Here is a 57,028-nt window from a genome sequence, read left to right as displayed (position 1 = left end):
ACTTTTTCTGCTACTTTAACTACTGATGAAGATATTAATACACTGATTGAGAAATTACGATACTAAAAAATTAGATGATAAAAGTATTATTTGATACTTCTGTGATTGTAGCAGGGTTATGGTTAGAACATCCAGATCATCAAAAATGTTTACCTTGGCTACAACAAGTACAAACACAAGCAATTCAAGGAATAATTTGTACTAGAACAAAGGAATAATTTGTACTAGAACATTAGCAGAACTTTATCGAGTTTTAACCAGTCTTCCTATTAAACCTCGTCTATAGCAATCCGGAATCATTCATGAGAAAATACGGAGAGAGCTTAAAAGTAACGTTTGAAACCAAGGTGCAGGTGTGGTGATGTGGATACAATTATTAGAAGATTTTATCAAAAATAATAAAGAGCCACGTGAAATCAAGCGAGCTACAGCAGTAAAAATGCTGTTATGTGGATACAAGCATGAAGAGATAATGCCAATATTAGGTGTCTCATCTGGCTTCATTAGTACCTATAAAAAAGCATTTTTTAAACTGGGGCTGGAAGGGTTAAAACTAGGGCATAAAGGAAGTAAAGGTTTTCTAGATGAGCTTCAACGTGCCGAGGTAATGGAATGGTTGCAAACCAAAGACAGATGGACTTTAAATGAATTAGAGTACTATATTGCCTCAGAATATGGAGTAACATTCTCCTCAAAACAAAGTTACTACGATTTATTTGATGCTGCCAGTATTAGTTGGAAGAAAACTCAAGCAAATAATCCAAAATATAACCAAGAATTAGTAGATTCAAAAAAAAAAGAGATTTGTGAGTTGTTGGAGACGCGACGGTCTCAAATAGAGACAGGAGACCTAGTTGTGTTCATGGTAGATGAATGTCATTTACTTTGGGGGGATATAATAGGGTATGTTTGGGGGAAAACTAGTGAACGAGTAACAATACCAGTAGTAAATGCTCGTGATAAACAAACATATTTCGGTGCATTGGATTATAAAACCAAAGAATTTCTCACGTATAAAGCTGAAAAAGGTGACTCTAAAAACACAATTAATTTTTTAGAATATCTTCAAAAACAGCGACCTGGAGCCAAACTTTTAATAATTTGGGATGGTGCAAGTTATCATCGTTCACAAGAAATTCAAGATTATCTAGATTCATTAAATCGTGAACTTGAAAAAGAACAATGGTGGATTACCTGCTTGAGATTTGCCCCGAATGCACCACAACAGAATCCTGTAGAAGATATTTGGCTACAAGCAAAACGATTAATTAGAGAGTTTTATTTTTTCTGTCATTCTTTTACTGTAGTCAAGGCGTTATTTGAGTTATCCATTCATTGTCAAATTTTTGACTTTCCAAAACTTTATGAGTATGGTGTTTTCTCATGAATGATTTAGGATTGCTATATCTCCTCGAATCACTAAACAACTGATTGATACTAGCTTACAGCATTTTGAAATTATTCCTCTAACTACAGAAGATTATCAACAAGTCGTTGAACAAATGGTGAAGTTAAACATTATGGGTGGTGTAATTTATGATGCTTTAATTGCTCAAATTGCCATTAAACATAATATTGATCAGATAGTTACTTTGAATGCTAAAGACTTTATACGATTGAGTAATCAAATTGCTGAATTAGTAAGAGTTCCTTAATCGTTGTATTGTTTTCATTTCTTGTATTACTAAATAGGTTTAAATTTGCTATCTTAATCAAATCAAAGGCAATAATGTAGGAATTTCCTTTGGACAATCAGCAATTAAATCAGCGTTGTGAGTTTCCAATTCCTCCCTACTTCCATAGCCATAAGTCACACCAATTGCAGCAATATTATTTTTCTTAGCTCCGATGATATCATGAGAGCGATCGCCTACCATAACGACAGCAGATGCTAAAAGGCTTTCCCTCTCTACAATGTAGGAAATTAAATCACTTTTCACACTTCTATTCCCATCCAACTCACTACCATAAACACCATCAAACAAAGGTGCTAAATCAAAATATTCAATAATGCGTGTAGCATAAATTTGAGGTTTAGAAGTCGCTACAAAAGTCTGATAACCAGCAGCACGAATAATTTGTAGGGTTTCAGGAATTTGCGGATAAAGGGAGTTTTCAAATAACCCAATCGTAGAAAAGCGACTACGATAGAGTAAAATTGCCTCCTCCAGCAATGTGTCATCAGAAGTTTGCAATAACTGGGAAAAACTGCTTTTCAGTGGTGGGCCAATACACCAAAGCAATTCATTAGCATCTGGTGGTTTATAACCAAGTTCCGATAAAGCATACTGAATACAGCCAGTAATTCCAGGTTTAGGATCAGTTAGAGTTCCATCCAGGTCAAAAAGGATTGTGTGAGAAAGCATTTTGGTAAGTTTAAATAGTTTTTAACCTTTGTAGGAACTCAATATTTAACCGTAGTTTTTCTCCTAGCCACAGAGAATTATCTGTATGATCTTTGATATCATCTCCCGTTTCTGGGTGAACTAAAACATCTAAACCTTCACGATTAACCATTAACCAAGGCACAACTTCACCAAACTGATGTGGTAAAAATGCTACTTGATACATTGATTTTGGGTGTGGCCCTATAGGCTGTTCATGCCAACGTCCCAATCTTACATCAAATTTAGCACTTAAACCTTCTCTTACACGAGCAGCAGCTTCACGACTGACGGTATCAAAATAAATATGTGCATGAAACCCAGTAATCTCGGTATTTTTATTCATAATTCTTGATTTCACTCTTGCTCTCAAGTATAACTTAACGATTACTTAGTTATGCTAATCATTAGTCAGTCGTAAGTTTAGGTAGGCACATATTTTCTTGTCAAACCACTTGAATTTTCTTTCTGGTCATGTAATACTACTAAAATAATCACCAGTAACTCGGTCAACAAACTGTGGTTTCTATTTTGTCTCAAGCCGTCCATAAATTATTCAAACCCGTCAAGGGTGATGTACAGATAACTGACAATAGTTATGTCTGCGCTGGTTTCGATATTGGAAGTAACTATGGAGTTAAGGGTAGGACTTATGCAAGTGTCACACCAAACATCTATTTTAGATTGTTTTATGGTGCGGTGCGTCAGATACAAATATCCGTTTATTTACAGGATTTATGAAGTCTGACTCACCCTACAAATGCCATCTGCGTAAGTCATGAAGGGGTGAAAGTTAGTGAGCGTAAATCAATTAGCTACTGACTATTTAATAGTTGGGTTTTTGATATAAACAAATTCCCCATACCCAAGCACAAATCCTAATTTACTAAGGAATTTAAATATGGCTGACATTAAGATTTATAGTGCGGTTGTTTGTCCTTATGCTCACCGTACTCGCTTGGTACTTCAAGAAAAGGGTATTGATTTTGATTTGATTGAAATTGATTTGCAGAATAAACCAGAAGGTTTTACAAAAGTTTCTCCCTATGGAAAAGTACCTGCAATTACTCATGGAGAAAATCGAGTTTGGGAATCAGCAGTTATTAATGAATATCTGGATGAAGTATTTCCTAACCCACCCCTTTTACCTAGCAACCCCATTGCAAAAGCTCAGGCTCGGATTTGGATAGATTTTGCTAATACGAGATTAGTTCCTGCTTTTTCTACTCTATTACGCAGTCCAGATTTCCAAAAACAAGAAGAAGCCAAACAAGAACTCTACAAACATCTAGAATTTATTGAAAATGAAGGTTTAGGAAAACTTTCGGGAGATGGTCCCTACTGGTTTAGTGAATCTATCAGTTTAGTTGATTTTACCTTTTTCCCTTGGTTTGAAAGATGGGGCGCTCTTAAAGATTATCGTGGCTTTGGTATCCCTGCTGAATTCTCTCGTTTGAAACAGTGGAAACACGCGCTCAAAGAACGTCCATCTGTTCAGGCGATCGCGCACTCGAAAGAGTTCTATATTGAGCGATATGCTAAATTTGCTGCTCCTGTTCCTGTCGCTGCTTAGTCAAACGCTGCATTTAACTATTACTAAATTGAGAACACAGATTTATGAGTTATCAAAACATAGAAGTCAAACCAATTGCTGGCCGCATCGGTGCAAAAATTAAAGGTGTTAATCTAGCTGAAAACCTCAGTGATGAAATCATCAGCGAAATTAGAAAAGCTCTAGTTGAATATAAAGTCATTTTCTTCCGTGGACAAGAACTAGATGCTGATGGACAAGTAAATTTTGCGCGTCGTTTTGGTGAAATCACTACTGCACATCCCACAGTTCCATCACTTCCTAGACATCCAGAAGTATTGGATTTAGATTACAGCCGCACTGTTGCCCGTGCGAATAACTGGCACACTGATGTTACATTTGTAGATCGTCCGCCCCTTGGCTCGGTCTTGAGAGCATTGGTAATTCCTCCAGCGGGAGGGGATACCATTTGGGCAAATTCGGTGACTGCATACCAGGATTTACCGGAGCATTTGCGTAATTTAGCGGATAAACTTTGGGCTGTACATAGTAATGCTTATGATTATGCGACAGCCTTTGATATACCCGAAGAAGTGAAAACTTACCGAGATGTGTTTACTTCAACGGTGTATGAAACTTTGCATCCAGTGGTGAGAATTCACCCTGAATCTGGGGAAAAAGGTTTGTTTATTGGTGGTTTTGTGCGTCAAATTCGGGGTTTATCTCCAACTGAATCAGGGGAGATTATTCGACTATTGCAATCTTATGTTACACGACCTGAGAATACAGTGCGTTGGCGTTGGCAGGTTGGGGATGTGGCGTTTTGGGATAACCGCGCTACTCAACATTATGCGATCGCAGATTATGGAGATCAAGCCCGTCGGGTACAGCGTGTAACCATTGCTGGTGATCTTCCTTTAGGTATTGACGGTAAGTATAGTCAAGCCATTAAAGGAGATTCTTCCGCATATATTCCCAATCTTGTAGCAGCTTAATCACAGGCTAATTGTAGGGTGTGTTACCGCAAAAGGTAATGCACCACTTTGATCATGAATTTGATAATTTAAGGAGTTGGATTTTATGGTTTTAACACCTTCGACAATGTTACCTTTGGGGACTTTAGCACCTAATTTTTCTCTCCCAGATGTGGTTTCAGGGAAAACGATTTCATTGACAAATTTTGCTGATAAAAAAGCTTTAGTAGTTATCTTTCTGAGTCGTCATTGTCCTTTTGTGCAACATATCAAATTTGAATTAGTAAAATTAGGACAAGATTACAAAAATAGAAATGTGGGTATTTTAGCAATTAGTTCTAATGATATTAATACTCATTCTGATGATGCACCAGAATTACTTAAAGATTTTGCTCAAGAAATAGATTTATCCTATCCTTTACTTTATGATGAAAGTCAAAAAGCGGCTAAAGATTTTTTTGCTGCTTGTACTCCAGACTTTTTTGTATTTGATAGAAACAGAAAGCTGGCTTATCGGGGACAATTAGATGATAGTCGTCCGAAAAATGGTTTACCTGTAACTGGACAAGATTTGCGGAAAGCGATTAATTATGTTTTAGCTGATGAGGTAATTACTTGGGAGCAAAAGCCGAGTATTGGGTGCAATATCAAATGGAAAGTAGGGAATGAGCCGGTTTATTATAAAGTTCCGGTGGCGGTTGGGTAGTTACTCCCTTCCCTCTATAAAGAATCTGGATTAAATGAACCGCAAAGACGCAAAGGACGCGAAGGAAGAAGGAAGAAGATATGTAATCTTACGCTGGGAAGGGATTAGGATTTTTTTGGAGAAGATTGTTAATGTAGAGATGTTTTAGGGAACGTCTCTACAGAATAATCCTATTCATGAAATATACTTGCTTCTACATGAAAAAAGTTTGCCAATTTCTGGGTTAATTCTGGATTTATTTTCTGATTGCCATTTAAAAGATCATCAACCAAAGTTGCTGAACCTAAAACAGTTTGTAAATCGGCTTTAGTTCTATCAGATTGTTCCAAAAGAAATAACAGCATAGATTGAGGATTATTTTGCTGATTAGGCTGATAATATTCTTGTTCAAATTTTTCAATTAAAGTAATTAATAATTGGTAGAGTTCATTTTCTTCTGGACTGCGTTTTCGGTGCATTAAATCTTCGACAATGGCTAAAGCTTGTTCGTTTTCTGCTTCAGTCCTGATAACTTTGGGAAGATAAGCTGTTAATAGTTCTTTGTATTTGTCAGGATTAAAAGTAAGGGTCATTTTTCCAATTGTCCTTATCGTATTCCGCGTGGGTGAGGATATATTTAATATAAATTAATTGACCTTCATAGTCTATACTAACAATTAAACGGTATTTATTACCTTTAATGTTGAAAACTGTAAAATTGCCTACAGCCTCAGCTTTAGGAAAAACCTGCTGTACTGCAACCAAATTTGACCATTTAGCTTTACTAGCGATTTTATACCAGTTGTTCAGTGCTTCCTCACAATCAGCGTGATTTTCTGCATATTCTCTTAATATTTTAAAACTAATAACGTGCATCTTCACTGATTAAAAAAGAGAGGGAATACCTATTATGCAAAATTCAAAAATTTTATAAAAAGCTTTTTGTATTGTTTTTAGATTTGTCCATCTGTACTAGAGCCAGCATAGTGCTTATGACTCTGCTGCGATAGTTCTTAAATCTATATCTAATTCATAATATGTGCCATGCCCAGCATACAGAAAATCTATTGTTTCAATATATAAAATTCTATAAACAAGTAGTTTGATTTGCATTGATAATACCGCGGGACCAAATGGAACTATGTAAACTTTTTTCCAAGGTTTTGATTTAAGTTTTTTTGCTAATCCAATTAATATGCTTTGAAACTCTTTTTCCACATTGTTCTTAGAACTAAAATCAATATTTCCTCTTGAAGCCACATATATTTGACCACGTTCATGAACAGGAGAATTGGGATGAATACCTTCATTAACTATGATAGTTAAAACATCTTCTTCCTCATTTATTAACAATATTCTTTCAATCTCTAGTTTGAATTTTTCATGTCCTAATTTTTTCAAACAAATATTGACTATATTTTCAATTTCGTGATCCATATTTAAGCTCCTCTATATTACTTCCGGTTAACTTTTTTCTCAACAATGATTTCACCAAAAGCATCTCGACTCTTTTCTGTATAATAAAAACCTTTTTGTTCCCTATCAAATTTATCATCATCGTAACTTTTGAGAGATAAACGCGTTACACCGTAGTGTCTGTAAATCTCTCCTTGAGGTGATCTGTATTCAGAGAGATACTCATAGCTTAGATTGAAACAAGAAGGATCAACCATATCGAAAGCTGCCATAAGTGACAAACTTCTAGCATATTGAGTTTCTAATCGGATGCGAATATTAGAATAAGTCTGGTATATTGTAATTGTAGCTGGAACTTGTTGTTGTGGCTGCTTAGAACTGATAATGTAACCGTTCCACTTTCCGCTTAGATTTGGGATTTTAATAAATCCAGTCTTGTAAAACAGATTCCACTTCCATAGGACATTATCAAATAGGAGAAAAAGCAGACCAAATATAGCTAAACCGGATGGTGCTAACAGGTTTAAATCAGTTATATTTGATACTTTCGTAATCAAATTACTTATATAAGGACTTAATAATCCACTTAAAAATGCTAAGGTGTAATACACTTTCTTTCTATCATGACCAATGACCGTATATTCATGCATATTTGCGCCGAAAAAATAAAACTAATATTGTGTGTTTTTTACTATTTTACCCTCTTATTACTTAATAAATACATTAACCTACACCATTATTGATAGCTCCAAAACACCCTAGCCAATAGCATATTCTGTAAACTTCCTCATAAAAGGAGACTGAAACCCCAATACAATATCCTCCTTTGGAACTCCCACAGCAACTAAATTCTCTGCAATATCATCTTCAGTCCCATTCCATTGCAGCCAAATTTTTCCACCTTTAATATCAATATGAATAATACAACTATGTATCCATTCTTGACCTTCCCAACCTACATGAACTATTTGGTAATGGTCACGTTGTGTATCAAAAATTGTCTCAACTTCTATATTCCCGTTAGCAGGTTTTTCTTTGCTATATTCTTGTAAAATTTGCTGTACAAGCTGGCGATATCTAGTTAGTTTATCCATTCTGCAATCACCTCTTGCTCCACATCATAAATAATCATTTTGACTTGATTTTCTTCAATCATATCTCTAGGAAAATCAAGATTAAAAAATGTCTTATAAGTTGTTAAAGGTACAGCTAAATACAAAACACGATCTGGCTGTCGTCTCTTTAATGCACCTCTATAATTAATAAACTGTCCTAATGCTGTATGAAATTCCGAAATTGCAGACGATCTCTCCAAAAAACTTTTGATTTCAACCGCAATTTTTTCTCCTTCTTTTTCTGCCGCAATCAATTTTTCAGCGGCTAAATCAATAGACAGATTTACCCCGCCTACGCTAATTGATAGGGGATCGTGAGTAATCTGCCAACCGTCCTTCTGTAGAGCTTTTTTGACAACTTCATGAAAGACATCTTTAGCCGACATACTGATCCCTAATTATATTTCCTACATAGATATTACGATATTAACGCATTTTTTCCTTTGCGCCTTTGCGTGAGACTATTTCTTTTATAAATCCTCATGCAACGCTCCCAACTTGCGAATCTCCGGCCAAATCGCCGCTGTTGCAACTACCACCAAAATCGTCCCTATTCCTCCACCAACGACAGACAACACTGGCCCAAATAAAGCCGCAGTCAAACCAGATTCAAAACCCCCCAATTCATTAGACGCACTGATAAATACACTATTGATAGCCGCAACTCGACCTCGTAAATGGTCAGGAGTGCGAATTTGCACCAAAGTATGACGAATCACCACGCTAATGCTGTCTAATGCCCCACTTAATGCCAACATCAACAACGACAACCATACCCAACGAGATAACCCAAAAATAATTGTCACAATCCCAAACCCGACAACCGACCAAAGTAATGCTGGCCCGGCTTTGCGGATAGGTGGCAAATATACTAACAATGCTGCCATAATCAATGCACCTATGGATGGGGCTGCTTGTAAATAACCCAATTCCACAGGCCCGACGTGCAGAATATCTTTAGCAAAGACGGGTAATAATGCCACTGCACCACCCAGCAAAACTGCAAATAAATCGAGGGTGATAGCTGCGAGAATGAGTTGATTATTCCAAACAAATTCAGCACCAGCAGCTAGGGTTTTGAGGGATATTGGTTCTTTTTTAAAGTTGGTTTTTTGGGGTTTGATAGCTGCGGTGAGGAAAAAACATGATAGTGCTGCTAAGGCTGCTAATATATATACTCCCGTAGCACTCTTAAAAAGAGCAATACTCAATCCCCCCAAAGCTGGCCCAATTACCGACGCTAATTGAAAGCTACTACTATTCCAAGTTGCTGCATTAGTAAACGCACTCATTGGTATTAACTGCCACATTAGCGCATCACCGGCAGGTTTGAGAAATGCCCTGGCTACACCTGTTAATAATAAGCAAGCATAAATTAGAAAAACTGCACCTTGATAATAGGAAATAGCCGCTAATGTGAGAGAACAAAACATTAATAGCAGCATTGCAAATAAAGTAATCTTTTTGCGATCGCTTTTATCAGCAATATGTCCTGTAATCAAAGTTAGGGCAATCATTGGTAAAACTTGCGCCAGCCCGATTCCACCTAAGGCCATCGGTGAGTTTGTCCGCTCATATAGCTCCCAGCCCAGCGCGACGGTCTGCATTTGTCCTCCTGTGAAGAGGACTACACGCCCAATGGTAAATAGCCGATAATCTCGAAATCTCATGGCTGCCAAAGGATCGTGTTGTGCAGCCTTATCGTTATGGTGAGTTGGTTTCTGTTTGCTCGAAGACATTTTTTAGTAGAGTCAGGCCCGATTCAATATGTGATACTTGCTCTGGTGTCAAACTCTCTAGAATCTCCGCAATTTCCCCGCGAGTTTTTTCCTGGGATTGCTCTAAAAGCAGCTTTCCCTCTCTCGTCAAATTCAGGACTACTCGTCGTCGTTCTTGAGGATTATCTGTCCGTTGCACCAGATTGCGTTGGACTAATTTTTCTATAGTTGTTGATGCTGTAGCACAGGTGACACCTAAATGATCTGCGACCTCAGACAAGGAAGCACCGGGATTGCGATTCAGAAAAGCGAGCGATCGCAATTGTGGTATGGATAAAGAGTCAGAACTGTGCGATCGCATTTCGGCTCGGATAAACCGCATCAATAGGGGAACTGTTTCCATCACCCTAGCAGCACATTCTTCAGAGGGTTTATCCAAACTCATAAGACCGTTTTTCTCCAGATTACATTGCCACCTGTGGATAAAGTCGGCCACAGATGTAGGTTAAACCTATTAATGTTAGCAAGAGAATTGTACAATCTAACCCAAACCCATAAATACTTGAGCCATTTGCCAGCATTGCACCGCGTAAAGCATCCACCTCATAAGTTAAAGGATTCAAGTGAGAAATGACCTTTAACCAACTCGGCATCAATGAAATAGGATAGATGGCATTACTGGCAAAAAACAACGGCATGGTGATTAATTGCCCAATTCCCGTAAACCTTTCCCGCGATTTCACCAAACAACCAATGATGAGTGAAAAAGTGCAAAAACAAGCTGCTCCCAAAAATATGACTAGGACAACTTGTAAGAAAGCCAAAGGATTGAGATTGAGATGTACACCCAACAAAAACGCTAAAAGGTAAATAAACACCACTTGGGAAAAACAACGAATCCCAGCCGCAAAAGCTTTACCTAAAACAATCGCTGCACGAGGTATGGGTGCAACTAAGAATTTCTGCAAAATCCCTAAATCCCGTTCCCAAATTAATGTCATTCCCCCAGCAAAAATAGCAACAAACAGCGCACTCTGAGCCAGAATACCGGGAGTCATAAAATCCAAGTAAGGTAAATTACCTGTGGGAATAGCGCGAGTCCGAGTAAATACTTGCCCAAATATCAGCAGCCATAAAGCCGGTTGCACAGCCCGAATCACTAAATCACTAGGATCATGGCGGAGTTTCCGCACTTCCAACTCAGTAATTACCAGGGTTTTGGTAAATAGTTCTTTGATGCCAGAAAAAATCCCTTTGGAGCGATTATATCTAGGTTCAACCCAACCGTTGAGAGGTACGTCTGGTTCTTGCAGTTTCACTGTAACTGACTCCTGATACTAATTGATTTCCTGCGTAGTGGATGAAGACATCATCTAAAGTTGCGTCTGGGTTGCCGATAGCGGCTTTTAAGTCTGCGGGTGAACCAGTGATAATTTCTTTACCCTGGTTCATAATCACGACTCGATTGCAAAGATTATCCGCTTCTTCTAAAAAGTGGGTAGTTAAAAAGATGGTTGTACCGTACTCTCTACGGAGTTGCTGTACAAGTTGCCATACTTGGGTTCTAGCGACTGGATCTAATCCGACTGTTGGCTCATCTAGAAATAAAATTTGGGGTTGATGTAAGATAGCTTGAGCAATTTCTAGTTTGCGAATCATTCCCCCAGAAAAGGTTCTCACTAAGCGATGTGCTACATCCTCTAAACCCATGAATTCCAGCACTTGGGCGATTTGCTGTTTTCTGCGTCGAGGGGGAATATCATACAATTTAGAGAATATTAACAGATTTTCATAACCTGTCAAACTCCCATCGGCTGATAAAGCCTGGGGTACATAACCTATTACTCTTCTGACTGCATCAGGTTGACGAGTCACATCATAACCGGCTAAGTATGCTTTGCCGCTACTGACTGGTAGCAAGGTTGTTAACATCTTAATTACTGTACTTTTTCCCGCACCGTTGGGACCGAGTAAACCAAAAACTTCTCCAGATGCAACGGAGATATTCAAAGCATCAACGGCTGTAGATTTTTCAAAGCGGCGCGTCAGTTCCAAGGTTTGCAATATTACCGACTTTGGAACTTGTGCAGGTATTTCCGCAGATTCTATTCTTCCCGTAAGTTTCGTCACGAGTAGGACTTACTTCCTTATTCAAATAATTAGAGTATCTAAATATTAGTTTGACATATTTCTGCTAAAAGTCAAGACCAAGGATTAACGATGACAACTCCAGTACCAGCAAAATCTTTTTCGTTACGAGTAAAGAAGGGTCATGGAGTGAATGTATCGCGCGGTAGACTGTTGTGATCTCGGTTCAAGTCGAGTTCTTGACTGAGTTCAGCCAAGGGGGATTGACGGAAAAATTCTGAGATTTTAGTAGGTTGTGCTGAGTTGTTATTGCCTGTAGTTAGGCTTTGGGCAAGGAGTTGAATAATATACAGTTTATCGTCATGCGAAAGCTGAAGGAGTTGTTGTTCGAGTTCGGGGATAACCATGATGGGGTTTCAATGAAGGATAATTTTATTGTACTTTCAACGTATATTCGTTTAAATGGAGCGATCGCTATACTATATATTGTGGATAGATTTTAGCCCTTTAAATTACAGATAAAGGAGTTTGATAATGGATATAGAATCAGAAATAAAGCAGTTAGTAGCTACAAAGCGAGAAGGTCAGTATTGGGATTTCAAAGAAAAATATCATGACAATAAAGCTTCACTACTGCACGATATTCTTTGTCTCGCTAATTCTTTGTATAAGGGAAATAAGTACCTAATCTTTGGAGTGAGCGATCCTCACACTAACTGTGAAATAAAAGGAGTTGATCAAGGAAATAGGAAATCACAGACTGACTTGATCGATTTTCTCCGATCAAAGCCATTTGCTGGTGACATAAGACCAGAAATAGAATTAAGAATCATTAAATTAGAAAAGTATGAAATAGATGTCTTAATAATTTTTGATAGACCGTTAAAACCTTATTATTTAAGGGAAGATTACAGAGATCGCGACAAGCTAATAAAAGCAAATAACATTTATACAAGAAATATTGATACAAATACACCTATAGATAAAGGTGCTGACATCAGAATGATTGAACTGATGTGGAGAGAACGCTTTGGGTTAGATGTTCAACCCAGCGATAGAATTGTTGACCTATTGAGAAAGCCAAAAGAATGGGACAAGGATATAGGAAACAAGGACTATGCTTATCATAAATACAACCCTGAATATCAAATAGATTTTGAAAAAGTAGAAGAATTTAGAGACATATTTAGTTATTTCTACATTAATGAAAGTTCATTTATAGGAAAAGCAAAATTTAAGTACCTAACAACAACATTGTTTACTTTGCATTATATGTACTGCGATGAAATGAGGATTGAATTAGCAGTTCCTAGTAAGGGCTATATTGAAGTATCAGGACGCGAGGTTTATTATATATATTATGTAATTCAAAGTAGGGAAGGAGCATTTTTAAATTTCATGACAGATGGTAATTTTAACTTCCAGAGCCGATACAGTGAAGCTGTATTTATATTATACAAAAATGATACAGAGCAAGAGGAATTTGAAAATTATCTTAAAAATAATTTAGATAAACTAGACAAAATAGATGATTTGGGAATTGGAAGTTTTATTCAAGATAAGATTGATAGAGCTAATGATAGCTTTGTATTTAACCCTGTAGAAATGGTAAAAGTTAAAAACCTATTTGAGTTGTGGAGAATAAATAAAGATATACAGCACTTTTCTTTTTAAAGTACCACACCTCAATATCCAAAAGGTTTATGGGACAAGGGTTATAGGATTTCATTTTGTACCAGATAGTTGAGCAAAGTGCTGTATTATAAAAATTAAGGCTTAATAAACAATAATAGAGGTAATTTTTGATACAATCAAGAGAATATTTAATACAGATTTAAAAAGTTATTTTCATAACTCTTAATCAGGTAAAAAAAGTATGGATATAGACAAAACAACTCTTCTATATGGAGAAAAATTATTGCTTAGTATTGTCAGAAGATAAAGCAGGTTTTAGAATTTGTGAATAATCAATTGCTAAATGCTATATAATAGAAGTTTAAATTATTTCCCAGATTTTACTCAAAATTAAAATTTAATGACTAGGTTTATACATGATAAATTCGCCAAAGACTATCTAGAAGAATTATTAAAAGATTACGGAGAAGTCAAAGCATCAGAAAAAGTCTCAGGAGAAATTAAAGAAATTGATGTTTTATTCACACCTGCTAAACAACAAACTTCTAAATTACAAATACTGGGGTTACTAGGAAGACTTGCCGAAAATCCTGCAATAATAGAACCATACCGCAATCCAGCTTCTAGTGATGAAATCTGCGACTGTATTCTCAAGTTATTAGAAATCAAGGCTTTATTGCGACGAGAAGCCAAAGCCAATAAAATCAAACTTCAGGAGTCAGAAATTCCTAAATTGTGGATTTTAACCCCCACCATATCTGAAACTCGTTTATCTAGCTTTGGAACTATCCAAAAAGAAGATTGGTTATCGGGAGTACATTTTTTAGCAGATGCCTTGCGAACCGCAATTGTGGCGATACACCAACTACCACAAACACCGGATACTTTATGGTTGAGGCTTTTGGGTAGGGGAAGCGTACAATCACAAGCAATTATCGAGTTGCAAGCGTTACCATTAGATCACCCTTACCAAAAAGCCACCCTGGAATTAGTTTACAACCTGCGCGAAAATTTGAGAGTAAATCAAGAACTAGAAACAGATGATAGGGAGTTAATTATGCGACTAGAACCACTTTATCAAAGAAATAGAGAACAAGCTAAAGAAGAAGGAAGACAAGAAGGAGAAAAAGGCTTAATATTGCGTCTACTACATCGCCGGATTGGTGAAATTGATGCGTTATTAATCGAGCGAATTACAGGATTATCAATTGAACAGTTAGAAAACTTAGGAGAGGCGTTATTAGACTTTTCTAGTGTTGCTGATTTAGAAGCTTGGTTAACCCAACACTCAATCTAATTCATTTGGATTATTAGGGAGTTAATTATGCAATTAGAACCATTTTTTAAACAACCTATACTTGTCATAATCTAAAAACATTAAATCAGGTAGGTCGGGGAGCCATCGCCTTGGACGGGTTTCCCGGCTTGTGGCGAATGGCGTTTGACGTTAGGAAACCCAACATTTACGGACGTTTGTTGGGTTGCGCTGTCGCTTAACCCAACCTACAAAAACTCTTAACCAAACAGTATTGTAATCATTAATAAGTTCCACTTGCTAAACTGAAAGGGTGTAATGCAATAAAAAACCTATTTAAAATATCAAATCCTAAAAACATGAACAACTTTAAAACTCTTTGTAAAACTCTAGCTATTAGTACAGGAATCTTTTTATTATCTGTACCTACTACCTACGGGATACCACCAAAACCATTGTTAACTGCCAAAACAACCTATAATCAAACAGGTTCTTGGGACGCAACTTATTATTTCACAATCAAATTACCAGAATCTCTAGCTAATTGGCAACTGCAACAGGTTGTTTTAACACAAATAGAAGGTGTAGAAAATATTAAATTCAATCAGAAAGACAGTTTTGCTTTCATAGAAGCAAGTGGAGAAAAAGAAAAGCTAGGTATTACCCTAACAAAGAGTTCAACTCAACCACAAACTATCATTGCTACTTTTGATAAACCAGTTTCTGCAAATCAAACAATTACTATCGGTTTAAAACCTTTTTATAATCCCAGCAGCGAAGGTATTTATCTATTTCGAGTTCATGTTATTTCCTCTGGTGAGAAAACGAATAATTTAGTTGTGGGAACTGCTCGTTTGCAATTTTACAATGATTTTGATAATTACCTATTTTATCAAAGGTAAAGTGTGTAAGAATTGCTGATTTTTCATGCAAATGCAATATTCATCAATTAGTTAAGAATGCTAGACGACAATTATTCAGCAGCACATTTAATTCCTGTGCAACTTGTAACGGATTTTTACTTAACATTACAGCTTCATGAGGATTTCTCCCTGTTCTTATAACAGCAGAAATTGCATCTTTGTTAGAAAATCCCCGCACACTAACTAACCAAGCCGCTAATATATGTCCAGTCCGGCCAATTCCACCAGCACAATGCACAACTACTTTTTCTTTTTGTTGATTTGCTGTGATTAAAAAAGGCAATATTTTTTGTGTGAGTGTTTCTAAATCAGATAAATGAAAATCCTCAATTGGTGTCCAACAAACTTGTTGATTACCAAATTCTTGCTGATATGTATCTAAAAGATGGGCATAATTAGCTAGTTGTTTTTCACTAAGTAAACAACAAACTCGCTGAATGTTTTGGGATTTCATAAACTCAATCCAATCATACACCTGATGATCAGCATATCCAGGACGAGAAGCACCAAATACTATTGTTTCTTGTTCCCAAGCAGCAGCAAATTTGTACATCTACGGTAAACTTCAAGAATATTTACTCTTATTCACATCATCTAGTTCTTTCCTAAAAGAGACTAGGATTTCATTTAATGCTTCCATATCAATTAAAAAAGCATCATGTCCGTGAGTTGATTTAAGCAACCCCAGTTGAGCATTAGGAATTAAATCTACTAATTCTTGTTGTTCTACTGGAGGATAAAGAACATCAGAATCAATGGAGATAATTAAAGTTGGTTGTTTAATACTTTGCAAAACTGATTGATAATCTTTTCTGTTCCAACTAACATCATGACTATCCATTGCATGAGTTAATGTAATATAAGTATTAGCATCAAAACGTTCTATTAGTTTTTGACCTTGATATTGTAAATAACTGGCTATAGCAAACTGATTAGATTCATCCTGCTGTCTGCCAAAACGATTTGTAAAACTCTCCCAATAACGATAGGTAATCATTGCTATCATTCTTGCTACCGCTAGTCCTTGGACTGGTGGTGCATCACTTGTATAGTTCCCACCTTGCCAATTTGGATCTATATAAATTGTCTGTCTTTGGGCTTCACTCAAGCCAATAGACCATGCTGAATGTCTTCCAGGTGCAGCCATTGGTGCGATCGCTCTCACCTTTTCTGGATATAATAAAGCCCATTCTAAAACCTGCATTCCACCCAGCGAACCACCAATTGCTAACCGTAGAGATTTAACTTCCAGATATTCTAATAGTGCAGCTTGAAGATGAACCATATCCCGAATTGTAATTCTAGGAAAATATGTACCATAAACCTTTCCTGTTTTTGGGTTAATAGAAGTTGCTCCAGTTGTACCGTAACAACTTCCTAAAATGTTGCTGCACACAATAAAATCCTGGTCAGAATCAAAAACTTTCCCTGAACCAAACAAATCTTCCCACCAATCATCAGCGTCAGCAGAACCAGTGAGAGCATGACAAATTAAGACTCCATTATCGCCGTTTGCGTTTAATTTTCCCCAAGTGCGATAAGCAACCTGAACATCAATTAATACTTCACCAGATTCTAATGAAAATGGTACTGATAATTGGTAAAACTGGGTTTTTGATGAAAAGAAGTCTAAATATTTCATAAGAGATGATTTATAAAGTATTCGGCGATTAGAAATCGCGTCTACACAAGCAAAGTCCACCTTCGTGGACTCATGAAAATTAAGGTTTTTAACCCACGAAGGTGGGTTTCGTCTGTGTAGCTGCGATTTCTAATCGCTTTACTTTAGTTTCCAAATGCTTGTTCAAAGTCCTCCTTAATATCGTCAATATGTTCAATTCCCACAGATACCCGCACTAAATCTGGTGTTACACCAGCCGAAATTTGTTCACTATCACTTAGCTGTTGATGAGTTGTGGAAGCAGGATGAATAACAAGGGTTTTTGCATCACCAACATTTGCTAAATGACTAGCTAATTTCACATTACTAATGAAAGCTTTACCTGCTTCTAATCCACCTTTGATGCCAAAATTAAGAACTCCTCCAAAACCATGTCGGAGATATTTTTTAGCTCGTTTATGATATGGATGATTGGGAAGTCCTGGATAATTAACCCATGCTACCTGCTCTTGTTGTTCTAACCATTTAGCCAATTCTAAAGCATTGCTGACATGGCGATCTACACGCAGGGAGAGGGTTTCTAATCCTTGCAATAACAGAAAAGCGTTAAATGGACTTAATGATGCGCCCAAATCTCGTAATCCTTCGACTCTGGCGCGAATAATAAAGGCAATGTTACCAAATTGACTGCCTTTCCCAAATACTTCTTGAAAATTCAATCCATGATAACCGGGGGAAGGCTCAGTAAACAGGGGAAATTTGCCGTTACCCCAGTCAAATTTACCAGAATCAACTATTACGCCGCCAATTGATGTACCATGACCACCAATCCACTTGGTTGCAGATTCAACGACAATATCTGCACCATGTTCAATTGGTCGTGCTAAATATCCACCTGCACCAAAGGTATTATCTACAATTAAAGGTATGCCATTTTCGTGGGCAATGTGGGCTAAAGCAGCAAAATCTGGGATGTTAAATTGGGGATTACCAATAGTTTCAACGTACAGGGCTTTGGTGTTTTCATCAATTGCCTGACGGAAATTTTCTGGATCATCTCCCTCCACAAATTTGACATTTATCCCCAATCGTGGTAGGGAAACTTTGAATTGGTTATAAGTTCCCCCATAGAGGAAACTGGTAGAAACAATATTATCTCCTGCTTGTGCGATCGTACTTATTGCTAAAAATTGCGCTGCTTGACCGCTGGAAGTAGCTAAAGCTGCCACACCCCCTTCTAAAGCCGCAATTCTTTTTTCAAATACATCCGTTGTCGGATTCATGATGCGGGTATAAATGTTACCGAACTCTTGGAGAGCAAACAACCGCGCTCCATGTTCAGCATCATCAAAAACGTAGGAAGTGGTTTGATAAATTGGTACAGCGCGGGCATTAGTTCCCGGAGCAGGTTCCTGTCCAGCATGGACTTGTAGGGTTTCAAAACGATAGTTTTCTGACATGGGTAGTATTTAAATAGGTTGACTATCAAAACATGAAATATTGAAACTCACGTAAAAAACCTGGTAGTTTGGAAGCCCCGCGTCTTTAGACCGGGGAGGAAAAACGCCTCAAGCGACTTTAGTCGCAGTGGATATTTATCAAAATGAGTAACTGTAACCATCTTTTTTGTGAATAGATTTACAATATTTATGTGAGATTCCTTGAATTTTTTCTTTATTGGTCGTAATATTAAAACTCCCAGTCGCTCTAGTTGCTATTCGACCAATGTAAGTACCAACTTTCTTCCCAGTTTTAACAACTGCTTTCACAATGTCGCCAGTTTGAAAACCAAAATGTATTTGTTTATTTGTTCTATGTCTTGTTGGAAAACCAAATTTATCTGTTCCACACATCTGACGAGTACCATGTCCTGTTGCCTTGATTAATAGTGGTTTAGTTATCAACACTTTCAAACTATCAATATCCCCCACACAAGCCGCGTCAATCCAATGAGTTTTAGGAAGTTGAAGCTGAGTTCTATTGAATTTAGTTTTGCCCCCTGAAGCAGTAACAACGGGTAATCCGGTTTCTTTCAGTCGGTGGAACAATGCCCAACGAGTAGAATTAACTGCGGAGGCATCTTTAAGTGAACATTTAGATTGAGATTTAATCTTCTTTAAAACATCTGGTTTTTTAGCTAAAAACTTCTCTATATCTAGTGTTCCTTTCTTTTTATTGCAAGAGTCACAAGCCAAGCATAAATTAGAGATTTTGTTACTTCCGCCCTTCGCTTTAGGATGGATGTGTTCTACTTGTAAAGGAACATCTTTAACGCCACAATATGAGCATTTTCTCTCCCACTTTTCCAGTAAATATTCCCGAACTTCGTAACCTTGCAACTCCCCTTGTTGATATTCAATACCCGATATTTCGGGATTATCTATTTGCTGCAAATCGAACCTGACTAATTCTTGCGATATCCCTGTAATGGGAGCGAATCTAATTAGTTTTTTGACCCAAGTCGATGTTGTCTCAACTCGGTGTTGTAGGCTCGGAGCTAACCAGCCTTCAGCCCTTTTTCTATTGAGGAAACGAGCTTGACGATATCGGGTATGTCGCTTTCGCCTACCCCTACGAATACCTTTTCTTGATTCTAAGGATGCCTTTATGCTTTGTCCTCTATGGGAGATTTCCGCACCAAAAACAACTTTAGCCCCTTGAACTAACGCGATTCCAGTAGTTTTAGCACCAGGGTCAATTTTTAATTGGATTGGTCTAGTTAGTTCCTGGGATTCTGCCTTTAGAATCAGGGTGAATGGATATTTTCTCCACACAGCAGCTTGACCTAGTTTTAGCAATTGTCGCGCTGTTCCAGGATGAACAGGATTGCATGGTTTCTTGTTTGTATCGACGATTAAAACGTAATTGGACATGGTTGAAAAACTCCGTAAAACGGGTGATGTTAGCTTCGATTCTGTTATCTGAGCTTGTTAGGCTTGCAACACTGTTTCAGTGACCTTAAAACTGTTTAATTACCAGCGACAGAGCAGGGAACTAGCTACGCATTCCAGGGTGTCATGACTCAAATAACGGCTACCTATTGCTAGGTAATCTGGTCAGTACGGCTTGCTTGATTTCTCTTACAAGCCCCGTCTCTTCAGAGCGGGGTTACTGACACTCCATACTGTTTAAACCATTTCTGGAGACGTTGCCATCCATCTTTGGCTTCTCTTTCGCGGTAAGAAGGGCGATAATCGGCAAAAAAGGCGTGAGGTGCATCAGGATAAACAATAATCTCCGATTTACTGCTACTGGATTTGAGCTTTTCTTGTATTTGTTCTACTGTGTCCACAGGAATACCTGTATCTTGACCTCCATAGAGTCCCAGCACGGGGACTTTGAGTTCAGAAGCAATATCAATGGGATGTTTAGGCTGTAGTTCGGTAGCATTGCCTACCACTCTCCCGTACCAAGCCACACCTGCTTTGACGTTGGGATTATATGCTGCATAGAGCCAGGTAATTCGACCACCCCAGCAAAAACCTGTAATTGCTAATTTATTAGTGTTACCCTTCGCTGATTTCCCAGCCCAAGTAACAATATCATCTAAATCTGATAACACTTGAGCATCAGGAACTTTGGACACAATGGCGCGAATTTCGTTAATATTACTTAATTTTGAAACATCACCTTGACGGATGAACAGTTCGGGAGCGATCGCTAGATACCCTAACTTAGCAAAGCGTCTAACAACATCCTGTATATGTTCATGTACACCAAAAATTTCCTGAATTACCAATACAATTGGGAAATTTTCCCCCTGATCAGGTTGCGCTGTGTAAGCTGGAATTTCCCCATCCTTGACGGGAATTTTTACTGCTCCAGCAATTAATCCTTTAGTATCTGTAGTAATCACTTTAGCTGAAACAGGTTGTACTGCTAGAGCAAAACCAGTTGTTAAAGCAGCAGTGGCGATAAATTCACGGCGTGTTATTTCTTTGATCATCTTTAATTACTTTGATTTATTTAGTAGCATTGAAATTAACAGAAATCTACAATCAAATTTTCACAAATCAATCCAATAACGATGAATAACTTTGTTATTACTTTCTAGTAATCCCTCACTTGCAAATTTACCATTATTTTTTTGAATCACACGAGCAGAACTATGATTATCTTGATTACAGGTTAAGAGAACGCGATTTAATTCCATCTTTCTAGCTTGTTTAAGAGTCATATTGAGCATTTTTGTACCGTATCCTTTACGCCTTTGGAGAGGACGAATCATATAGCCAATATGTCCTCCCCAATGTTCTAAACTTGGTACTAACCAGTGACGTAATCGGCTTTCCCCCATAATGATTTTACGATTTAGAACCAACCAAAAAGTTGTTGCAGGTACAAAACCAGGTTTTAATCCAATACCTTGTGAGCTATTTTCTAAATATTCAATGTAACCTAGAAAATCACTCTGAATTAATTGCAAAAAATCCTGATCATAAATACGTGCTTCACTAGCCTCGTGATATTCTCTTATCATATCAAGAAATTCTGAATGCAAATCAGCAGTTGGTTTAACTAATTCAACTTCCTGGGAATCTTGAAGCATTTTATGTATACGTTATTTTCATTTCACTGCAACATCATAAACTTCTTGCTGTAAATCAACTGCCACAACATAAGGTTCAATCTGACGTTTAAATAATATCATTTCTCCTAATTCAGTCTTTTTCAAATTCACATGACAAAACCACTCTTCATTATTCTTATTTGGATAATCTAACCGATAATGATATAAACCCCAACGACTTTCCCGACGATATAAAGATGCTCGTGCTGCCATTTCTGCACAATCACGGATAAAATATACTTCCATACATCGCATCAGTTCATGAGGATCACGCGCTCCCATTTGGGCTAATATTTCATGATAACGCACAAAATTATTTAACCCAATTTCCATTTTATTGCCGGATTTTGGAGGCTGTAAATAATCATTTACTATCCGGCGTAATTTATATTCAACTTGAGTATGAGGAATACCATTTGGTTGATTTAATGGTGCATAAATTCTCGCTTTTTCTGTTTCCATAAAATCAGCATCTGGTTCTATATGTTCTAAATTTTCAATATAATCAATGGCATTTTCTCCTGCTAACCGACCAAAGACAAATGCACCAATCATATAATTATGAGGAACGCTGGCCATATCTCCGGCTGCATAAAGTCCGGGTACTGTAGTTTCTGCTTTTTCATTCACCCACACACCAGAAGCACTATGTCCACTACATAAGCCAATTTCTGAGATATTCATTTCTACGCCATGAGTGCGGTAATCTTCCTCTCTGCCCTCATGAAAACGTTCTCTACTCGGTCTTTCATTTGCCCATAAAACGGACTCAATTTCGGAAATTGTATCCTCATCCAAATGAGTCATTTTCATTTGAATTGGTCCTTTACCAGAGTTTAATTCTTTCCAAATCTCTAGCATCATTTGTCCACTCCAATAATCACAATTAATGAAGCGGTTTCCTTCAGCGTTGGCGGTATATGCTCCATAAGGCCCAGCAACATAGGCACAGGCTGGACCATTATAATCTTTAATTAATGGGTTGATTTGGAAACATTCAATATTACTCAATTCTGCTCCTGCATGATAAGCCATTGAATAACCATCTCCGGCATTTGTAGGATTTTCATAAGTTCCATAAAGATAGCCAGATGCAGGTAGTCCTAATCTTCCACAAGCGCCTGTAGAAAGTATGACGGCTTTGGCTTGAATAACTACGAAATCACCACCGCGCACGTCAAACCCAACTGTACCAATGGCTCTACCATTTTTTACTAATACTCTTGTTGCCATAACGCGGTTTGTGACTTTCACTTTATGGCGTTTAACTTGGCGGGTAAGAATAGTTTTTAAGTCTTTACCTTCTGGCATTGGTAATACATATTTTCCTACTCGATGCACTTGTTTAACATCATAATTTCCTTGGGGATCTTTTTGGAATTTAACTCCCCAATTCTCTAATTCTTGAATGGTTTCGTAACCTAATTTACCGGTTGCGTAAACTGCTTTTTGGTGAAGAATGCCATCGTTAGCAATGGTGACTTCGCGGACGTATTGTTCTGGGGTAGAATTGCCAGGAATAACGGCTGTATTAACTCCATCCATTCCCATTGCGATCGCACCACTACGACGAATATTTGCTTTCTCTAAAATTAATACCTCAGCATCAGGATTTGCTTGTTTGGCTTTAATTCCTGCCATTGTCCCCGCAGTCCCACCACCAATTACTAAAACATCGGTTTTTAGCCACTGTGTATTGATGTTTGTTACCATATACCACTCTTTTAAGAATTCAAAATTTTTTTCTCACGCAGAGGCGCAGAGGGCGCAGAGAAAGTCAAGGAAGATTTTTAGAAATAATTGATAATTAGTAATTTTTCTATTACCAATTACCAACTATAAATTATTTATTTTCTTGCCAAACTACTTCTTTAACATTGATTTCTTTAGGAATCAATTTGATTTTATAAAAAGTATCAGCAATTTCTTGTTGTTTGCTAATTACTTCCTCTGTCAGAGGTAGTACACCATAATCGCGCCGCTTTTCTGCTGTTTCTAAAACAGCCGCATCTATACCCAATACAGGTGAGAGTAATTGAGCTACTTCAGTTGGATTATTTTTTGCCCAATCGCTAACTTTATTCACTCCATCCAAAACAGTTTTTAAACTTTCTGGATTTTTCTCTACAAAAGATTTAGCAGCCAGATAATAACCTAAATTGGGAGCTAATCCAGTAGCATCTGTGAGAGTGCGTGCGCCAGTTGCTTTTTCGGCTGCGGCTAAAAATGGGTCCCAAATTGCCCAAGCATCAACATTTTTACCTTCAAATGCTACACGAGCATCTGCTGGAGGTAGAAAAGTTGGTTTGATATCGGTGTATTTTAATCCTGCTTTTTATAATGCTTTTACTACCAGATAATTAGTATTTGAACCTTTGGAAAAAGCTACTTTTTTACCTTTAAGATCAGCCACACTTTTAATAGGTGAATCCTTATGGACAATAATCGCTTCTGCTTTCGGAGTCCAAGGATCATAGGCAACATAAACAAAAGGAGTACCTGCGGCTTGAGCAAAAATTGGCGGCGCTTCCCCGGTGTAACCAAAGTCAATACTGCCAGCATTTAAAGCTTCTAACATCGGCGGACCTGCGGGAAATTCAACCCAAGCAACAGAAGCACCAGAAGTTTGTAAGGCTTTTTCTAATTCTCCTTTTGCTTTCAGTGCATAGAGAATAGTTGCTGCTTTCTGGTAGCCAATACGAATTACTGTATTGTTATTTGTTGCAATGGAATTGGTATTTGGATTAGCTGTCTGAGTTGTTCCTGAGTTTTCGCTGGTGTTGGGAGAACAAGCAGAAATAGCTAAAGTCAAGCTTAATCCAACTGCAAATAGTAAGGAAAAATTGCGAATGTTCGATTTTTTAAGAAAAGTGATTCCAACTTCAAATAATCGGAATAGAGAGAATTTACTCAACATTACCCTGCTTGTAAAGGTCAATAAAATATTTAAACTTTAAGTCAATTCATGATAAAACTACAGTATACCAATCGAGTTACCGTATTTACTCTTAAAATATCACATAGAGGAAATTGAAATGCAAGCTTTTCTTTAAAAAAAGTAATTATCCTGTTAGTTAACCACTTGTTTTGTGATTTTATATACCTAATCATCCTAAAATGCTGAAAAAATTAGATTTGAATAATAGTTCTGTGCAAGCGGAAGTACAAACAGATCCTTTTAATCTCCGACAAAAAGAAGTTATCCAACTCCTGAAACAAGTAATTGAACCCACCCTCAAAAACGATATCGTTAGTTTAGGAATGGTACGAAATCTGCGGATAGTTGATAACTATGTTTATCTGCGTTTGTATATAGGTTCTCATCAGCAGCACTTAGAAGCAGAGATTAAATCAGTATTATCATCATTGGTTTGGTGTAAAAAAACTTATATACAAATTTGTACCATTCCAGGGGTAAAAACGACATTAGCCATATCTAGCGGTAAAGGAGGTGTGGGTAAATCCACAACCGCAGTTAATCTAGCAGCAGCCTTGAGGTTAACAGGAGCAAAAGTTGGGTTATTAGATGCTGATGTCTATGGACCAAATGTTCCCCAGATGTTGGGACTAGGAAAATCGGAAGTTGCAGTGATTGATACTGCTAATGGTCAGAAATTTTTACCCTTAGAAGCTTATGGTATCAAAGTCATATCTGTAGGATTGTTGGCAGAACCGGATCATCCTCTAGCATGGCGTGGTCCTGTATTACACAAAATCATTACTCAATTTATCCATGCAGTTGAGTGGGGAGAACTGGACTATCTGTTAATAGATTTGCCTCCTGGTACTGGTGATGCTCAAATCACGATTGTGCAAGAAAGCCCGATTTGCGGGGTGATATTGGTAACAACACCTCAACAAGTGGCTGTTGCTGATGTGCGTCGCAGTATTTATATGTTTCGCCAAGTGGGTGTTCCTGTTCTCGGTATTATCGAGAATATGAGCTATTTTATCGGCGTAAATGGGGAAGAAATTCCGATTTTTGGCAGTGGTGGCGGTGAAACGTTGTCAAATGAACTCCAAACACCGCTTTTAGGCAAAATTCCCCTCAATCCTCGGATTTGTAATGGTGGTGATACTGGGCAACCGCTTACCCTTGTTGATTCTAGTTTAGCTACAAGTCAGGTATTTATACACATTGCTACGGCATTGGAGGCTACTTTTCTTGCTTTTTCTAGTGATTTGTGAGATGCTTGATCTTAAATTTACGGTAATTTGATAAAGTTATCGTACTTTAAATATATTAATCAATGGGTTCACTATGGTAGGTAAATTAGAAGGGAAAGTGGCTATTATTACCGGGGCTTCTTCGGGAATTGGTAAAGCTACAGCTATTTCATTAGCAGCAGAGGGAGCAAAAGTGGTAATTGCAGCTAGGAGAGTAGAGCGTTTAGAGGCCGTAGCAAAACATATTACTGATAATGACGGACAGGCATTAGCCGTTATTGCAGATATAACTGATGCAAATCAAGCGAACAACTTGGTACAAAAAGCCAATGCAGAATTTGGACGAGTAGATATTTTAGTTAACAACGCAGGTATAGCACTAATAGGCAAAATCGAAGGTGCAAATATCTCGGACTGGCAAAGGATGATTGACATCAATATTTTAGGACTGCTTTATACTACTCACGCTGTCTTACCCATCCTCAAAGCTCAACAATCAGGGCATATCGTCAATATTTCCTCCGTAGCTGGTCGGACAGCACGGGCAGGTATGGGTATATATAATGTCACAAAATGGGGTGTAAATGCCTTCTCAGAATCATTACGCCAAGAAGTATCTAAAGAAAATATCCGCGTCACCATCATTGAACCTGGTATAGTCAACACAGAAATTAACGATTATATTACTGATTCGGCCGCGAAAAAGAACTTTGAAGAACGGCGCAAGGCAATTACACCATTGGAAAGTGAAGACATAGCAGCAGCAATAGTTTATGCCGTTACTCAGCCCCAGCGTGTGAATGTCAATGAAATCTTAATTCGTCCAACCTTGCAAGAACAGTAATAAACTCTATGCGTAAATCTGCTTTCATTCTAGCCATTGCTCCCGTTATATTAACCCTCACTGCTTGTAGTAGTGACTCAGAAAAAACCGCAACCACAGCCAGCAATCCCGAAGCACAAGTTAGCGATCGCTCGAATGTCATTAAAAGCCGTGGCAAACTTATCTGTGGTGTGAGTGGAGAATTGCCAGGATTTAGCTTTGTGGGGACTGATGGTAAATATAGCGGTATTGATGTAGATATTTGTCGAGCGATCGCATTAGCTGTATTTGATAATCCTGAAGCTGTAGGATATCGCAATCTGGGAGCTAAGACAAAGTTTAATTTAGCTCGTGGTCAAAATCAACTTTGGTCAAAAGGTGGTTTGCTTTATTCTCCCCCTTTCAGATAAAGAATAGTAGGGGAAGCAGGAAAAAACAAATGACCAATGTTTTCTCCAATTCTACTCACATTTATAGATAAATATCAACATTAATGTTAAAAAAGAATAGAAGCCCATTAAAAGAAATCACGGAGAAATCATCTTTTTTTGAAATTCCATCAGCACTTAAATCACTCAATTTATCTTGTTTTCTGATTGGGGAAAGCTTATCCTTTTTTGGCTCTTGGATGACACAAATTGCCTTGGTATGGATGGTTTATCAATTAACGAATTCACCCATGTTAGTTGGTATAGCTGGGTTTACAAATCAAGCTATGGGTTTGATTATCACACCAGTAGTAGGAGTATTACTAGATAGATGGAATTTAAGATATATTTTATTAACTACTCAGATAATTTCTATTTTTCTATCTTTGGCACTGACTTTTATAACTGTTAGTAATCAAATTAACTTTACATCTATTATTATCATCGGTATTCTTCAGGGCATAGTAAAAGCTTTTGATTTACCAGCACGTCAAGTAACTATCCCTAAATTAGTAGAAAATAGAAGTGATACTTATAGCGCAATGGCTGTGCATTCATTTTTAATTAATACAGCTAAATTTGTCAGCCCAATGATTGGGGGATTGATAATTGCTAGAAATGGAGCAGCTTTATGTTTTCTAATAGATGCTATTAGCTATTTACCTTTTATATTCGCTATTTTGACTATGCAGATAAAATCAAATCTCCATAATTTATCTATCTCCAAATCTACAAAAATGTGGTATAACCTCAAAGAAGGATTTAATTTTGCATACAACTTTCTACCTATCAAATCTATTTTAATATTGCAAATTACAGTTTGCTTTATGGCAATGACCTATGTCAACCTCCTACCGATATTTGCCAAAGAAGTCCTCAAAGGCAATGCCGAAACTATGGGGTTTCTCATGACTTCTACAGCTTTTGGTTCTTTATTTTCTGGTATTTATCTAATCCAGAGGAAGAAAGTAATAGGACTAGAAAAAATTATGGCAAGTTCTACTCTAGTGCTGGGAATATCATTAATATTATTTTCCCGCTCAACACAGCTAGAAATTTCTTTGGTATTAATATTTATTGTGGGATTAACTAACACCCTGACTCTAGCTTCAATTAGCAATTTTCTACAATTAATTCTGGTGGAAGAAGATAAAAGAGGAAGAGTAACTAGTATATTTATGACTACTTTTTTGGGAATATTACCTTTTGGAAATTTATTTTTTGGAGGATTAGCTAGTCAAATTGGTGTTGCTAATGCCTTATTATTCGGTGGTATTTTTTGTATGATTGGAACCTATTTTTTTGCTATAAAACTACCCAATATTAGAGAAGTCATAAACCCCATATATACTGAAATGGGTTTAATTCCTCAATCAGATCAAGATTAATCAAGGCTGTAATCTGCTATATCTATCCAATGGTAAATTTGAGGTAACAATATGGGCAAAACTGGGTTCAAACTTGTAATCTTTGATTGCGATGGAGTGTTAGTTGATAGCGAACCAATTATAAATCGCATTTTCGCGGAAATGCTTACTGAAGTTGGTTTTCCTATCACCCATGCAGAAGTAACTCAAAAATTTATAGGAAAGTCTTTCAAAACCTGTTTAGAGATTATTGAGCAATCCTACGAGAAACCATTGCCCCAAAATTTTATTGAACTTTGTAAGAAACGAGAATTCGCTGCATTGCAGCAGGAATTACAGGCAGTTTCAGGCATTACCGAACTATTGGAGCAAATTACATTACCAAAATGTGTGGCATCAAATAACAGCCACCGCCATATTCAACTGGCCTTGAAATTAACGGGACTTCTACATCAATTTGAAGGAAAAATATATAGTTGTTATGATGTTCCGCGTCCTAAACCTTTTCCTGATGTGTATCTCTATGCAGCGGAGCAAATGAACACAAATCCAGAACATTGTGTTGTTATTGAAGATTCTGTACCAGGTGTGCAAGCAGGATGTGCGGCAGGCATGACTGTTTTTGGTTATGCCCAACATAGCTATCGCACTGCTCTTACTGCTGCTGGAGCGAAGATAGTTTTTAATGATATGCGGCAACTTTCGCAACTGCTGTAGCTATTGGGCATACCTCAGTTATTTTACTTATTTTTAATTTTCTGTTAAAGTAGCAACAAACTACGTTAAACCTATCAACTTGCCGGAGTTAGATTGACACTGATAACGAGTGGGTAATCTTTCACTTTGCGGGTAAGAGGTGCAAAACTCCGTTCCATCTTACAGAGGAATCAATCCATGAGTGCAATGTTTTTGGCTGCCGATGATTGGGTACATATTTGTCAAAAATCACTATGATTGGCTGGGATTGTGAAAACGAATATTTATTGTGAAAAATCAAATATTTACTAAAATCTCCTTTGAGCATAACTTATAACCCTAGTAATTCTATTTATCAGCGTGGCAGTAAAAATTACGCCCGGAGGCTCAATTCTATCTTTATACAACTAAGTAATACCAAGCCATGAAACTCCTGATTAAAATTGGTGTTTTAGCACATCGAGATATCCAGAACACGCTACAAACTTGGCAAAAAACAGCAGATTATCTTACTTCAGAACTTCCTGAATATCACTTTATTATTGTTCCTCTAAATTTCACTCAAATTGAGGCTGCTATTGAACATAATACAGTGGAGTTTGTGATTACCAGTCCGGGAATATATGTGGAATTTGAAGCCCTTTATGGAGTAAATCGGCTGGCAACTTTAAAGCAACTGCGGATGGGAAAAGCTTACACCATGTTTGGTGGGGTAATTTTTTGTAAGGCTGATTGTGACAATATTCAGAGTCTGACGGATTTGCGGGGTAAAAACTTTGTTGCTGTTGCGGAAAACTCTTTTGGAGGTTGGCGGTCAGCATGGCGAGAAATTGTAGAAGCGGGGATCAATCCTTACCGGGATTTTCAAAGTCTGCATTTCACCAATAGTCATGATGCAGTAATATATGCGATTGGGCAAGGTAAGGCAGATGCAGGAACTATTTCTACAAACGTATTAGAACAGATGGCTTTAGAAGGAAAAGTTGACTTGAAAAATTTCAAAATCATTAATCAGCAGTCACAGTATGGAGAAAAATTTCCCTTTGCTTTGAGTACCCGGTTATATCCCGAATGGCCTTTTGCTGTCACCCAACAAACTTCGAGTAAATTAGCAGAAAGAGTTGCGATCGCATTACTAAAATTACCAAAAGACCATCCCGCAGCGATCGTAGCAAAATCGGAAGGTTGGACAATTCCCCTCAATTATCAATCAATCCATGACTGCTTTCAGGTTTTGCAGGTTCATCCTTATAAAGATTTCGGTAAAATTAGTTCCAGCTTTGAACTTGCAGTCAAGGGATCAAATGATGGTTTGTGGGACTGGAATCTAGAAACAAATGAGGTCTTCTTCTCTACCCGCTGGAAAGAAATGTTAGGATATGCGGAAATGGAGATCCCCAATCACTTTGAGGAATGGAAACAGCGTTTACACCCTGATGATAGCGATCGCGTTTTGACAACTTTTCGGCAATACTTTGAAGGACAAATTCCCACTTACGAACAGGAATATCGCTTGCAACATCGCAACGGTAAATATCTCTGGGTACTTTGCCGAGGAATACTGGTGCGAGATATTGAAAATAAACCATACCGCATAGCAGGTTCTCACACTGATATCACCCGACGCAAACAAGCCGAGGAAGAATTACGACAGTCTGAATTACAGCTAAAAACTCAAACTCAGTATTTGCGACAAGCACTGAAAGAATTGCAACAAACACAAATGCAATTGATTCACAGTGAAAAAATGTCAAGTTTAGGGCAATTGGTAGCAGGAATTGCTCATGAAATTAATAATCCAGTAAATTTTATTTATGGTAATCTCAACTGTTTAGAGGAGTACGTTCAAGGCTTATTGAATACAGTTTATATATACCAGCAATCCTATCCCCAGCCGATAGATTCAGTTCAGATGGCAATGGAAAAATTTGAACTTGATTTTGTTAGTAATGACCTGCCACAATTACTCAATTCTATGCGGTTTGGCAGCGAACGAATTAGAGATATTGTGCATTCTTTAAGAAATTTCTCACGTTTAGATGAAGCAGAAATTAAATCAGTCGATATCCATGAAGGTATTGAAAATACATTATTAATTTTGCAGCATCGGCTGAAGTTAAAGTCCCACAAATCGACGATTACTCTTCATAAAGAATATGGTAATTTACCAGTAGTAGATTGTTCGCCAGGACAACTAAACCAGGTATTTATAAATATTTTGAGTAATGCTATAGATGCTTTAGAAGAGACTATCACTCATCAGCCAAGTAATTTTATTCCTACCATTACTATTCGGACTAATGTGATAGATAATCATTGGGTTTTAATCTACATTGCAGATAATGGATTAGGCATGGGAGAAGAAACGAAGCTACGAGTATTTGATCCCTTCTTTACAACCAAGCCAGTTGGGCAAGGAACAGGATTAGGATTATCAATTAGCTATCAAATAATAGTAGAACGCCATAGTGGCAAACTTGATTTATTCTCAGAACCTGGGAAGGGAACAGAATTTCAGATTCAGCTTCCCCTTTGTCGAGACTTGGTCACTTAACGTGAGTTCGACATAAGATAATTTGTGGAAAACTCGCCACAAGTAGGAGTCTCAAACCCTTATTCTCTCGCCCTTAAAAATCATAACTCCGTTCGCGTAGCGTCTCCATTCGGCGAAGCCGTGCCGTAGGCATAGGAGAAACTCCTAACACCGAACTCACGTTAACTTAAAAATGAACAGCTTTATAACTCTGTGTAAAACCCTATTTATGGGTACAGGAATCTGTTTGCTATCTCGTTAAAACAACCTATAATCGAACTAGTGCTTGGGGAGCAACCTATTATTTCACAATCCAATTACCCGCTTGGACTGCTAATGTACCACTGATACAAGTAGCACTCACACAAATAGAAGGATTGGAAACTATTGACTTCGATGAAAAAAATAGTGTTGCTTTTGTAGAAACAAATGGACAAAAATAAAAGCTAGGTGTCACCCTAGCCAAAAGTGAAAATCAACCGCAAACTCTTATTGTCACCTTTGATAAACCAGTTGTAGCTGGTAAAACAATCACTGTCGGTTTAACACCTTTTCATAATCGCACTTATGAAGGCATTTATCAATTCCGAGTGCAGATTGTCCCCTCTGGTAAAATGACAAATAATTTAGTAAGTTAAAACTTGGTTAATATTTTCCTTCAAACTAATATTTTTTTCTTGGTCGTTTTTAGCTGTTTCCAGAGGACTTGAATTTGTTTATACGCCTCTTCTGAAGAAAGTTTACCACCAGTTTGTAGATTGCAAATATAGTTCACTCGTTGAGAAAAATCTTGGAGTTGAGCATTAAATGCTAGGTATTCCGAGTTAATTTGCCCATAATATGGACTACGAGGATAAAGAAAATCAGATAGTTCCGATAACAAATCAGAGTATTGATTCATAGATACCTTTAATTACTATAAGTTAGTTGTTTGACATCTAACTGGGCATTATTTACAGTCTGTACAAATTCTTTTAAAACTTCTTGTAGGCGTTCTTCCAGTTCTTGATCTAATTGAAGATTGCCATCAGCTTGAATTTGAATTTGCTTATCCACTGCATAAACTGTACTTAAAATATGCCTTGCCCCTAATTCACCTAAAACAGGTTTCAAGGCATATTCTATTGATAATAAATGAGCAATAGTACCTCCAGTAGCTAAGGGAAGTAAAACTTTACCATTCAAAGCTTTCTGGGGTAATAAATCTAAAAAAGATTTGAGTAAGCCAGTGTATGCAGCTTTGTAAATTGGCGTAGCGATAATTACCCCACTTGCTTTTTCTAGGAGTGCTTTTGGTTTTTCTAAAGCTGGACTATTGTAACGTCCATAAACTAAATCTTCAGCAGGTAAATCCCGCACAGAAATGATATCTGTTTCTAACCCTTGCTGGGAAATAAATTGAGTTGCATATTCTAAAAGTCCGTAGGTTCTGGAAGGATGAGAAGGACTACCAGCAATCGCTAAAATATAAGTCATGTTACAAAACCTCTAATTTGAATTATTTTTTCTATCTGTGTCTCTGGGCGATTTTGACCAAAGACTTAATTCTATAGTAGCAACTGCTTTTTCCCTGGGTTGCTGTTTAGGAAATTCCCGATTAGCAACAATTTCCCCAAAAGGACTTAATAATTGCGGTTCTACTGTTGGTAAATTATCTAAAGGTAAACGAGGGAAAAGCAATTCTGCGACCCGATAAGCTTCCTCTAAATGGGGATAACCAGAGAAGATAAAAGTATCAATTCCTAAATCTGCGTACTCTTGCATTCTTCTAGAAATGGTATCTGGATCACCTACCAACGCAGTTCCAGCACCACCGCGAACTAAACCAATTCCTGCCCATAAATTTGGGCTGATTTCCAAAGCTTCACGATTACCGTTATGTAATTCCTTCATCCGCCGTTGTCCGACTGAATCCATCCGGGCATAAGCTTGTTGGGATTTAGCGATCGCATCTTCATCTACATAACGAATCAAATCATTGGCTGCATCCCAAGCTTGACTCTCAGTTTCTCTAACAATCACGTGAAGACGAATCCCAAAACGTAATGTTCTCCCTTCTGCTGCGGCTAATCGTCTTAAATAAGTAATCTTTTCCGCTACCTGTGCAGGTGGTTCACCCCAAGTCAGGTATACATCAACGTGTTTAGCAGCAATTTCTTGGGCAATAGGAGACGAACCACCAAACCACAAAGGTGGATAAGGTTTCTGCACGGGGGGAAAAAGTATTTTACCTTCTTTGATGTTGAGATAATCACCTTCAAAGTTAGCAACCTCACCCGCAGCTATTTCCCGCCAAACTGATAAAAACTCATCTGTCAGTTTATAGCGATCGTCATGACTAAGGTGCAAACCATCTCCCGCCAATTCTACGGGATCACCACCAGTTACCACATTAATTAATAACCGCCCGCCAGAAATCCGATCAAAAGTCGCCGCCATTCTTGCCGCTATCCCCGGTGACATCAACCCTGGACGTATCGCCACCAAAAACCGCATTTTTTTAGTATGAGTTACCAAAGTTGATGCTAACACCCAGGCATCTTCACAAGAACGACCTGTAGGTAATAAAGCACCCGTAAATCCTAATTGATCAACGGCTTGGGCAATCTGTCGCCAATAATCAAAGTTGACCGACCTGCCACCTATAGCAGTTCCTAGATAGCGTCCATCGCCATGAGTGGGAATAAACCAAAGTACTTCCATGATTCTTATTTATACTGGTTGTAAAACTTTTAAATCTCAAACTACGATAAATCTATCGGCAAACCGTATTACATGGATGATGCCTCATATCATTACATATATGGGTTAAGAAAAGCAATACCTTTACCAAATAAATACTGGAAACCTATCGGATATGTGTAGATTTAGTATTAACCCTTCAAATAACTGGGGTTCCACTGCAACCAGTAATTCTCTAGACTTTTAGCCACAACATCAGCCAGCTTACCGAACAGGGCATATAACACAATACTTAGGACTACTACATCAGTTTGCATGAATTCTCTTGCATTCATTGCCATATAGCCAATACCTGAATCAGCAGCAATGGTTTCTGCAACGATGAGTGTCAACCACATAATCCCTAAAGAAAAACGTACACCCACCAAAATCGAAGACATAGCCCCTGGAAGAATAATTCGCCAGAACAACCCCCAAGTACTTAAGCCGTAAATTTTACCCATTTCTATCAAACCATGATCGACACTACGAATACCGTGAAAAGTATTTAAATAAATGGGAAACATTACACCTAAAGATACAAGAAATAATCGCGCCTCATCCCCAATACCAAACCACAAAATCACCAGCGGAATTAATGCTAAGTTAGGAATGTTACGAAGCATTTGCATGGATGTATCTAATAACTTTTCAGCAATGGGAGAAATACCATTAAGTAAACCTAAACTAAAGCCTATACTCCCTCCAAGTAAAAAACCAGATATTGCCCGTAAAGAACTAATACCAATATTCCTAAAAAGTTCACCTGTTTGAGCCAATTTAATAGCAGCAGTGACAACTGCTAAAGGCGCTGGTAATATTCTTGTGGGAATAACACCAATGGCCGACAAAAGTTGCCAGACTATAATGATTGTTATTGGTACAATCCAGGGTATGAATGATTGAAAATAGCGATTTTGGAAAAACTTAAAATGGAACTTACTTTTTTTCATTGAATATTTAGACGAAAAATCAGTAGAATAAATTTTCATGACCATTTTTCATTGATTAAGATTACAGTTATGGGCGGTATTTAGCCGCCGTCAAAATGTGAAAAAATCAACACAAATTATTTCTGACTAATTCTTTGGGGTGTAATAGCTGCATATTGTTGAGAACTGAGAACAGATTCTCTGATGGCAATCTGTTTAGGAATAACTTTTTCTTTATAAAACAAATCAGCAATACGTTGTTGTTCAGCAATCAGAGATGAATTAATAGGTCGTAATCGGAATGTACGTCTACGAACTACCACTCCTAATAGTGACGGATCAAGTTTTAATTCAGGAGCAAGAATTTTTACAACTTCATTAGGATTAGATTCTGCCCATTCTCCTAACTTATCAACTTCTTCTAAAACTATTCGCACAACTTCCGGGTTTTCAACAGCAAAATTACGTCTAGCCATATAAAAACCACCCTGAGTAGCAATTCCTGAAGCATTTCTCAAAACACGAGCATTAGCATTTTTCTGGACGAAGGCAATAGAAGGGTCCCAAGCTACCCAAGCATCAATTTTTTTTTGAATAAAGGCATCACGGGCTTCAGCAGGAGTTAAACTCACGGCTTGAATATCACTAAATTTTAAACCTACTTCACCTAATGCTCGGAGTAGTAAATAATGTGAAGCAGATCCTTTTTGAAAAACAACTTTTTTACCTTTAAGATCCTTAACTGTTTTAATAGGAGAATTTGCCTGGACAACAATAGCACTACCTTCACCTTTACTGGGTTTACGGCCAGCAATATAAACTAATTTTGCACCAGCAGCTTGTGCAAAAATTGGTGGTGTTTCTCCTACAGAACCAATATCAATTCTATTTGCATTCATCGCTTCCATGAGTTGTGGCCCAGCAGGAAATGGAGACCATTCTACCTTGACACCTAAAGGTTTAAGACGCTTATCTACTACTCCTTTGATCTTCACAATATCGCCAGAAGTTTGATAAGCAAGTCGTACTACTTTGGTTTTAATACCTGTTTTATTAGTTGTATTTTGGGCTTCGACAATATTATTAGAAATCGGTACACCCAGAGAAACTAAAGCTAATGCTGATACTGAGTATTGAACGATTTTTTGTAAAACTGTGCGTCGTGGTAAATTGAAGTTCATGATTATGCTTCCTCACTAAATTTGAAATTGTTTGATTTTTGAATGATTAATCTCATTTCCAAGCAGCAATAACTGTAATCGGCAGTTCTTCTATAAACTGTCCTGATGGTTCAACTGCAAGCAGAGATTCTTTTAAATCAGCTTCAAAGTTAGCGCGATTTTCACCTATAAATGAAGGGAGGCAAAAAGCTCTGCCAATGGTGACAAAACGGAATTTACCTACAGCAGGAGAGAGATTTTCGGCTCTATCATGTACCCAACTGATATTTTCTGTACCAACTTCTGCTGCTTGTTCTTGAGCAACTTGGAGCATTTCTGCATCTGGATCAAGACCAATAACTTCCTCAAAACTATGGCGTAAGGGAATGGTAATTAAACCAGTACCACACCCCAGGTCTAGTAGTCTTCCTTTACCATTAAGATGAAATTTATCTATCAATAAATCAAATAACGCAAGTGGATACTTAGGTCTATATTGACCATAATACAACGCAGCACCTTCAAATAAGGTTGGATCGTATGCAGGAATTGTTGTCATTTTAGCAAGTCAATTTATTTTGGATTTACGTTAGCGAAGCGTACACAGCGCAGCGAGTATTTTGGATTAATTCCGCCCTGAAGAGGTGGGGCTTGTACCGAAAATTCCTAATCTAAAATCTAAAATTCAAAATCTGAAATTTTCGGTCACACAATTTTGGATTTTGAATTGGTTATTGAGTAAGTCCTATAGCTAAAACACAGAACCTAAAATGGGCGACTACCTGCTAAACTAATCCGTTTCATCACCCGACGTTGATTAGGATTAAAAGCTTGACGGTAATGCAAAGTAGATTGATTATCCCAGTAGACAATATCACCAACAGACCATTTATGTTGATAATAAAACTGAGGTTGGTAAAGATGTTCTCTCAATTGTTCAATTAATTCTTTACCTTCTTGAGGTTCTAAACCAACAACTTCAACTTCTGTGGCGTAATCTAAATATAAAATCTTTTTGCCACTTTCAGGATGTGTTCTGACTAATGGGTGGGGGAATATAGGACTAATTAGAGGAATATTTTTATCCTCACGATATTTTCTGCGGGGTTCTCCTGGTTTATTTAAAAATGGGTTATAAGTAATCAACCGCAAATCTGCAATTTTTTTCTTTGTGGAATCATCCAAAGTTTCATAAGCTAAATTCAGATTTAACCAAGAGGTATCTCCACCTTCAGATGGAACTTCTAAAGCATAGAGTAGAGAACCATTGGAAGGATAGGGTGTCCATTTGTGATCAGAATGAAAAGCTAATTCACCTGTACCAGTGTAGCCACCATCAACATTAGAAACAGGAATAATTACTGGTGTGACTCCTGGCTGAGAAGCTAGAACTGGAACATCATCTGGTGGTACAAATAATGAGCCAAAGTTAAACACGAAGTTTAAAAATTGCTCATTATTGAGAGTTTGATTTTTGAAGATGAGAATATGATAATCACGTAATGCTTGTTTAATCTGTAAAATTGCTTCAGGTGCAAGAGATTTTTCAGCATCCAATCCAGTGACAACTGCTCCCAATGGTGCATTAATGGGAGTAATTTGAAAGTTAGTTAAAGTGAGTGTTGGCATAATTAAAAATTAATTTCAAGTTCAACAAAAATAATGGCTATTTTTGAGCAAGCACTTCTTTGGGCGTAATTTCTGCATATTGTTCAGGAGTTAAAAAACCATCTCTGACATTTACCTTTTTGGGTATTAATCCTAAACTTAACCATTTATCGGCAACTTCTTGTTGTTTATTGATTACTTCTTCATTAATGGGTACTAAAGCAAAATCGTATTTACTATGCATTTTTTCTAATGTTGGTACATCAAGCTGCGTTGCCGAAGTGAGCAATTGAGCAATTTCTTTAGGATTATTCTTTGCCCAGACTTGAGCTTTTTGTAATTCCTCCAGAAATATTTTAATTACTTCAGGGTTTTCTTGATAGAATTTACGGTTTGTACTATAAAAATTGTTAGTGTCTCGCAATCCACCACTACCATCTATAAGAACACGACCAACTTTATTTTGTACATTTCTAGTCACAAATGGCTCCCAGATAAACCAAGCATCTACTTTCTTTTGACTGAATGCTACATTTGCATCGGGAGGTGCTAGAAACACTGACTCTATATCACCCAGTTTCATCCCTGCTTTTTCTACTGCTCTCACTGTCAGGTAATGACCTATTGATGCTTTTTGAAAAGCAATTTTTTTACCTTTTAAATCTTGGAAGTTTTTAACTGGGGAATTAACAGGAACTAAAAGTGAAATTGCTTGACCATCTGAAGAGTTGGCGGCTAAGTATACAAGAGGTGATCCAGCAGCCTGAGAAAAAACGGGGGGTGATTCTGCGGTAGAAGCAATATCAAGTCCACCTGCATTTAAAGCTTCTAGCTGTTGGGGTCCGGCAGCAAATTCAGGCCATTTGACTTTGTAACCTAGCGATTCTAATCGTTTTGTAAGAGTACCTTTTTGTTCTAAAACTGCTAGGGCTGTCAGTTGTTTTGAGCGGACAATTCGGACTACTTTTTTAGTATTACTATCACTAGCAGCAGTTGTAGTAGTTGTGTTATCTGTAGAAGAATTTGCTTGTTTTTGAGTGTTATTTGGTGAGTTACTGCAACTAAATAGCAGAATAGATAAGACTAAGCTGTGTCCAAGAAAAAATAGTGTGTTACGACGGTTTATACGTCGGACTTTCCATGATTCAAACTTATTTTGCCAATCTTCCATAAATTTATTTACCTCTTTTTAACTTGGCTTCAATTCAAAATTTAATTAATTCTCAAGCACCATAAAATAGATGTTTAGTGTGAAACTTGCGTAAGTTTTACTACAAAAGAGTAGGAATTAGTAACAACGGCAGTAATATCTGGCACATCCCAATAACCAAAATCAGAACCTAAAAAAGCTTTAACGCGATCGCCAAAAGGATGAGATTTTCTATTAAAAATATGGGCAATTTTGGGAATACAGCGATCGCACGCCGCACATGACCAGGAATTTGAATCGCTTTTAATCCGAGTATCTTGACTGCATATTCCCACTCCTCAATTGCTTCTTGGGGACTGTGCATGAGAATCACTGCAATCAGACATCAGGTAAATGCTGTTAAAAGCGGTCTACGATTTCAGTTCCAGCGACCAATTCCAAATAATCTAAGAACGCGGGGGGAAATTCCTGGGTATGAACATCGGTATCTATCACAGGATACCTGGATTTCTCGCGTATCTGTGCAAATTTGCTTTTGTGTGGACATTCTATGGCAATAGCCATAATACTGTCTCCAGGTAGTTTCTAATTTCAGCATTTATGCAGACATTGAACTCAGCAAATAAGGAGATTCGGCTATCAATTCTTTTTGTGGGGATTTTTGTTTACCCATTACTCTGTCTAAGATTCTCTCCACAGTTTTTGCAAACTTTGCATCTCCTCTAGCCCGTGGACGTGGCAGGTCAATTTTCAGATTCATACTAATTTGACCATTTTCAAGCAAAATTACTCGGTCTGCTAGTACAACCGCTTCTTCAACATCATGGGTAATTAACAGTGCTGTAAATCCTTGTTCTTGCCACAAACGTTCTAATAATTGCTGCATTTCAATTCTGGTTAGGGCATCCAACGCCCCCAAGGGTTCATCTAGTAGTAATAAAGAAGGTTTAGTTGCCAATGCCCTAGCTAAAGCTACCCGTTGCTGTTGTCCACCGGAAAGGACGGAAGGCCATTCGAGGACGCGGTCTTCTAACCCCACTGCACGCAGCATGTGTACAGCGGTTTGCTTGGCATAAACTTTGGAGTTAGAACCTAATAAACCTAACTCTACATTTGTTAACACTCGTTGCCAAGGTAAAAGTCGTGCATCTTGAAACATCATGCGGATAGTTGGATTAATGCGCTGCTCATTATATTTACCATTTAACAAAATATCCCCGTCGCTAGGAGCATCTAACCCAGCAACTAAACGCAACATTGTACTTTTACCACAGCCACTTCGTCCCACAATGGCCACAAATTCTCCTGGCTGAATCTCCAAATTAATTCCTTCTAAAACAGTTTTGTTTCCAAAAGATTTTTTCAGCCCTTTTAGATTTAATTGCATTCCTTGTACTTCATTAGTCATATTCAAAACCTCTCATTTTATATTTTTTATTGGCCAGCCTCAGCAAATCTATCAACGAAATAGAGGCTGCGATCGCATAACATTCTTTCCAACCGAAATTTCGATACTGTTTATCTGCTTCAATGTTTCTCAAACAAAAGCTTCAGTACATAAGTATGTGACATTTAGGACTAAAGCTGCGTGTCACACTAAAAATCTGTTGTAGGATGTGGTTCGGCAAGCTCATCAACCACGTCAGATTGCATAAATCTTGCAAATAAACAGATTATCGACATCTGACGCACAATACCAATGTGCCAGTTGCGTAAGTCCTGACATTGATACCAATACGCCTTTTGTTTAACTCTGTCCTAGATATAATCTACAGTAAATCGGTAGGAATATCGTATCTTTATATTAGTCTGGCATAATTAGATAAAAAATGCAAGTATTTTTTAGAATAAATGTACAAAAAATCCCCATAGACAAGTGGGGATTTACAACATTCAAAATTTCGACAATTAACTAATTAATTGCTCACATCAATTCAGAGGGAACAGGGACGGGGCAACTTTTAACCGAAAAAAATTCATGTTTTTCAATATGACATTGAAATAATGACACTATTTTTTGTAGCCTGAGCTTTCAACTCAGAACTAAAGTTTCTTATTTGTTCCCTATTCTCTTTTTTGTAAAATCATCTCTCTTTAATAGTTACAGAATATTGTAGCTAAATAAAGCAGGGTAAGCTCATCTAATTTGGTATAGTATGAACTTGACAAAATGACTAAGATAAGCATAAGCAAAGGGATAAAAAATACACTTGACAGCAGAGCAAAAGACATGGGATGAAAGCAATGCAATCGCTCTGAAAACACCGGGAAAGAAACTTTATGTCGGCAGGATTTGAAACTAAATCAAGTGATTCCAAGAAGAGAAATTGCCGTCAGTCAAAGCCAGTACAGGTGGCATCCATAGAAGCAATTCAAAAGAGTTTAGTCGAGAATTTTGGAGACATCAAAGACCCAAGAGTAGAGCGAACAAAGAAACATCAACTTACAGATATCCTGGTGATTGCAATTCTGGCAGTGATAGGAGGAGCGCAAGGATGGGAAGACATAGAGAACTACGGCATCAGCAAGCAGGAGTGGTTGGAAGAGTTTTTAGAACTACCAAATGGCATCCCCTCAGATGACACATTCCGAAGGGTATTTGAGTTCATTAACCCTGAAGAATTAAATCGTTGTTTCAGCAGATGGATAGAAAGCCTAGTCACAAACATGGGAGGAGAGATAATTCCCATAGATGGGAAGACCATTAGGGGTTCTTACAACCGAAATCAAGGGAAATCAGCACTGCACGTTGTTAGTGCCTGGGCAAGTGAACAGAATTTGGTCTTGGCACAGATGAAAGTGGAAGATAAATCCAATGAGATTACAGCAATTCCGGCATTATTAGAATTATTGGATATGACAGGAGCTATTATCACTATTGATGCAATGGGGACTCAAACTGAGATTGCCAAAAAGATTATTGATAAAAAAGCAGATTATGTTTTAGCACTCAAGGCAAATCATCCAACTCTCTATAATCAGGTAAAACAATGGTTTGAAACATCATCTACACAGGATTTTCAAGGCATTGATGTCAGTTACGATCACCGCATTGAGAAAGGACATCACCGCACGGAAATCCGTCAAGTTTGGTCTGTTCCTATTTCGGCTGTTGGTGAACTTTACCAACCCAAAATCTGGGCTGGACTTCAAACTGTAGTCATGGTTGTTCGGGAGCGTCGTCTTTGGAATAAAACTACTCGTGAAGTTCAATTTTATCTCTCTTCTTTACCCAGTGATGCTCAACTTTTAGGTCGGGCTATCCGTAAACACTGGGGGATTGAAAACCAAGCTCATTGGACTCTTGATTGCACTTTTGCTGAGGATTCCTGCCGTATTCGCTCTTTCCATAGTCCCCGTAATTTTGCTCTTTTACGGCGCATTGCTCTCAATGCTCTCAATCGCGAACAAACTTACAAACGTAGTCTCCGCCAAAAAATGAAACGCACTGGTATGGACAACAATTACATGATTCAAGTTCTCAGTTGTTGTTTTCTTGACTCTACATTAGATTCCTCACATCCCTTATGTCAAGCCTAATTGAGATGCTCTTACCCTGCTAAATAAAGCTGACAGCAAAGCCTGAATTCTACTGTATTTAACGTAGTTCAAAACCCAGATTATTCAAAGCCTCCTGTAACCTGTCCCGACCTGATAAAGACTCAGCAAATGCTACTCTTTTGCTAGAATGTTCCGACCAATCACCAGGAATATTCATTTTCTGCGAAACATAAAAATCTCTCATAATTTGATTGTAAAGAGAAATTCCTTCATTTTGTTTTGCAAGTTGATAAGTTTCCCTATGTAGCACTACCGACTGAGGCAAACGTGGTTTAACAGCTACATTCACAATTGGATCGGCATAACCAACACATAACCCAAACACTGCAACTACGTGAGAAGGCAAATTTAGTAATTGTGCAACTTCTTCTGGTTTGTTTCGTAATGCACCTATATAAACTGTTCCTAAACCAAGAGATTCTGCCGCTACTACTGCATTTTGGGCTGCTAAAGCCGCATCTATAGCCGCCATCAAAAACATTTCTAAATAATCTAAACCCTCATGGGGTATTCCAGCATTTTCGGCAGTATATGTCAGTCTTGCCAAATCTGCTAACCACACTAAAAATAGAGGACTTTGGCGAATATGAACTTGATTATTAGCCAGCTTTGATAACTCTTCTTTACGATTTTCATCTTCTACTGCTACTACACTCCAAGTTTGGAGATTAGAGGAACTAGAAGCAGATTGAGCAGCAGCAATTAAAACTTCTAAAGTTCCTAGGGGTAAAGCATCAGGTAAATAGGCACGAATTGAACGATGGGATAACAGAGTTTCTAATGTGTCACTCCAAGGAATATTTGGATTAAATTTGTCGTTACCATACCGATCATTGAGTAATTCAGTTGGGTTGGTCATAATTCGTAATTCTTGCTGTAAATGATTAACAGGATTAAAGAACTTTGAAGGAGAAATTCTGTAAATCTTTAAATCCTGTAAATTTTGATATGGCTTGCGCCACGCTACGCTATCAGAAGCATTAAAACCTGAAGGTAGTACGCAGCCAACCTACTAAACTAGCAGGGTTGCTGGCATCTGAATCTGGTGCTGTTACCCAAATAAATCCAGGAGTAACTTCAATATTGTCAGTGAGTTTATATTGATACCATCCCTCAATGTGCAGTGAAGTATCTTTATCCGCTTGACCCTTACCCGCTCCCAAATCTACATTTGAACTCAAACGAGTCAGTGTAGGTGCCCGACCCACAAAAATAGCCCCTAAGCTACCTTTCTTTCCTAAATCGGGAAATGTTAGTCCTGTTCCCCAGTTCCAGACTTGACCATCTCCATGTCCCAAATAACGATGGGCTGAATAGCCCACAAAACCATTGACTGCTAACCTTGGATTAACTTTATATAATGCCCCAATGCCATAAAGGTTTCCCACAGTTCCTGCTTCAGCTACGGTACTGTTTGCCAAGTTACTACCAGCAGCAGGTCCAAAATTAGTTCCACTTTGACCAGTTGCACCTGGTGGACTGTAAGTATTAGCGTAACTTAAACCAAGGCGAAAATTTTTCTTGGGGCTAAAGTATGTTACTTGTCCGAAAGCCACATATCTGCCTGTAAATAAGCCATTATTAGGTAGAGGATTATCACCATTAGGCGCACTGTATGATACTCCTAATTGCCACTGGTCACTCAGGTTATGGAGTATGGCAATTCCCGGACCTGTATCTCCATAATTATAGACCATATTTCGCCGGGAAAATCGTGATATTCCATTAGAAGCAGAACCTTCAAATGGGTTAGTAGGACCACTTAAACCGATTTCATTGGATCCATCTGACTGAGCAAAAATGTTAAATTGTGTCTTTTTCCCAATTGGAAACCGATAACGGACACCACCAAGAATAATCTGATTGGGTTCAAAACGAGGGCTGCGATTATCGGCAGTTCTTCCGTCAAAGGTTCCAAAAATTCCTCTTCTAGTAGTCCCTAAAGACTCAATATTTCCGCCTGAGAGTGTTAACCGTAGTTGATCTTCACCAGTAAAACTGGTGTTTAATACTAAACGAGCCTGGTCTTGAAATGTAATGGTACGAGGTGCGGGTTGTTTGGTGATCACGTTATTGCCCGCTAAAACCCCTCCAAGTACGAACTGAACCTGACCACTCAGTGTGGTTGTTGTCGAGAACTGATTGGCTTCTACTTCTGCTGTACGTGCTTCTAAACTATCTAATCTCCCACGTAATTGAGCAAGTTCGGTGTTAAATTCTTCTGTTAGACGCTGTATGGTTTCCAAATCTGTTTTTACAGCCAGATCAGATGTAGATGATGCAATGAGTTTGTTAACTTGATCTAAACAAGCATTTAATCCTGCTGCAAATTCATAGCGACTTAAGGCACGATTACCTTTAAATGTGCCATTTGGATAACCAACTATACAACCATAGCGTTCTACTAAAGATTGCAAAGCTTGAAAAGCCCAGTCAGTCGGTTGTACATCTGAAAGTTGGGATACGGATGTAAGTTGTGATTCATCAATTGAAGAGGAAGGTTCTTTTTGAGCAATTATTTGAGTAACGTTGTCAGATTTAGGAATATTGATGCTGACAGGTGATAAAGCCTCTTTACCTGCTGTTTGATTTTTTCCTCCTAGTTCACTGGCAAGAGTTTTTGTACTAGCTGCTAAAACTAACAGGAATACAGACATTGGCAAAGTAAGCAATAAATTCCAAGCAGTTTTTTTCATTTTGATAACCTTACACACACACAAAATTTAATTCAGCACCAAATCACAAAGGGTTTCGCACTTAAATAAGGAAAAGAAGAGAATTGCTCAGATAGAACTTTCCTGTCATTTAGGTCTATCTAAGTTAGTTTTGTATTTGTAATGACATAAAAGCCTATAGTAGTGAGACAATTACCTCATGTTGCAAAAATATACGGTAACTTGATTGAGTTACTGTAGTTAATGATTGATAAGTAGCAATATTTCATAAACAACCTAAAATTGGAGTATTAGCGGATACATTTTTTGTAGTTCTAAATTAATTGCTACAAAGGGTTGTTTGTCTCAGTTTTGTATGATAATATACGTTTTTAGTCATTAACTCCGGTAAATCGGTAGATTTAGTGTGGTTACATAGAATGGTCATATTTTTAGTTTTTGTAGCAAAAAGTAATTAAGGAGAATTATCCAAATCTTATGAAATACAACCAACTGGGAGAAAGCAACCTCAAGGTTTCAGAAATTTGCTTGGGAACTATGACCTATGGGCATCAAAATACGATTGAGGATGCACATCAACAACTCGACTATGCGATTACCCAAGGAATAAATTTCCTAGATGCTGCGGAGATGTACCCTGTACCTCCTCGTGGTGAAACCCAAGGAAAAACAGAGGCTTATATTGGTGAATGGTTGAAGAAACAGCAACGAGATCAACTGATAGTTGCGACTAAAATTGCAGGTCCTGGTCGTCCTTTTTCCTGGTTGAGGGGCGGAAATAATAAAGTTGACCGTGATAATATTACACAGGCAGTAGATGATAGTTTGCAGAGATTACAAACTGATTACATAGATTTGTATCAAATTCATTGGCCTGATCGTTATGTCCCTACATTTGGACAGACAAGTTATAATCCAGAATTAGAAAGGGAAACGGTGCCTATTGCGGAACAGTTACAGGCGTTTGCTGATGTGATTAAAGCTGGGAAGATTCGCTATTTGGGTTTAAGCAATGAAACGCCTTGGGGGGTAAGTGAGTTTGTTCGCATTGCTAATGATTTGGGATTACCTAAAGTTTTAACAACTCAAAATGCTTACAATTTACTCAATCGTAATTTTGAATCAGGTTTAGCTGAAGTTTCTCGTTATACAGATGTGGGTTTATTGGCTTATAGTCCTCTTGGGTTTGGATTTTTGACTGGTAAGTATATCGAAAATCAACAATTAGAAAATACGAGAATATCTCTATTTCCAGGTTTTGGACAACGTTATTTGAAACCCAATGTGCAGGAAGCTGTAGTTGCTTATGTGGAAGTGGGTAAAAAGTATAATATTACACCTGCTCAATTAGCGATCGCTTTTGTCAAAAGTCGCTGGTTTGTTAAAAGCACAATTATTGGTGCTACAACTTTGACACAATTGCAAGAAAATATAGCTAGTGTAAATGTAGTGCTAGAAAAAGAGATTTTCGCAGAATTAGATGCAATTCATACCCGTTACCCTAATCCAGCACCTTAATCTTTTTTTGTAGAAAATACAAAACGAAATTCTCACCTTACTTAATAGTAATGGTGAGATTGCACTTGTTACTTATCTCAATTGCATCTAGCTAGACATTTGGAATTACTGATATTAATTCGTGAATCCTGCGGGTAATATTGCATTTTCCAAATCAGCCCCTAGCAGGTTTGCACCTTGTATTTTTGCTTTTGTGAGATTTGTTTTTTGTAAATCTGCCTTTTGTAAGTTTGCTCCCTGCAAATCAGTTCCTAGTAGGTTGGCTCCCTCTAAATCTGCATCAAATAAGTTAGCCCCTTGCAAATTTGCCCCTTGTAGATTTGCTTTACTTAAATCTACTCCCTGTAAATTAGCTGCTGTGAGAATTGTTCCTTGTAGATTGGCTCTTTCTAATTCTGCTTCTTGTAGATTTGCACCTGCCAAATTAGCTGCTTGCAGATTTGCATTGTCCAGTTGCGCTCCAACTAAGTTACATCCAACACATTCATTGGTTGTTAATAGACGTTGAACATTTGCAGCTACAGTAACTACTGGAGGGGCAACTGGCTCAGGAGATACTATTGGAGTTGATATGGATTCTGTAGCTACTAATGGTATTTCTGATTGAGCTAAAGCAGAGGATTGATCAAAAAGAGAAAATACCGTTAGAAATACTATAAATACAGCACCTAAAAGCCAAGAATTTACTTTTTCTGAGTTTGGTTTGTACATTCGTTTATTCCTTTTGGATTCGAGATTATTTTTTAATTTGGGTTCAATTCACTTTGACTTTAGATTAATACCAATCCATCCCCAAAATCAAATACTATTATTTTGCATGATGATAAATAAAAGTGATGATTAATTTTCAGTCGGTTATTAAAACTACAAATCTATAATTTGGTTGATGTAGTCATTTATTTATAGCAGTTCTAAATGATTCATGAACACTTCTATTAATTAAATTATGCTTGCAGGTTTTTAAAATAATTGTCACTTTTGTCAACTTCCAGCCGTTCTCGACTTACCCAACGATTAACAAACTCATTTTTCTCTTTTTCTACCTTGACTTGTACTTGCTTAGATCCTAATTTGATAACTTCAACAGGAATTCTTTGGGTGTTTTCAGAGTCAGCACGAGCTTTATAAAGCCAGATAAGTTTTTGTCCTATAAAATAGTCAGAATTTGCACTTAAGTGTGAAGTTCCATCTGCCCAAGAGGGGACAGCAATTACTAAATTGACCAAAAGTATTAAAATCATTAAAGAGATTTTGAGATTTTTCATGTGTGTGATTGAAGCTTTTATCTACGACAGATAATTTATTGAAAAAGCATTGCTAAATTAGGTACAAGTTCATGAGTTCCACTTTTAAACATGATAGATAAACCCAAGTATATTAATACAAAAGGAAAGATTTTACGACCATATCGAGTCATAACAGAAGCCATGATAGGATTGCGAGTCAGGTTATAAGAAAGAAAACACCACAGTCCAATACTTGAATAGCAAACACATAAAATTACTGCCAGACTGGGAACATTGCTGCTGGCAAATAACGGGACATAAATACCAATATTATTTCCGCCATTGGCAATTGTTACCGCAGACACGCGATAAGTTTGGGGATCTTTGAGCGTTGCTAATAATGTTTTTTCATGACGCTTATGTTTGACTGAATGAGCAAAGTTAACTGATACGGCTTGTACAGTATCTTCTTCCTCTTCTCGATTCATAAGATGACTGATACCAATCATGATTGGGAGAATCCCTAGCAATCCAATCCATGCTTCTGGAAGCAATAAACCACCAAAAAAACCAGGAAGACTAGCCATTACTAAGGTAGTAAACCCCATAAATTCGCCAATAATAATATGCTTGGGACGAAACATATGATTTACTTTGCCAAAAAAAGCTGTCAAGTATAAGTTATCATCAAACGTCGTTGCAAAAGCCGCAGATATGCCAATAAGTAATGTCCCAATTAGCCAATTCATAGTTTTTCTCCTCAGTGATTTATCGAAATTATTTCAGAAGCTAGTTGCAGCTATTACCATCAATTGCAGATGTAATTTATTTCTTAAATAGGTAAGCTTAGTAGCTGATAAAATCAATAATATGATCTGGCTAAGATAAGAGCAAATACTCTTTCTTGTTAAAACGATAAAATGAATTTATTAATTTAAACATTAAAAAACCAGTACTAGAAATAGCCTGGTGCAAAACGTTAATATTTAGGTTTTGCTGAAAAGTTTTTGTTTACCCCCTTCTCAATAGCTGCGTGTCACAGTTAATGTTTCATGTAGAGTGTATCAGACTCGATAATTCGGTAACAGGTAACACACTCTACTAATATGCCAATTGTATAATTCCTGATCAATTACAAATTAATTTGACAAATACAATCTAGGAAAATCAATAGAATTTTAGGGTATTATTACTGGGTTTTTGTATTTTTAAATTAACTAAATCATTCCAGTATAAAAGTATTCAGATAATCTAGAGGAACCGTAAACACATAGTATAGTACTCCCATCCCCAGAATAACTACAGCTAGACTCGCCAGAAGTATCCAACGATCTGGTGGTTGATAAGTATCTTCATCAATATCTCGGCGAACAGCGAAATAATGCTGTGTTGAAAGTATTACTGTCAATACCCCTACAATCGCAAATGCTAAACCTAACTTCCAACCATTACCAGGAGGTTGTGGTGCTAATGGAGGTGAAATCATCCGCAACCGCACAATTAAAACACCAAAACCCATGAGGGCAATACCACTCCGCATCCATGCTAGATAAGTACGTTCATTTGCTAAGTGATCCCGAACTCGGTCTGAGCGGTATTTCTTTTTTTCTAAATTCTTTACTTCTAATTTTTGTGTCTCTATTTTCATAAGATTTATGTGCTTAAGTAGCTATTGAATTTTTTAGTATTTAATTATTTTTATTTTATTAAGACTATATCACTAATATATTTGTCCATTAAACGCTATTTATTTTTACTTGATTCAATTTAGTGATGGAATTATGATTTTTAATCAATTGTTTTTATGGAAATTCATAATTAGATTTTAGAACACATTTGTTTTAAGCCGATAGAAATATAAATTAAAATAAATAAAAGAGCCATAAAAATTCTGACTCTTTGGTGTTTATTCAAGATTCTTGTTTAATATATCTATTCAATTAATACCACTTATTTAATCGTCAATTTTTGCAGTGGTAGTTCCGGTAAAGAGAATCTATAATTTTCTAGCCAGTTATTTTTGCCGAGAATTAATAGGTAAGAACCAAGACTTAAACAGGTGATGAGAAGTAAAGCAGGAGTTTCTAAAGTATGACTTTCTATTAAAATAGAAACACCCAATCCCATTAAAATAAAGGGAACTAAAGAATTACCGTAGCGAGTGATTGTTAAAGCGATCGCTTTTACCTGAGTTAAGCAATAAGCTGTATAGCACCACACACCTACCATTACGAAAAATACTATCAAAATCACAAGTAAGCTATCCCATGTATTTGTGGCAAACATTGGCATATAAATACTAATGTTGTCACTGCCATTAGCGATTGTAACTGCTGCTACACTATAGGTTTGAGGTGAAAGAAAATTGCTCCACCAAGCTGACGAAGATTCAGGAGTGTTTACATCTTCTGTTTCATTAGTTTCTTGATTTAGTAAGCGATTAATACCAATGATGATGGGAATAATACCGAGTAACCCAATCCAAGATTCTGGGAGGATGAACTTGCCAAAAAAGCCTGGTAAACTTGCCACCACTAACGCACTAAAACCTAAGTACTGACCGAAGACGATGTGACAACTGCGAAAGCAAGTATTTATTTGTGAAAAAAACAGTGATAGGACGACGATATCATCGAGATTGGTAGCAGCGAAAGCAGTCAGTCCTATAGGAATAGCAGTTAATAATCCGCTCATGGGTACGTCATGTCTCCTTAATGGTAAGTAGTAACTCTCAACCATCTGTAACAGTGACATGAAGGCTTTGAGTGTTGAAAATTCGTAGTTTCAGAAAGTAGTGTAGTTCTGCACTCTTATTAGAGGCATAGTTTCACTCTATGTCCGATCATTAATAAGAGCAAACAGTCTTTTTTGTTAAATCCATAAACTGAATTTATGGTTTCTTCGATATGACTGTCACCACGTCATTAAGAACATTTACGGTTATCTACTATTTTCCGGTAAATTTACCGTATAATGCTTCCAAGGTGTTCAAAATCACTACCATACAAGCTTGCATATAGTCAAAATGACGCTGGAACAGTTGCGAATTTTTTTAGCAGTAGCAGAAATGCTGCACTTTACCCGTGCAGCTGAAGCACTTTATATCACTCAACCCGCAGTCAGTGCTGCTATCCAAAGCCTGGAAACAGGATATGGGGTGAGATTATTTCATCGCATTGGTCGTCATATTGAAATTACAGACGCTGGTAAATTATTACAGGGTGAGGCGCAAAAAATTCTTGATCATGTAGAGTTAACAGAACGTGGCTTGAAGGAATTAAATAATTTACAACGGGGGGAGTTGAAGATTGGTGCTAGTCTCACAGTTGGTAACTATTGGCTACCGGAGAAAATTAGCCAATTTAAGCAGTTATATCCCGGCATTTTTATAAATTGTAAGTTAGGAAATGCTGAGGAAATTTGTGAGGGGACTGCTTTAGGTATGTATGATTTGGGATTGGTAACAGGTGACATGAAAGCATCATTGCAGCAATCTTTAGAAAAAAACCTAGTAGGAAGCGATCGCTTGCAAATTGTTGTCGGTAAATCTCACCCTTGGTATCAGCTGACTGAAATTTATTTAGATGAATTATTTAGTACAAGTTGGGTAATGCGTGAGTCTGGTTCCGGCGCACAGCAAATGTTTGAGCAAGCCTTACAAAGTTGGGGAATTGAACCTAACAAGCTGGATGTTGTACTGAACCTAAACACCAGTGAAATGGTGAAAGCAGTTGTAGAAAGTGGTGTTGGTGCGGCTGCACTTCCAGAATCAATGGTGAAAAAAGAAATACAACTAGGTACTCTACACGCTGTACAAATTACCAACCCACAAAAAAAACCAAGTAAAAGATTAGAAATTCTCCAACCTGTTTGGAAACTTAAACACCGCCAACGCTTTCATACACGAGTAATGATAGCTTTTGAAGCGATACTTGTGCAGCAAGATGTTCAAGTTGCGTAACATAACCTGAAGATAACTTCTTTAGCATATTTTTCACCAAAAGTAAATTTTCAATTATTGAGGACTTGATTTCCTCAGAGTTTCTATGGTAGTCTGTATTTATTATTAATCTACAAAAACTCGATAGATTTACTGTAGTAAAGTGACAGAGTAATCAATTACACACTCTAAAATTCAAGTTTTTAGCAACCAAAAATCTCTTTTTATGCCAAAAGATTGGTTGGAATGGCACGATCTTTACAACACTGAACCCAAATTACAGCAGCGTCTAGAAATCGTGCAGGAATATATTTCCTATAGTTTGGATAACTCCCCCGCAGGGATAATTCGCATAGTCAGTGTATGCGCCGGTGATGGACGAGATTTATTAGGAATATTAGCAAATCACCCTCGTACTGAAGATGTATATGCAAGATTGGTTGAAATCAACCCCCAGCTGGTTGAACGTGGGTGCAAAACCATAGAATCATTAGGTTTAACAAAACAAATTGAGTTTATCAACGGTGATGCAACTGCCTCTGCTAATTATGTAGGTGCAGTACCAGCAGATATTGTGATTGTTTGTGGTATTTTTGGTAATTTAGCCGATGAAAATGAACTCAATCGTTTATTAGAGAATTTAGGTTTTTTGAGTAAAAAAGATGCTTTTATTCTCTGGACTCGCGGACATTCTAACGGTATTGCTTACTCGGAAACTGTGCGTAAATACTTCCGTGAATTCGGATTTGAGGAAGTTAACTTTAAACTCACAGCCACAGGAGATATGGGAGTAGGTATTCATCGTTATTTAGGTGAAAACTTAGCTGTACCCAAAGAACAACAATTATTTGTGTTTTCTGGCGTTCCAAACAAAGCGAGGTAAAAATGTCACTCTTAAATACTATATCTAGTTGGGAAAAACTATTAGAAACTGCTCGACAACATACCCCCGCACGTCGCGCAAAAAGACCAGGGCAAGCTCCTTCTACTGTACCTGTTCCTAGCAGTTTACATAAACTTCCCCCAAATACAAAACCACTAGTATTGTTATATCGTGATAGTAACTCTTGGTGTCCTTTCTGCGAACGGGTTTGGTTTGCTTTAGAAGAAAAAGAAATCCCCTTTGAAACCGAATTTATTGATTTAAGCAATAAGCCTAAATGGTATACCGATTTAGTTCCTACCACCCTCGTTCCCGCAGCATATATTGAAGGTAAGTTAGTTTATGAATCTAAAGACATTCTCTTAGAATTGGAAGATCACTTTGGCGAAACTTTATTACCTGAAAATACCGAAGAAAATGCTGTTGCTAGGCAATGGGTAGAGGATGCTGAAATCAATGGGTTTCGAGATATTGCCTATAAATTCTTGCGCCAACCTCCAGAGGATGCGAATAAATTAGCAAATTTACAGGCAGAATTTGAAGCTAAATTAGATGAAATTGAGCAAATTTTGGGTAAATATCCAGGTGCTTACTTTCTCTCAACATTTAGTTTGGTAGATATTATGTATAGTCCCCATTTAGATAGATTGGCAGCTAATTTACCAGTGTATAAGGGATATCACATTAAGGGAAATCCTCGTTTTCCTCTAATAAATGCTTGGTTTGTAGCACTTAGTCAACGTCCTGCTTACCAAAGAGTTAAGTCAGATAATATTACTAATAATTTACTGCTACGGCGCAGATTTGGCGTACAACCTATAGGTAATCCCTTACCTTTAGATTTAACTGATGCTGAGTTTATTGAATATCGAGCAGAAGCTGCGGAAAGATTAAGTGATAATCGGGAAGTTGCTATTGGCGATATTCTAAAAAATTCTGGAGTGCAATCTTTAGGTGATATTTCAATAATCCAAGAAGCTGTGGATTTTCATCTGCGATTATTAGCTGATTATCTCATTAATGGTAATGGTCAACTATTACCGGGGGGAAGAACTGGTGGTAAGGAAAGTATAGATCCTATTATCGCTGCTACAGGAGCTATTACGCTGGCTTATGTGAGAAATAGGATTTGTGCGCCAAGAGATATGAGTGCTGGGGCTGCAACTGCATTTCGAGCCGCAGCAGATAAGGTTTTGGCATCTATTTATTAATTTTGTCTCACACCAAGAGGAATAAAAATGAGTGACGTAAAAAAGGTTAATGATGATTTGAGTATCGCTGGACAAATTTCTGCTGAGGAATTACGAAAATTAGCAATTGAGGGTTTTAAATCAGTTTTGAATTTACGTGATCCTGATGAAAATGGTTTTTTCCATGATGAAAAGCAACAAGCAGAAATTGTGGGATTGGAATATGTAAATGTTCCATTAAATCCTAAAGAACCAAATCAACAGCTAACAGCAGAGGCAATTCTAGAAATTGATCATTTACCTAAACCAATTTTAATTCACTGTGCTGGTGGTGCAAGAGCCGGGGGAATAGCCTTGATTGCTGATGCAATTCAAGCAGGTTTAACTTATGAGGAAATTGCACAAAAAGCAACGGAACTAGGTATTAATTTAGAGCAGCCCCATCTGAAGCAATTCTTGTTAGAAAAGTTTGCAGCTAGGCAAGGTTAGCTTTTCACATCTATTTTCCCGGATTTCTCACAGTAAAGCCTATTGGGGTGTAATTTGTTATGAGTTTAGAACTAAATCTATCGGGTAAAACTGCTATTGTTACGGGTGGTAGTGCCGGAATTGGGTTGGCTACAGCCAAAGCTTTGTATGGTGAAGGTGTAAATATAGTTATTGCAGCCCGCAATCAAGAAAGATTAGAACAAGCAGTTTTTGATATTCAATCTTTACCCACAACTGGGACTAAAATTATTGGCATTAGTGCTGATTTAACTAAAGCAGAAGATGTTGAGAAAGTTGTCTCTACAACAATTGCAAAATTTGGCAAAATTGATATCTTAATTAATAATGCTGGTTCAGCCCGTGCCGGGTCATTTTTAGAATTGAGTGATGAAGCTTTTTTAGACGCTTGGAATTTAAAACTATTAGGCTATATTCGTTTAGTTAGAGCCGTTGTCCCCTATTTGAAAAATCAGCGGGATGGGCGCATTGTTAATATTATTGGTGGTGCTGGACGGACACCCCGCCCTAACTTCCTACCAGGAGGAACAACAAATGCTGCCTTGCTTAACTTTACACGGGGGATTTCTAAAGAATTAGCCCAAAACAATATTAGAATTAATGCCATTTCTCCAGGTTTAACAGACACAGAAAGAGCCAAAACTTTAGCAGAACAAAATGCTCAAAGCTTGGGTATTAGTGTGGAAGAATACAAAGCACAGGCAGTCGAATCAATACCTTTAGGAAAAGTAGCTAAACCTGAAGAAATTGCTGCCCTAGCTTTATTTTTAGTTTCTGATTTAGCCTCTTCTATCACTGGTGCAGAAATTCTGGTTGATGGTGGAAGTACACCTGGAGTTTAAGTTATAGCAGGTGACAGAATTAAAAGTCAGTTTGTATTGTTAGTTCAGAAAATATCAACTTTACAAAAAAGAGGAATTTCGATGACTCAGAAACAATTATTTTCGCAGGATAGCGATGTTGATCAAACCTTATTAGCTGATGTATTAGTAATTGGTGGTGGACCGGCTGGCACTTGGTCAGCCTGGAGTGCGGCTAATGCTGGTGCAAAGGTGGTTTTGGTAGATAAAGGCTATTGTGGCACTAGTGGTTGTGCTGCGGCTGCGGGTAATGGTGTGTGGTATGTGCCACCAGAACAGGACAGTAGAGAAGCGGCGATGGCTTCTAGAGAAGCTTTAGGGGGTTTCTTATCCAGCCGTGAATGGATGCAACGGGTGCTGGATCAAACTTATGCGAACGTCAATCAACTAGCTGATTGGGGTTATCCTTTTCCTGTAGACGAGGAGGGTAGACCCTATCGGCGCAGTCTGCAAGGCCCAGAATATATGCGGTTGATGCGATCGCAAGTAAAACGGGCAGGGGTGAAAATTTTAGACCACAGTCCGGCTTTACAGCTATTGGTAGATGCAGAAGGGGCTGTAGCTGGGGCGACAGGAGTTAACCGTCAGACTGGGAAAAAGTGGATTGTGCGATCGCATTCAGTGATCATTGCCACCGGAGGCTGTGCTTTCTTGAGTAAAGCCCTGGGATGCAATGTGCTAACAGGGGATGGATACCTGATGGCAGCTGAAGCGGGTGCTGATATGTCGGGAATGGAGTTTTCCAATGCCTATGCGATCGCACCTGCTTTTTCTTCTGTAACCAAAACCTTATTCTATAATTGGGCGACATTCACCTACGAAGATGGGACACCTATTCCCGGTGCTGGTTCACAAAAAGGACGTTCTGTCATTGCTGAAACTTTGCTAACTCAGCCTGTTTACGCAATTATAGATAAAGCATCAGCAGAAATGCGAGTGACAATGCGGTTATCTCAACCCAATTTTTTCCTACCTTTTGATCGTGCAGGTATTGATCCCTTTACTCAACGTTTCCCTGTGACTCTGCGTTTAGAAGGAACTGTTCGTGGTACAGGTGGCATTAGAATTACTGATTATACTTGTACAACTTCTGTACGTGGACTTTATGCCGCTGGTGATGCCGCAACAAGAGAATTAATTTGTGGTGGTTTTACTGGTGGTGGTAGTC

At 37.7% G+C, this 57,028-nt stretch carries 61 protein-coding genes and 3 pseudogenes (2 of these 64 cut by a window edge); 26 read left to right on the top strand and 38 right to left on the bottom strand.

The features are described 5' to 3' along the window. The 4 genes from AC012T_RS26910 to AC012T_RS26895 all read left to right on the top strand — a co-directional run. Positions 1–66: the 3' portion of an AbrB/MazE/SpoVT family DNA-binding domain-containing protein gene (locus AC012T_RS26910; RefSeq protein ID WP_487066960.1), read on the top strand. It extends 171 nt beyond the left edge of the window; only the last 66 of its 237 coding nucleotides appear in the window; its start codon lies beyond the left edge, outside the window; its stop codon occupies positions 64–66. 8 nt (positions 67–74) lie between these two features. Next, positions 75–218: a hypothetical protein gene (locus tag AC012T_RS26905; protein ID WP_487066958.1), complete on the top strand. Its 144-nt coding sequence runs from the start codon at positions 75–77 to the stop codon at positions 216–218. Between the two features lie 143 nt (positions 219–361). Beyond that, positions 362–1,387, top strand: coding sequence for an IS630 family transposase (locus AC012T_RS26900; RefSeq protein ID WP_487059962.1), 1,026 nt, complete (start codon positions 362–364; stop codon positions 1,385–1,387). Between the two features lie 10 nt (positions 1,388–1,397). Next, entirely contained in the window at positions 1,398–1,655 is a 258-nt protein-coding gene (locus AC012T_RS26895; protein WP_487067161.1) for a type II toxin-antitoxin system VapC family toxin, read from the top strand. A 57-nt stretch (positions 1,656–1,712) separates the two neighbouring features. Here AC012T_RS26895 and AC012T_RS26890 read toward each other — a convergent pair whose 3' ends face one another. Together AC012T_RS26890 and AC012T_RS26885 are read right to left on the bottom strand one after the other, a co-directional pair. Then, on the bottom strand, positions 1,713–2,366 hold the full coding sequence (locus AC012T_RS26890; RefSeq protein WP_487066956.1) for an HAD family hydrolase: 654 nt from the start codon (positions 2,364–2,366) through the stop codon (positions 1,713–1,715). 10 nt (positions 2,367–2,376) lie between these two features. Further along, positions 2,377–2,730, bottom strand: coding sequence for a DOPA 4,5-dioxygenase family protein (locus tag AC012T_RS26885; protein WP_487066954.1), 354 nt, complete (start codon positions 2,728–2,730; stop codon positions 2,377–2,379). 185 nt (positions 2,731–2,915) lie between these two features. Here AC012T_RS26885 and AC012T_RS26880 point away from each other — a divergent pair, with 185 nt between their 5' ends. From AC012T_RS26880 to AC012T_RS26865, 4 genes are all read left to right on the top strand, one after another. Continuing rightward, positions 2,916–3,125 carry a hypothetical protein gene (locus AC012T_RS26880; protein ID WP_487066952.1) on the top strand — a complete coding sequence of 70 codons (210 nt, stop codon included), beginning with the start codon at positions 2,916–2,918 and terminating at the stop codon, positions 3,123–3,125. Between the two features lie 160 nt (positions 3,126–3,285). Beyond that, complete coding sequence (locus AC012T_RS26875; protein ID WP_487066950.1) at positions 3,286–3,957, top strand: glutathione S-transferase family protein; 672 nt, start codon at positions 3,286–3,288, stop codon at positions 3,955–3,957. Positions 3,958–4,001: 44 nt separating this feature from the next. Then, the gene (locus tag AC012T_RS26870) at positions 4,002–4,910 is read left to right on the top strand and encodes a TauD/TfdA dioxygenase family protein (protein WP_487066948.1); all 909 of its coding nucleotides are present in this window, start codon (positions 4,002–4,004) and stop codon (positions 4,908–4,910) included. A gap of 85 nt (positions 4,911–4,995) precedes the next feature. Continuing rightward, positions 4,996–5,595, top strand: a complete 600-nt coding sequence (locus AC012T_RS26865; RefSeq protein WP_487066946.1) for a thioredoxin family protein — start codon at positions 4,996–4,998, stop codon at positions 5,593–5,595. A 170-nt stretch (positions 5,596–5,765) separates the two neighbouring features. Here the strand turns inward: AC012T_RS26865 and AC012T_RS26860 are convergent, their stop codons facing one another. From AC012T_RS26860 to AC012T_RS26810, 11 genes are all read right to left on the bottom strand, one after another. Further along, entirely contained in the window at positions 5,766–6,167 is a 402-nt protein-coding gene (locus AC012T_RS26860) for a helix-turn-helix domain-containing protein (protein ID WP_487066944.1), read from the bottom strand. Beyond that, the gene (locus AC012T_RS26855; RefSeq protein WP_487066942.1) at positions 6,151–6,450 is read right to left on the bottom strand and encodes a type II toxin-antitoxin system HigB family toxin; all 300 of its coding nucleotides are present in this window, start codon (positions 6,448–6,450) and stop codon (positions 6,151–6,153) included. Before AC012T_RS26855 ends, AC012T_RS26860 begins: the two co-directional genes overlap by 17 nt. Positions 6,451–6,564: 114 nt before the next feature. After that, the gene (locus tag AC012T_RS26850) at positions 6,565–7,011 is read right to left on the bottom strand and encodes a hypothetical protein (RefSeq protein WP_487066940.1); all 447 of its coding nucleotides are present in this window, start codon (positions 7,009–7,011) and stop codon (positions 6,565–6,567) included. 17 nt (positions 7,012–7,028) lie between these two features. Next, on the bottom strand, positions 7,029–7,640 hold the full coding sequence (locus tag AC012T_RS26845; protein WP_487066938.1) for a Cap15 family cyclic dinucleotide receptor domain-containing protein: 612 nt from the start codon (positions 7,638–7,640) through the stop codon (positions 7,029–7,031). A 108-nt stretch (positions 7,641–7,748) separates the two neighbouring features. After that, a complete protein-coding gene (locus tag AC012T_RS26840; RefSeq protein WP_487066936.1) occupies positions 7,749–8,084 on the bottom strand; it encodes an element excision factor XisI family protein in 336 nt (111 codons plus the stop codon). Further along, on the bottom strand, positions 8,072–8,491 hold the full coding sequence (locus AC012T_RS26835; RefSeq protein ID WP_487066934.1) for a XisH family protein: 420 nt from the start codon (positions 8,489–8,491) through the stop codon (positions 8,072–8,074). Before AC012T_RS26835 ends, AC012T_RS26840 begins: the two co-directional genes overlap by 13 nt. An 84-nt stretch (positions 8,492–8,575) precedes the next feature. Next, entirely contained in the window at positions 8,576–9,844 is a 1,269-nt protein-coding gene (locus AC012T_RS26830) for an MFS transporter (protein WP_487066932.1), read from the bottom strand. Further along, positions 9,810–10,268, bottom strand: a complete 459-nt coding sequence (locus AC012T_RS26825) for a MarR family winged helix-turn-helix transcriptional regulator (RefSeq protein ID WP_127056558.1) — start codon at positions 10,266–10,268, stop codon at positions 9,810–9,812. Before AC012T_RS26825 ends, AC012T_RS26830 begins: the two co-directional genes overlap by 35 nt. A gap of 19 nt (positions 10,269–10,287) precedes the next feature. Then, positions 10,288–11,142, bottom strand: a complete 855-nt coding sequence (locus AC012T_RS26820; RefSeq protein WP_487066930.1) for an ABC transporter permease — start codon at positions 11,140–11,142, stop codon at positions 10,288–10,290. Continuing rightward, positions 11,099–11,953, bottom strand: a complete 855-nt coding sequence (locus AC012T_RS26815) for an ATP-binding cassette domain-containing protein (protein WP_487066928.1) — start codon at positions 11,951–11,953, stop codon at positions 11,099–11,101. Before AC012T_RS26815 ends, AC012T_RS26820 begins: the two co-directional genes overlap by 44 nt. 140 nt (positions 11,954–12,093) lie before the next feature. Further along, on the bottom strand, positions 12,094–12,318 hold the full coding sequence (locus AC012T_RS26810) for a hypothetical protein (protein ID WP_487066926.1): 225 nt from the start codon (positions 12,316–12,318) through the stop codon (positions 12,094–12,096). A gap of 127 nt (positions 12,319–12,445) precedes the next feature. Between AC012T_RS26810 and AC012T_RS26805 the strand changes: the two genes are divergently transcribed. From AC012T_RS26805 to AC012T_RS26795, 3 genes are all read left to right on the top strand, one after another. Then, positions 12,446–13,585, top strand: a complete 1,140-nt coding sequence (locus AC012T_RS26805) for an AlbA family DNA-binding domain-containing protein (RefSeq protein ID WP_487066924.1) — start codon at positions 12,446–12,448, stop codon at positions 13,583–13,585. Between the two features lie 361 nt (positions 13,586–13,946). After that, the gene (locus AC012T_RS26800; protein ID WP_487066922.1) at positions 13,947–14,843 is read left to right on the top strand and encodes a DUF4351 domain-containing protein; all 897 of its coding nucleotides are present in this window, start codon (positions 13,947–13,949) and stop codon (positions 14,841–14,843) included. A 317-nt stretch (positions 14,844–15,160) separates the two neighbouring features. Then, positions 15,161–15,703: a DUF2808 domain-containing protein gene (locus AC012T_RS26795; RefSeq protein ID WP_487066920.1), complete on the top strand. Its 543-nt coding sequence runs from the start codon at positions 15,161–15,163 to the stop codon at positions 15,701–15,703. A 43-nt stretch (positions 15,704–15,746) separates the two neighbouring features. Here AC012T_RS26795 and AC012T_RS26790 read toward each other — a convergent pair whose 3' ends face one another. The 8 genes and pseudogenes from AC012T_RS26790 to AC012T_RS26755 all read right to left on the bottom strand — a co-directional run bounded on the left by AC012T_RS26790 (position 15,747) and on the right by AC012T_RS26755 (position 24,832). Continuing rightward, positions 15,747–16,277: a protein-tyrosine phosphatase family protein gene (locus tag AC012T_RS26790; protein ID WP_487066918.1), complete on the bottom strand. Its 531-nt coding sequence runs from the start codon at positions 16,275–16,277 to the stop codon at positions 15,747–15,749. 12 nt (positions 16,278–16,289) lie between these two features. After that, entirely contained in the window at positions 16,290–17,366 is a 1,077-nt protein-coding gene (metX, locus tag AC012T_RS26785; protein ID WP_487066916.1) for a homoserine O-acetyltransferase MetX, read from the bottom strand. 143 nt (positions 17,367–17,509) lie between these two features. After that, complete coding sequence (locus AC012T_RS26780) at positions 17,510–18,805, bottom strand: O-acetylhomoserine aminocarboxypropyltransferase/cysteine synthase family protein (protein ID WP_487066914.1); 1,296 nt, start codon at positions 18,803–18,805, stop codon at positions 17,510–17,512. 138 nt (positions 18,806–18,943) lie between these two features. Beyond that, positions 18,944–20,218, bottom strand: coding sequence for an RNA-guided endonuclease IscB (iscB, locus tag AC012T_RS26775; RefSeq protein WP_487066912.1), 1,275 nt, complete (start codon positions 20,216–20,218; stop codon positions 18,944–18,946). Between the two features lie 224 nt (positions 20,219–20,442). Beyond that, a complete protein-coding gene (locus AC012T_RS26770) occupies positions 20,443–21,288 on the bottom strand; it encodes a dienelactone hydrolase family protein (protein WP_487067159.1) in 846 nt (281 codons plus the stop codon). 63 nt (positions 21,289–21,351) lie between these two features. Then, positions 21,352–21,894, bottom strand: a complete 543-nt coding sequence (locus tag AC012T_RS26765) for a GNAT family N-acetyltransferase (protein WP_487066910.1) — start codon at positions 21,892–21,894, stop codon at positions 21,352–21,354. Positions 21,895–21,912: 18 nt separating this feature from the next. Next, on the bottom strand, positions 21,913–23,628 hold the full coding sequence (locus tag AC012T_RS26760) for a fumarate reductase/succinate dehydrogenase flavoprotein subunit (RefSeq protein ID WP_487066908.1): 1,716 nt from the start codon (positions 23,626–23,628) through the stop codon (positions 21,913–21,915). 130 nt (positions 23,629–23,758) lie between these two features. Continuing rightward, positions 23,759–24,832 (bottom strand): annotated as a pseudogene (locus AC012T_RS26755) (sulfonate ABC transporter substrate-binding protein). 200 nt (positions 24,833–25,032) lie between these two features. Between AC012T_RS26755 and AC012T_RS26750 the strand changes: the two are divergent. The 7 genes and pseudogenes from AC012T_RS26750 (at position 25,033) to AC012T_RS26720 (ending at position 32,567) form a co-directional block, all read left to right on the top strand. Further along, complete coding sequence (locus AC012T_RS26750; protein WP_487066906.1) at positions 25,033–26,103, top strand: Mrp/NBP35 family ATP-binding protein; 1,071 nt, start codon at positions 25,033–25,035, stop codon at positions 26,101–26,103. Positions 26,104–26,176: 73 nt separating this feature from the next. Beyond that, positions 26,177–26,926, top strand: a complete 750-nt coding sequence (locus AC012T_RS26745; protein WP_487066904.1) for an SDR family NAD(P)-dependent oxidoreductase — start codon at positions 26,177–26,179, stop codon at positions 26,924–26,926. A gap of 8 nt (positions 26,927–26,934) precedes the next feature. Beyond that, positions 26,935–27,246, top strand: a pseudogene (locus tag AC012T_RS26740) (amino acid ABC transporter substrate-binding protein); the annotation flags it as partial. 152 nt (positions 27,247–27,398) lie between these two features. Beyond that, positions 27,399–28,721 carry an MFS transporter gene (locus tag AC012T_RS26735; RefSeq protein ID WP_487066902.1) on the top strand — a complete coding sequence of 441 codons (1,323 nt, stop codon included), beginning with the start codon at positions 27,399–27,401 and terminating at the stop codon, positions 28,719–28,721. 51 nt (positions 28,722–28,772) lie between these two features. Continuing rightward, a complete protein-coding gene (locus AC012T_RS26730) occupies positions 28,773–29,417 on the top strand; it encodes an HAD family hydrolase (RefSeq protein ID WP_487066900.1) in 645 nt (214 codons plus the stop codon). Between the two features lie 403 nt (positions 29,418–29,820). Continuing rightward, entirely contained in the window at positions 29,821–31,950 is a 2,130-nt protein-coding gene (locus tag AC012T_RS26725; RefSeq protein WP_487066898.1) for a PhnD/SsuA/transferrin family substrate-binding protein, read from the top strand. A 290-nt stretch (positions 31,951–32,240) separates the two neighbouring features. Next, positions 32,241–32,567, top strand: a pseudogene (locus AC012T_RS26720) (DUF2808 domain-containing protein). 20 nt (positions 32,568–32,587) lie between these two features. On the opposite strand, the gene AC012T_RS26715 reads toward AC012T_RS26720, so the two are convergent. The 10 genes from AC012T_RS26715 to AC012T_RS26670 all read right to left on the bottom strand — a co-directional run bounded on the left by AC012T_RS26715 (position 32,588) and on the right by AC012T_RS26670 (position 40,908). After that, a complete protein-coding gene (locus tag AC012T_RS26715; protein WP_015213456.1) occupies positions 32,588–32,830 on the bottom strand; it encodes a DUF7219 family protein in 243 nt (80 codons plus the stop codon). Between the two features lie 8 nt (positions 32,831–32,838). Further along, complete coding sequence (gene ssuE / locus AC012T_RS26710; protein WP_487066896.1) at positions 32,839–33,405, bottom strand: NADPH-dependent FMN reductase; 567 nt, start codon at positions 33,403–33,405, stop codon at positions 32,839–32,841. A 12-nt stretch (positions 33,406–33,417) separates the two neighbouring features. Continuing rightward, positions 33,418–34,632, bottom strand: a complete 1,215-nt coding sequence (gene ssuD / locus AC012T_RS26705) for an FMNH2-dependent alkanesulfonate monooxygenase (RefSeq protein ID WP_487066894.1) — start codon at positions 34,630–34,632, stop codon at positions 33,418–33,420. Positions 34,633–34,802: 170 nt separating this feature from the next. Beyond that, complete coding sequence (ssuC, locus tag AC012T_RS26700) at positions 34,803–35,642, bottom strand: aliphatic sulfonate ABC transporter permease SsuC (protein ID WP_487066892.1); 840 nt, start codon at positions 35,640–35,642, stop codon at positions 34,803–34,805. 77 nt (positions 35,643–35,719) lie between these two features. Continuing rightward, positions 35,720–36,763, bottom strand: a complete 1,044-nt coding sequence (locus AC012T_RS26695) for a sulfonate ABC transporter substrate-binding protein (protein ID WP_487066890.1) — start codon at positions 36,761–36,763, stop codon at positions 35,720–35,722. A gap of 52 nt (positions 36,764–36,815) precedes the next feature. Next, complete coding sequence (locus tag AC012T_RS26690; RefSeq protein ID WP_487066888.1) at positions 36,816–37,301, bottom strand: class I SAM-dependent methyltransferase; 486 nt, start codon at positions 37,299–37,301, stop codon at positions 36,816–36,818. Between the two features lie 206 nt (positions 37,302–37,507). Further along, complete coding sequence (locus AC012T_RS26685; protein ID WP_487066886.1) at positions 37,508–38,371, bottom strand: TauD/TfdA dioxygenase family protein; 864 nt, start codon at positions 38,369–38,371, stop codon at positions 37,508–37,510. A gap of 37 nt (positions 38,372–38,408) precedes the next feature. Beyond that, on the bottom strand, positions 38,409–39,521 hold the full coding sequence (locus tag AC012T_RS26680; RefSeq protein WP_487066884.1) for an aliphatic sulfonate ABC transporter substrate-binding protein: 1,113 nt from the start codon (positions 39,519–39,521) through the stop codon (positions 38,409–38,411). A gap of 169 nt (positions 39,522–39,690) precedes the next feature. Beyond that, positions 39,691–39,864: a hypothetical protein gene (locus AC012T_RS26675; protein ID WP_487066882.1), complete on the bottom strand. Its 174-nt coding sequence runs from the start codon at positions 39,862–39,864 to the stop codon at positions 39,691–39,693. A gap of 234 nt (positions 39,865–40,098) precedes the next feature. Beyond that, positions 40,099–40,908 carry an ATP-binding cassette domain-containing protein gene (locus AC012T_RS26670; RefSeq protein WP_487066880.1) on the bottom strand — a complete coding sequence of 270 codons (810 nt, stop codon included), beginning with the start codon at positions 40,906–40,908 and terminating at the stop codon, positions 40,099–40,101. A gap of 872 nt (positions 40,909–41,780) precedes the next feature. Between AC012T_RS26670 and AC012T_RS26665 the strand changes: the two genes are divergently transcribed. Further along, positions 41,781–43,040 (top strand): ISAs1 family transposase, encoded by a 1,260-nt coding sequence (locus tag AC012T_RS26665; protein WP_487059489.1) that lies wholly within the window; start codon positions 41,781–41,783, stop codon positions 43,038–43,040. A 58-nt stretch (positions 43,041–43,098) separates the two neighbouring features. Here AC012T_RS26665 and AC012T_RS26660 read toward each other — a convergent pair whose 3' ends face one another. Next, positions 43,099–43,920 carry an NADPH-dependent oxidoreductase gene (locus AC012T_RS26660; RefSeq protein WP_487066878.1) on the bottom strand — a complete coding sequence of 274 codons (822 nt, stop codon included), beginning with the start codon at positions 43,918–43,920 and terminating at the stop codon, positions 43,099–43,101. 121 nt (positions 43,921–44,041) lie between these two features. Next, entirely contained in the window at positions 44,042–45,757 is a 1,716-nt protein-coding gene (locus AC012T_RS26655; RefSeq protein WP_487066876.1) for an iron uptake porin, read from the bottom strand. A 456-nt stretch (positions 45,758–46,213) separates the two neighbouring features. On the opposite strand from AC012T_RS26655, the gene AC012T_RS26650 reads away from it, so the two are divergent. Continuing rightward, a complete protein-coding gene (locus AC012T_RS26650) occupies positions 46,214–47,254 on the top strand; it encodes an NADP(H)-dependent aldo-keto reductase (RefSeq protein WP_487066874.1) in 1,041 nt (346 codons plus the stop codon). A gap of 114 nt (positions 47,255–47,368) precedes the next feature. Here AC012T_RS26650 and AC012T_RS26645 read toward each other — a convergent pair whose 3' ends face one another. The 5 genes from AC012T_RS26645 to AC012T_RS26625 form a co-directional block, all read right to left on the bottom strand. After that, the gene (locus tag AC012T_RS26645) at positions 47,369–47,965 is read right to left on the bottom strand and encodes a pentapeptide repeat-containing protein (protein ID WP_487066872.1); all 597 of its coding nucleotides are present in this window, start codon (positions 47,963–47,965) and stop codon (positions 47,369–47,371) included. A gap of 233 nt (positions 47,966–48,198) precedes the next feature. Further along, positions 48,199–48,519, bottom strand: coding sequence for a hypothetical protein (locus tag AC012T_RS26640; protein ID WP_487066870.1), 321 nt, complete (start codon positions 48,517–48,519; stop codon positions 48,199–48,201). A gap of 35 nt (positions 48,520–48,554) precedes the next feature. Then, positions 48,555–49,229: a cadmium resistance transporter gene (locus AC012T_RS26635; RefSeq protein ID WP_487066868.1), complete on the bottom strand. Its 675-nt coding sequence runs from the start codon at positions 49,227–49,229 to the stop codon at positions 48,555–48,557. 473 nt (positions 49,230–49,702) lie between these two features. After that, complete coding sequence (locus tag AC012T_RS26630; protein ID WP_487066866.1) at positions 49,703–50,128, bottom strand: YidH family protein; 426 nt, start codon at positions 50,126–50,128, stop codon at positions 49,703–49,705. 302 nt (positions 50,129–50,430) lie between these two features. Further along, complete coding sequence (locus AC012T_RS26625) at positions 50,431–51,174, bottom strand: cadmium resistance transporter (RefSeq protein ID WP_487067157.1); 744 nt, start codon at positions 51,172–51,174, stop codon at positions 50,431–50,433. Between the two features lie 331 nt (positions 51,175–51,505). Here AC012T_RS26625 and AC012T_RS26620 point away from each other — a divergent pair, with 331 nt between their 5' ends. The 6 genes from AC012T_RS26620 to AC012T_RS26595 all read left to right on the top strand — a co-directional run. Further along, positions 51,506–52,441, top strand: coding sequence for a LysR substrate-binding domain-containing protein (locus AC012T_RS26620; protein WP_487066864.1), 936 nt, complete (start codon positions 51,506–51,508; stop codon positions 52,439–52,441). 205 nt (positions 52,442–52,646) lie between these two features. Continuing rightward, a complete protein-coding gene (locus AC012T_RS26615) occupies positions 52,647–53,303 on the top strand; it encodes a class I SAM-dependent methyltransferase family protein (protein WP_487066862.1) in 657 nt (218 codons plus the stop codon). 2 nt (positions 53,304–53,305) lie between these two features. Further along, entirely contained in the window at positions 53,306–54,514 is a 1,209-nt protein-coding gene (locus tag AC012T_RS26610; RefSeq protein WP_487066860.1) for a glutathione S-transferase family protein, read from the top strand. Positions 54,515–54,541: 27 nt separating this feature from the next. Further along, on the top strand, positions 54,542–54,982 hold the full coding sequence (locus AC012T_RS26605) for a protein tyrosine phosphatase family protein (RefSeq protein WP_487066858.1): 441 nt from the start codon (positions 54,542–54,544) through the stop codon (positions 54,980–54,982). Positions 54,983–55,041: 59 nt separating this feature from the next. After that, on the top strand, positions 55,042–55,842 hold the full coding sequence (locus AC012T_RS26600) for an SDR family oxidoreductase (RefSeq protein ID WP_487066856.1): 801 nt from the start codon (positions 55,042–55,044) through the stop codon (positions 55,840–55,842). An 81-nt stretch (positions 55,843–55,923) separates the two neighbouring features. Next, on the top strand, positions 55,924–57,028 hold the 5' portion of the coding sequence (locus AC012T_RS26595; protein WP_487066854.1) for an FAD-dependent oxidoreductase. The gene runs 521 nt beyond the window's last position; only the first 1,105 of its 1,626 coding nucleotides appear in the window; the start codon lies at positions 55,924–55,926; its stop codon lies beyond the right edge, outside the window.

Source organism: Anabaena sp. EIM26 (assembly GCF_057568715.1).
Note: the sequence above shows the minus strand (reverse complement) of the source record. Positions and strands in the feature narration are given on the sequence as shown.

What these genes read in the sequence shown, in the direction of transcription:
- AC012T_RS26905 (WP_487066958.1), top strand. Translation starts at nt 75, where the DNA reads ATGATAAAAGTATTATTTGATACTTCTGTGATTGTAGCAGGGTTATGG.
- AC012T_RS26900 (WP_487059962.1), top strand. Translation starts at nt 362, where the DNA reads ATGTGGATACAATTATTAGAAGATTTTATCAAAAATAATAAAGAGCCA.
- AC012T_RS26890 (WP_487066956.1), bottom strand. Translation starts at nt 2,366, where the DNA reads ATGCTTTCTCACACAATCCTTTTTGACCTGGATGGAACTCTAACTGAT.
- AC012T_RS26885 (WP_487066954.1), bottom strand. Translation starts at nt 2,730, where the DNA reads ATGAATAAAAATACCGAGATTACTGGGTTTCATGCACATATTTATTTT.
- AC012T_RS26875 (WP_487066950.1), top strand. Translation starts at nt 3,286, where the DNA reads ATGGCTGACATTAAGATTTATAGTGCGGTTGTTTGTCCTTATGCTCAC.
- AC012T_RS26870 (WP_487066948.1), top strand. Translation starts at nt 4,002, where the DNA reads ATGAGTTATCAAAACATAGAAGTCAAACCAATTGCTGGCCGCATCGGT.
- AC012T_RS26865 (WP_487066946.1), top strand. Translation starts at nt 4,996, where the DNA reads ATGGTTTTAACACCTTCGACAATGTTACCTTTGGGGACTTTAGCACCT.
- AC012T_RS26860 (WP_487066944.1), bottom strand. Translation starts at nt 6,167, where the DNA reads ATGACCCTTACTTTTAATCCTGACAAATACAAAGAACTATTAACAGCT.
- AC012T_RS26855 (WP_487066942.1), bottom strand. Translation starts at nt 6,450, where the DNA reads ATGCACGTTATTAGTTTTAAAATATTAAGAGAATATGCAGAAAATCAC.
- AC012T_RS26850 (WP_487066940.1), bottom strand. Translation starts at nt 7,011, where the DNA reads ATGGATCACGAAATTGAAAATATAGTCAATATTTGTTTGAAAAAATTA.
- AC012T_RS26845 (WP_487066938.1), bottom strand. Translation starts at nt 7,640, where the DNA reads ATGCATGAATATACGGTCATTGGTCATGATAGAAAGAAAGTGTATTAC.
- AC012T_RS26840 (WP_487066936.1), bottom strand. Translation starts at nt 8,084, where the DNA reads ATGGATAAACTAACTAGATATCGCCAGCTTGTACAGCAAATTTTACAA.
- AC012T_RS26835 (WP_487066934.1), bottom strand. Translation starts at nt 8,491, where the DNA reads ATGTCGGCTAAAGATGTCTTTCATGAAGTTGTCAAAAAAGCTCTACAG.
- AC012T_RS26830 (WP_487066932.1), bottom strand. Translation starts at nt 9,844, where the DNA reads ATGTCTTCGAGCAAACAGAAACCAACTCACCATAACGATAAGGCTGCA.
- AC012T_RS26825 (WP_127056558.1), bottom strand. Translation starts at nt 10,268, where the DNA reads ATGAGTTTGGATAAACCCTCTGAAGAATGTGCTGCTAGGGTGATGGAA.
- AC012T_RS26810 (WP_487066926.1), bottom strand. Translation starts at nt 12,318, where the DNA reads ATGGTTATCCCCGAACTCGAACAACAACTCCTTCAGCTTTCGCATGAC.
- AC012T_RS26805 (WP_487066924.1), top strand. Translation starts at nt 12,446, where the DNA reads ATGGATATAGAATCAGAAATAAAGCAGTTAGTAGCTACAAAGCGAGAA.
- AC012T_RS26800 (WP_487066922.1), top strand. Translation starts at nt 13,947, where the DNA reads ATGACTAGGTTTATACATGATAAATTCGCCAAAGACTATCTAGAAGAA.
- AC012T_RS26795 (WP_487066920.1), top strand. Translation starts at nt 15,161, where the DNA reads ATGAACAACTTTAAAACTCTTTGTAAAACTCTAGCTATTAGTACAGGA.
- AC012T_RS26790 (WP_487066918.1), bottom strand. Translation starts at nt 16,277, where the DNA reads ATGTACAAATTTGCTGCTGCTTGGGAACAAGAAACAATAGTATTTGGT.
- metX (WP_487066916.1), bottom strand. Translation starts at nt 17,366, where the DNA reads ATGAAATATTTAGACTTCTTTTCATCAAAAACCCAGTTTTACCAATTA.
- AC012T_RS26780 (WP_487066914.1), bottom strand. Translation starts at nt 18,805, where the DNA reads ATGTCAGAAAACTATCGTTTTGAAACCCTACAAGTCCATGCTGGACAG.
- iscB (WP_487066912.1), bottom strand. Translation starts at nt 20,218, where the DNA reads ATGTCCAATTACGTTTTAATCGTCGATACAAACAAGAAACCATGCAAT.
- AC012T_RS26765 (WP_487066910.1), bottom strand. Translation starts at nt 21,894, where the DNA reads ATGCTTCAAGATTCCCAGGAAGTTGAATTAGTTAAACCAACTGCTGAT.
- AC012T_RS26760 (WP_487066908.1), bottom strand. Translation starts at nt 23,628, where the DNA reads ATGGTAACAAACATCAATACACAGTGGCTAAAAACCGATGTTTTAGTA.
- AC012T_RS26750 (WP_487066906.1), top strand. Translation starts at nt 25,033, where the DNA reads ATGCTGAAAAAATTAGATTTGAATAATAGTTCTGTGCAAGCGGAAGTA.
- AC012T_RS26745 (WP_487066904.1), top strand. Translation starts at nt 26,177, where the DNA reads ATGGTAGGTAAATTAGAAGGGAAAGTGGCTATTATTACCGGGGCTTCT.
- AC012T_RS26735 (WP_487066902.1), top strand. Translation starts at nt 27,399, where the DNA reads ATGTTAAAAAAGAATAGAAGCCCATTAAAAGAAATCACGGAGAAATCA.
- AC012T_RS26730 (WP_487066900.1), top strand. Translation starts at nt 28,773, where the DNA reads ATGGGCAAAACTGGGTTCAAACTTGTAATCTTTGATTGCGATGGAGTG.
- AC012T_RS26725 (WP_487066898.1), top strand. Translation starts at nt 29,821, where the DNA reads ATGAAACTCCTGATTAAAATTGGTGTTTTAGCACATCGAGATATCCAG.
- AC012T_RS26715 (WP_015213456.1), bottom strand. Translation starts at nt 32,830, where the DNA reads ATGAATCAATACTCTGATTTGTTATCGGAACTATCTGATTTTCTTTAT.
- ssuE (WP_487066896.1), bottom strand. Translation starts at nt 33,405, where the DNA reads ATGACTTATATTTTAGCGATTGCTGGTAGTCCTTCTCATCCTTCCAGA.
- ssuD (WP_487066894.1), bottom strand. Translation starts at nt 34,632, where the DNA reads ATGGAAGTACTTTGGTTTATTCCCACTCATGGCGATGGACGCTATCTA.
- ssuC (WP_487066892.1), bottom strand. Translation starts at nt 35,642, where the DNA reads ATGAAAATTTATTCTACTGATTTTTCGTCTAAATATTCAATGAAAAAA.
- AC012T_RS26695 (WP_487066890.1), bottom strand. Translation starts at nt 36,763, where the DNA reads ATGAACTTCAATTTACCACGACGCACAGTTTTACAAAAAATCGTTCAA.
- AC012T_RS26690 (WP_487066888.1), bottom strand. Translation starts at nt 37,301, where the DNA reads ATGACAACAATTCCTGCATACGATCCAACCTTATTTGAAGGTGCTGCG.
- AC012T_RS26685 (WP_487066886.1), bottom strand. Translation starts at nt 38,371, where the DNA reads ATGCCAACACTCACTTTAACTAACTTTCAAATTACTCCCATTAATGCA.
- AC012T_RS26680 (WP_487066884.1), bottom strand. Translation starts at nt 39,521, where the DNA reads ATGGAAGATTGGCAAAATAAGTTTGAATCATGGAAAGTCCGACGTATA.
- AC012T_RS26675 (WP_487066882.1), bottom strand. Translation starts at nt 39,864, where the DNA reads ATGCACAGTCCCCAAGAAGCAATTGAGGAGTGGGAATATGCAGTCAAG.
- AC012T_RS26670 (WP_487066880.1), bottom strand. Translation starts at nt 40,908, where the DNA reads ATGACTAATGAAGTACAAGGAATGCAATTAAATCTAAAAGGGCTGAAA.
- AC012T_RS26665 (WP_487059489.1), top strand. Translation starts at nt 41,781, where the DNA reads ATGTCGGCAGGATTTGAAACTAAATCAAGTGATTCCAAGAAGAGAAAT.
- AC012T_RS26660 (WP_487066878.1), bottom strand. Translation starts at nt 43,920, where the DNA reads ATGACCAACCCAACTGAATTACTCAATGATCGGTATGGTAACGACAAA.
- AC012T_RS26655 (WP_487066876.1), bottom strand. Translation starts at nt 45,757, where the DNA reads ATGAAAAAAACTGCTTGGAATTTATTGCTTACTTTGCCAATGTCTGTA.
- AC012T_RS26650 (WP_487066874.1), top strand. Translation starts at nt 46,214, where the DNA reads ATGAAATACAACCAACTGGGAGAAAGCAACCTCAAGGTTTCAGAAATT.
- AC012T_RS26645 (WP_487066872.1), bottom strand. Translation starts at nt 47,965, where the DNA reads ATGTACAAACCAAACTCAGAAAAAGTAAATTCTTGGCTTTTAGGTGCT.
- AC012T_RS26640 (WP_487066870.1), bottom strand. Translation starts at nt 48,519, where the DNA reads ATGAAAAATCTCAAAATCTCTTTAATGATTTTAATACTTTTGGTCAAT.
- AC012T_RS26635 (WP_487066868.1), bottom strand. Translation starts at nt 49,229, where the DNA reads ATGAATTGGCTAATTGGGACATTACTTATTGGCATATCTGCGGCTTTT.
- AC012T_RS26630 (WP_487066866.1), bottom strand. Translation starts at nt 50,128, where the DNA reads ATGAAAATAGAGACACAAAAATTAGAAGTAAAGAATTTAGAAAAAAAG.
- AC012T_RS26625 (WP_487067157.1), bottom strand. Translation starts at nt 51,174, where the DNA reads ATGAGCGGATTATTAACTGCTATTCCTATAGGACTGACTGCTTTCGCT.
- AC012T_RS26620 (WP_487066864.1), top strand. Translation starts at nt 51,506, where the DNA reads ATGACGCTGGAACAGTTGCGAATTTTTTTAGCAGTAGCAGAAATGCTG.
- AC012T_RS26615 (WP_487066862.1), top strand. Translation starts at nt 52,647, where the DNA reads ATGCCAAAAGATTGGTTGGAATGGCACGATCTTTACAACACTGAACCC.
- AC012T_RS26610 (WP_487066860.1), top strand. Translation starts at nt 53,306, where the DNA reads ATGTCACTCTTAAATACTATATCTAGTTGGGAAAAACTATTAGAAACT.
- AC012T_RS26605 (WP_487066858.1), top strand. Translation starts at nt 54,542, where the DNA reads ATGAGTGACGTAAAAAAGGTTAATGATGATTTGAGTATCGCTGGACAA.
- AC012T_RS26600 (WP_487066856.1), top strand. Translation starts at nt 55,042, where the DNA reads ATGAGTTTAGAACTAAATCTATCGGGTAAAACTGCTATTGTTACGGGT.